The organism is Streptomyces sp. NPDC126503 (assembly GCF_040302405.1).
GTDB classification, from domain to species: domain Bacteria; phylum Actinomycetota; class Actinomycetes; order Streptomycetales; family Streptomycetaceae; genus Streptomyces; species Streptomyces gulbargensis.
In genome coordinates this window covers 169,567-226,314 of record NZ_JBEORS010000009.1, presented here as the reverse complement: position 1 = coordinate 226,314, position 56,748 = coordinate 169,567, and the positions used below count along the sequence as shown (strand labels likewise).

Genomic DNA, 56,748 nt, shown 5'->3' with positions numbered 1-56,748 from the left:
CGTGGTGGCCGGACTACGCCCTGGGGCTGGCGCGGCGGGCGGCGTCCTGAACCGTCCGCCGCGCCCGCCCGGTCTCAGCCCACCTGGAGCCACTTCGCCTCGGACGGGGTGCCGTCCCGGTCGGTGACGAACAGCATGTACCAGCCGGGCGGGACGAGGGTGCGGTCGTCGGGGACGTCGACGGTGACCGAGGCCCCGTCCCGCCCCTTGGTCAGGGCGAGCTCCACGGAGCGCTGCTCGACGTCGGTGGTGTGGGTGACGGCGCTCGGGCGCATCAGACGGGCCTTGGCGATCCGGCCGGCGTCGCGGGTCCTGAAGGTGGCCCGGCCGTAGCGGTCGAGCTCCCTCGGTCCTTCCCCGAGGACGGGCCGGTCGGCGCCGGCCTTGTGCAGGTAGGGCGGGGTGAAGACCTCGATGCGCTGCTCGAAGGTGCCGAGCTTGGTGTTGTCCTTGTCGTCGAAGAGGGGGTCGGAGCCGAAGGTGGCGACCCGTCCGTCGGGCAGCAGCAGCGCCTCGGAGTGGTAGTTGCGGCCCACGGTCGGCTCGGCGGCCTCGCGGAAGGCGTTGGCCTTCGGATCGTAGAACTGGGCCTTGAGGATGTCGCTGCCGCTGCGCCCCCGGTAGTCCCCGGAGCCGCCGGTGGTGAAGACCGTGTCGTCGGGCAGCAGGACGCTGCTGAGGTAGCGGGTGCCCTGCGGGAGGGCCGGGCCGTCCCGGAAGGCGGGACTGTCCTTCGACAGGTCGATGATCGAGGTGCGGGCGGTGGACTTGGGTGACTCGCCCACCCCGCCGCCGCCGAGGACCATGACCTTCTGCTCCTGGGCGGGCGGCAGGATCAGGGAGGCGGAGGTCTCCAGCTGGTCGGGGTCGGTGAGGCCGGGCAGCCGGGTGAAGGCGTTCTTCCCGAGGTCCCACAGGCCCGGCTCGCGGCCCTTGTCGGCGGGGCCGTAGCCGGCGTTGGAGCCGGTGTAGAGGAGCTTGCCGCCCTTGGTGAGGAAGAGGGAGGGGTAGGTGGGGAAGTACCGGAAGGGGCCCTTGGACCACTTCTTGGTGACAGGGTCGTAGATCTCGTTGTCGCCGGGGACGACGTCGCCCACGTCGTTGAGGCCGGAGACGGCGAGGACCTTGCCGTCCTGGAGGGTGACCAGGGTCGGGTACCAGCGGGCGTCCTTCATGGGGGCGACCGGGATGTACTTCTCGGCCCGGGGGTCGAACTCGTAGGCGGCCTTGATGCCCTGGAAGTCCTGCTTCTCGGTGGTGAGCTTCTGGGCGATGCCGTAGACGTTGTCGGCGTCCTCGCCCTTGAGCCCGACGATCTCGTACTGGGCGGCCTCGGTGGTGAGGGCCTGGGGGCCTTCCTTCCTGGCCTCGACGAAGACCCGGGCCTCGGCGGCGGTCACCTTGGTCTTCCAGGGCTTCATCTGCCCGCTCTCGAAGTACGAGATCTCGAAGTCGCGCTTGGCCTTCGGGACGGTGACATCCGTGGTGGAGACGTACTCGACCCCGGACGGGGAGCGGAAGACGGTGCCCTTCTTCAGGGTCACGGCCTTGTCGGGGCTCTCGTTCTTCACCCGCATGCCGCCGCCGGCGCGCCGGACCTCGCCGTCGAGGACCTCGTAGCGGGCGGTGCCGCCGGCCACCAGGAGGCGGCCGTCGGGCAGCTGGGTGTGGCCGGAGCAGAAGAAGTCCTCGGGGGTGGGGATCTTCTTGAACGTGTTCTTCGCCGGGTCCCACAGGACGGTCTCGAAGGTGCCGGCGTCGAAGTTCTTCTGGCTGTTGCCGGAGCCGGCGATGAGCAGCACCTTGCCGGTGTGCAGGAGGGCGGCGTGGATGGCGTTGACCCGGTACTCGCCGGGGACGTCGACCTGCGCCCAGGAGCCGTAGGCCTTCTTGTAGCCGGGCTGGGCGATCTTGTACGCGTGGTACTTCTCCTCGGCGAAGGAGACGGCCGCGGGGGCGTTGAGGGCCGCGAGGACCAGGACGGCACCGCTGCCGAGCAGGGTCTTCTTGAATTTCTTCGACGGCCGGTAGGCCATGGATCAGTTCCCTCCGGTCGTCGTCGGCGCGGGCGCGGCCGACGCGGGCGGATGCGGGGGCAGCGGCGGTACGGGCACCACCTCGACGCCCTCGCGGGCGTGGACGCGACCGCGGGCGCGGGCCCGGGACCGGGCGTGCGCGCGCAGCCGGAGCAGGCGCCGCTCCCTCAGGGCCGTCCAGGCCCGGACGGCGACCGGGGCGAGGGCGATGACCAGGGCGAGCACCGCCCAGGTGCGCATGGCCGCGTGAGTGTGGTCGAAGTGGGCGGAGGCCGCCAGGGAGACGGCGAGGACCGCGGCCCAGAAGAGGTGGATACGGAAGGTGAGGATCCGGTCGGGGCTGGCCGCGCCGCCCTTCGGCGTGACGACGAAGCGGCCCCGGGTGCGGAGGACCGCCGAGCCGAGGGACTTGAGGTAGATGGGCGCGGAGAGCGCGGACATCACCATGCCGGCGAGGCCGCCGGAGCCCTCGGGTTCGTGCGGGGAGACGTTGTGGCGCCGGTTCCAGAGGTAGAGGCCGATCTGGAGGGCGACGGCGTCGCTGTAGATCATCATCCACACCTGGGAGGAGACCTGGGTGCCGGAGGCGCCGAGCCAGAGGTAGAGGACGCAGCTGAGGATGCCGAGCAGCCAGTTGACGGCCGTCATGGGGTAGTAGACGACCATCAGGGTGTAGTTGAGGAAGCGCCCCGGCGGCATCCTGAAGGGGGCCTTCCAGTACTGCTTGAGGACCGTCTCGTAGGTGCCGCGGGACCAGCGCAGCTGCTGCGTGAAGAAGTCGGTCCAGGAGGCGGGGCCCTCGCCGACGGCGAGCACGTCGGGGGTGTAGACGGAGCGCCAGTAGCGGCCTGTGGAGGGGTTCTTGGTGCGGTGCAGTTCGAAGCCGGTGGCCATGTCCTCGGTGATGGAGTCGTACAGGCCGCCGACCTGCTTGAGGGCGGTGATCCGCACGACGTTGTTGGTGCCGACGAACATGGGGGCGTGGTAGCGGTTGCCGGCGCGCTGGATGAGCGCGTGGAAGAGGAACTGCTGTGATTCGGCGGCCTTGGTGACGGCGCCGGTGTAGTTGCCGTACACCTGCGGTCCGACGACGAAGGCGACGTCCGGGTCGCGGAAGTAGCCGAGCATCCGCTCCAGGAAGTTGGGGAGCGGGACGTGGTCGGTGTCGACGGAGGCGAAGAAGTCGTAGTCGTCGCCGTGGCGGGCGATCCAGGCGTTGTAGTTGCCGTGCTTCGTCTTCGCCTTGTGGGGGCCCTGGGCGCGGTTCCACTCGGGGACGCCGGCGCGGGAGAAGTGGCGGACGCCGAGTTCGGCGCAGAGCGCCTTGGCCTCGGCGCTGTCGCCCTCGTCGAGGAGCCAGATGTCCAGGGGGCCGTCGTGGCGGAGCCGCACGGCGCCTTCGAGGGTGCCGCGGACCATGGTGAGCGGTTCCTTGCCCGGGACGTACGTGGTGAGGAAGGCGACGCGGGTGCCGCGCTGGGGGCGCACGGGCACGGGGTCGCGGGCGACCATGGTGGCGTGGGCGATGGAGGCGACGTTCACCAGCATGAAGAAGCAGATGAGCCCGATCGACACGAGCATCACGGTGTCGAAGCGGACCAGCCAGCGGTCACCGCCCTCGCGGACGGTCCAGTGGGTGGGCCAGACGAGGTAGGCCAGGAGCAGCGCCGAGAGGACCGGCGCGAGACCCATGAGGAGGACGGCGCGTATTCGGTGCGGCTCCTTCGCGAGCAGACTCCGGTACTGCACCGTGTAGGCCGCCGTGTCCGGCTCCGTGAGGGGGCCGGCGAGTCGGCTGTAGGTGTCGTAGTCGTAGCCTCCCGGCCGCACGGTGCCTCCAGCTGTCGTCGAACGGGTCGATACACCCACAAAAGGGGACAGCGTTCGGTGTGTCGACCGGAGTCGTCCGAGCGAGTTGTTCTCGGCGCCGTACGGGTGAGCCCCCGGACCGGGAGGTTCGGGGGCTCGGTGGAGGGGGCGGGATCACTCCGCCAAGTGGCGCTCCACGGTGGCCACTTTCGCGGTGAGCCCGTCGGTGACGCCGGGCCGGATGTCGGCCTTGAGGACGAGGGAGACGCGCGGGGCGCGCGCCTCGACGGCGGCGACGGCCCGCTTGACGACGTCCATCACCTCGTCCCACTCCCCCTCGACGGAGGTGAACATGGCGTCGGTGCGGTTCGGGAGGCCGGACTCGCGGACGACCCGGACGGCGTCGGCGACGTATTCGCCGACCTCCTCCCCGACGCCGAGGGGAGTGACGGAGAAGGCGACGATCACGCGTTCACCGTGCCTTCGCGGCGGGCGCGGGAGGCGATGACGGCGGCCTCGGCCTCGCGCTTGAGCTTGCGGTCGGCGTAGAAGCCGCCGAAGGGCAGGACCGAGAGGACGAAGTAGAGGGCCGCCGTCGTGAAGGACCACTTGGTGCGGTTCCAGGCGTCCAGCCAGAACAGGACGTAGAGGACGAAGAGGATGCCGTGGATCGCGCCCATGACCGGCACCGCGTTGAAGTCCGTGGTCCGCTTGAGGACCGAGCAGACGAGCAGGAGCAGGAACGACACGGCTTCCGGTCCGGAGACCAGGCGGAGCCGGTGGAGGGAGGAGGCGGTCTTGATGTCCACGACGGGGTCACCTTCGTTCGATCTTGTGAACGGATGCACAAGGGCCGTCCCATTGTGCACCCCGACTTTGCAGTCCCTTTAACCGGGTCCCCAGTACCGTCGAGGCCGTGGCAACGTTCCGACTCCAAGGCAGCAAGGTGCTCGCCGTCTCCCTGACCGGTGACGCCGTGAAGGCGAAGAACGGCTCGATGGTCGCCTACGACGGCCAGATGGCGTTCAAGAAGATGAGCGGTGGCGGTGAGGGCCTGCGCGGCATGGTGACCCGCCGGCTCACCGGCGAGCAGATGGAGGTGATGGAGGTACGCGGTCAGGGGACCTGCTGGTTCGCCGACCGGGCCTCCGAGATCAACCTCGTCGCGCTGCACGGCGAGAAGCTGTGGGTGGAGGCGAGCAATCTCCTCTGCGCGGACGAGGGGCTGCGCACCGGCACGACCTTCACGGGGCTGCGCGGCGGCGCCACGGGCAACGGCCTCTTCACCACGACGGTGGAGGGCACGGGCCAGGCGGCGATCATGTCCGACGGTCCGGCGGTGGTGCTGCGGGTGACCCCGCAGTACCCGCTCCAGGTGGACCCGGGCGCGTACATCGCCCACCAGGGCAACCTCCAGCAGCACTTCCAGTCGGGCGTGACCTTCCGCACCTTCATGGGCGAGGGCGGCGGCGAGGCGTTCCAGATCCGCTTCGAGGGCGACGGGCTGGTCTACGTGCAGCCGAGCGAGCGGAACACGGTCGGGGGCGAACTGTGAGCGACGCGCGCGCGGGCACCGGCCCGCGGAAGGCGATCACGGCCGCACCTCCGCGCCGCGCGGGGAGAGAAGCTCACGAGGGAGGTGCGGTCTGATGCCGTTCCGGGAGATCAACTCCAAGATGGTCGAGGCCCAGGTCGTCCCCGGGCAGCGACTCTTCAGCCAGCGCGGCGCGATGCTGGCCTACCGCGGCGAGGTCTCTTTCACGCCGAACACGAGCGGCGGCCAGGGCGGGCTGATGTCGATGATCGGCCGCCGGGTGGCGGGCGAGGCGACCCCGCTGATGACCGTGGAGGGCAGCGGCACGGTGCTGTTCGGGCACGGCGGCCACCACGTGCAGGTGATCGCGCTGGCGGGCGACACCCTGTACGTGGAGGCGGACCGGCTGCTCGCCTTCGACGGCACCCTGGAGCAGGGCACGATGTTCATGGGCTCGCAGGGCGGGGTCATGGGCATGGTGCGCGGCCAGGTGACGGGCCAGGGCCTGTTCACCACGACCCTGAAGGGGCACGGCTCGGTGGCCGTCATGGCGCACGGCGGGGTGATCGAGCTGCCGATCGCGCCGGGCCGCCCGGTCCACGTGGACCCGCAGGCGTACGTGGCGCACCGCGGCGACGTACGGAACAAGCTGTCCACCGCGCTGGGCTGGCGCGACATGGTGGGCCGCGGCTCGGGCGAGGCGTTCCAGCTGGAGCTGAGCGGCAGCGGCGTGGTCTACGTCCAGGCCTCGGAGGAGAAGCTGTGAGCACCCCCGTCATCCACGACCCGCACACGCTGCCGTCGGACGACAACGTCAACCCGTACACCTTCTGCGTGGAGCTCAAGGGCTCCCAGTGGTTCCTGCAGAAGGGGAAGATGATCGCCTACTACGGGCGGATCGAGTTCAACGGCGTCGGGCACGGCCGGCTGGACCGGTTGGTCCGCACCTCCTTCCACTCGCCGCTGCACGCGAGCGACTGGGTGGTGGCGGAGGGCAGCGGGAAGATGCTGCTGGCGGACCGGGCCTTCGACGTGAACTCCTACGACCTGGACGAGGGCAACCTGACGATCCGCTCCGGGAACCTGCTCGCGTACCAGCCGTCGCTGGCGCTGAAGCAGTCGATCGTGCCGGGCTTCGTGACGCTGATCGGCACCGGCAAGTTCGTCGCCGCGTCCAACGGTCCGGTGGTCTTCATGGAGCCGCCGCTGCGGGTGGACCCGCAGGCACTGGTGGGCTGGGCGGACTGCCCGTCCCCGTGCCACCACTACGACCACGGGTACATGACGGGTGTCATGGGCGGGCTGCGCGCCCTGACGGGCATCGGAGGCACGTCGGGCGAGGAGCACCAGTTCGAGTTCGTGGGCGCGGGCACGGTGCTGCTGCAGTCGACGGAGCTGCTGATGCCGGAGCGGGACGCGGGCGTGACGCCGGCGCAGCCGGGGGTCCCGGGCGGGCAGGGAGGGTACGGTTCCGGCCAGGGCCAGCACGGTTCGGTGCCGCGCCTTCCCGGACAGCTCGGAGACCTCCAGCGTCGCTTCGGGCTGTGAGCGGTAGTCTGCGGAGTGTGACGCCCCTCGAAGGCGTGTCCGTGCCGGGGCAGCGGGTGCGTCGCGTCACACTCCCAGATTTCGTCAAGTATTCAACTTCTTAGGTAGAATCCATACATGGAGACCGAGACAGCCACCCCCTGGCTCACCGACGCCGAGCAGTGCGCCTGGCGCACGTACCTGGACGTCAACAGAATGCTGACGCACCAGTTGGAGAGGGACCTCCAGCCCTTCGGTCTGACGATGAACGACTACGAGATCCTCGTGAACCTCTCGGAGTCGGCCGAGCGGCGGCTGCGCATGAGCGACCTGGCCGCGGCCACCCTCCAGTCCAAGAGCCGCCTCTCCCACCAGATCACCCGCATGGAGAACGCGGGCCTCGTCGAGCGCGCCCACTGCGAGTCCGACCGGCGCGGGCTCTACGCCGTCCTCACCGACCAGGGCATGGAGACCATGCGCAAGGTCGCCCCGCACCACGTCGAATCGGTTCGCCGGCACTTCATCGACCGGCTCAGCCCCGAGGCCCTCGCCGACCTCCACGACTCGCTGAAGCCGGTCGCGGAGGAGTTGCGCGGACTGCGCGGGAAGCCCTGACGGCGCCGCCCGGCGCCCCGACCTGACATATCCGCACCGGGACACCCCGGTGGCGCGAAAGGGCCTTCCCGGTCGTCCGGGAAGGCCCTTTCGCGTGCCGTTGCCCCGTGGCCTGGGCGTACGAGGACTGACTCAGGCGGTGCCCGTCAGGCTCGCGACGAGCTCGTCGGAGGCCGCGTACGGGTCCAGCTCGCCCGCCGTGATCCGCTCCGCGAGCGCGTCCAGGCGCCGGTCGCCGCGCAGGTCGCCGATCCGCTCCCGCAGCGCCGTGATGGTGATGGTCTCCACCTCACGCGCCGCACGGGACCGCCGGCGCTCCGCGAGCACCCCGTGCTCCTCCATCCACGCCCGGTGCTTCTCCAGGGCCTCCACGACCTCGTCGACGCCCTCGCCGCGCGCCGCGACCGTCTTCACGATCGGCGGCCGCCAGTCGCCCGGGGCGCGCGCCTCACCGAGGCCCAGCATGTGGTTGAGCTCGCGGGCCGTGGCGTCCGCCCCGTCCCGGTCCGCCTTGTTCACCACGTACACGTCGCCGATCTCCAGGATGCCCGCCTTCGCGGCCTGGATGCCGTCGCCCATGCCGGGCGCCAGGAGGACGACGGAGGTGTCGGCCTGGGAGGCGATCTCCACCTCCGACTGGCCGACGCCGACCGTCTCCACCAGGATCACCTCGCAGCCGGCCGCGTCGAGGACGCGGATGGCCTGCGGGGCCGCCCAGGCGAGACCGCCCAGGTGCCCGCGGGTGGCCATGGAGCGGATGTAGACGCCCGGGTCGGAGGCGTGCTCCGACATCCGCACCCGGTCACCGAGGAGCGCGCCGCCGCTGAACGGCGAGGACGGGTCGACGGCGAGCACGCCGACCCGCTTGCCCGCCCTGCGGTACGCCGAGACCAGCGCCGAGGTGGACGTGGACTTGCCCACGCCCGGTGAGCCCGTCAGGCCCACCACGTACGCGCCGCCCGTCAGCGGCGCCAGCGTCGCCATCACCTCGCGCAGCTGCGGGGACGCCCCCTCCACGAGCGAGATCAGCCGGGCCACGGCACGCGGCCGGCCCTCCCGTGCCTGGGCGACCAGAGCGGGGACGTCCACCATCAGTCGAGCTCCTTGCGCTTGCGTGCGTGACTTACTTGCCCGGGACCTTGATGATCAGCGCGTCGCCCTGGCCGCCGCCGCCGCACAGCGCGGCCGCGCCGACGCCGCCGCCGCGCCGCTTGAGCTCCAGGGCCAGGTGCAGCACCACACGGGCACCGGACATGCCGATGGGGTGGCCGAGCGCGATGGCGCCGCCGTTGACGTTCACCTTTTCGGGGGTGACGCCGAGGTCCTTCATCGACTGGTGGGCGACCGCGGCGAAGGCCTCGTTGATCTCGATCAGGTCGAGGTCCTCGACCTGCAGGCCCTCCTTCTTCAGGGCGTGGCGGATCGCGTTGGACGGCTGGGACTGGAGCGAGTTGTCCGGGCCCGCCACGTTGCCGTGGGCGCCGATCTCGGCGATCCACTCCAGGCCGAGCTCCTGGGCCTTGGCCTTGCTCATCACGACCACGGCGGCGGCGCCGTCGGAGATCTGCGAGGAGGTGCCGGCGGTGATCGTGCCGTCCTTGGCGAAGGCCGGGCGGAGCTTGGCGAGGGACTCGGCCGTGGTCTCGCCGCGGATGCCCTCGTCCTGGGAGAAGACGACCGGCTCGCCCTTGCGCTGCGGGATCTCCACCGGGGTGATCTCGGCCTCGAAGATGCCGTTCTTCTGGGCGGCGGCGGCCCGCTGGTGCGAGAGGGCGGCGATCTCGTCCTGGACCTGGCGCTCGATGCCGAGGCGGGTGTTGTGCTTCTCGGTGGACTCGCCCATGGCGATGCCCTCGAAGGCGTCGGTGAGGCCGTCGTACGCCATCGCGTCGAGCATCTCGATGGCGCCGTACTTGTAGCCCTCACGGGACTTCGGCAGCAGGTGCGGGGCGTTGGTCATCGACTCCTGGCCGCCGGCGACGACCACGTCGAACTCACCCGCGCGGATGAGCTGGTCGGCGAGGGCGATGGCGTCGAGGCCGGAGAGACACACCTTGTTGACGGTGAGGGCCGGGACGTTCATCGGGATGCCGGCCTTGACGGCGGCCTGGCGGGCGGGGATCTGCCCGGCACCCGCCTGGAGCACCTGCCCCATGATCACGTACTGGACCTGGTCGCCGCCGATGCCGGCCCGGTCGAGGGCGGCCTTGATGGCGAAGCCGCCGAGGTCGGCGCCCGAGAAGGACTTGAGCGAGCCGAGCAGACGACCCATGGGCGTGCGGGCGCCCGCGACGATCACTGAGGTGGTACCGGTCGTTCCAGACATGAGGCACAGCCCCTTGGGATGAGGAGTGAACGAGGGTTTACCGCCAATGTACTGAGCGGTGCGGCACCGGGTCACCGGCCAGTCGGTGTGATCGCGCGCACGTTGCGTAACCACCGCCGCGGCGCTGCACTGGACACATGCTGACGCGTATCGACCACATCGGGATCGCCTGTTTCGACCTGGACAGGACCGTCGAGTTCTACCGTGCCACGTACGGTTTCGAGGTCTTCCACACCGAGGTCAACGAGGAGCAGGGCGTCCGCGAGGCCATGCTCAAGATCAACGGGACCTCCGATGGCGGGGCCTCCTACCTCCAGCTCCTCGAGCCCACCCGCGAGGACTCCGCGGTGGGCAAGTGGCTGGCCAAGAACGGCGAGGGCGTGCACCACATCGCCTTCGGCACCGCCGACGTCGACGGGGACGCCGAGGCCATCCGCGGGAAGGGCGTCCGGGTCCTCTACGACGAGCCGCGGACCGGTTCCATGGGCTCCCGCATCACCTTCCTGCACCCCAAGGACTGCCACGGCGTCCTCACCGAACTGGTCACCTCGGCGGAGCCGTCGGCTGACCACTCCTCAGCGGAGCACTGACCTCCGGTTTCCTGGCCCGGTAGAGTGGGCGACTCCGGGCCGGGGCCGGTCGGGGCCGCTCCGTGCGGCACCGAAGTCGGGATGTCGGGGTCGTCCGATCTGCCACGATTCCCCGGGGGGTCCGTCCTCGACCGCGAGGACGTGCTCGTTGGAGTTGCGAGCAGGGTTGGGGTCTCCCCTGCTCGGAGAGCTCGGGGAAGGATGGGACCGCGCAGTGCGGGGCTACGAACGCCAGGAGAGCCACCGAGCTGAGGACGACCATCTCGCCCGGTTCGAGGCCGAGATGGAGCGGCTGAAGACCGAGCGGGAGAAGGCCGTCCAGCACGCCGAGGACCTCGGCTACCAGGTCGAGGTCTTGCGTGCCAAGCTCCACGAGGCGCGCCGCACCATCGCGTCCCGGCCCGCGTACGACAGCGCGGACATCGGGTACCAGGCCGAGCAGTTGCTGCGCAACGCCCAGGTCCAGGCCGAGCAGCTCCGCCAGGACGCCGAGCGCGAGCTGCGCGAGGCCCGGGCCCAGACGCAGCGCATCCTCCAGGAGCACGCCGAGCACCAGGCCCGGCTCCAGGCCGAGCTGCACAACGAGGCGGTGCAGCGCCGCCAGCAGCTCGACCAGGAACTGAACGAGCGCCGCCAGACCGTCGAGGCGCACGTCAACGAGAACGTCGCCTGGGCCGAGCAGCTGCGCGCCCGCACCGAGGCGCAGGCCCGCCGGCTCATGGAGGAGTCCCGCGCCGAGGCCGAGCAGGCGCTCGCCACCGCCCGTGCCGAGGCCGCCCGGCTCACCGAGGAGACCGGCCGCCGCGTCGGCGCCGAGGCGGAGTCCGCCCGTGCCGAGGCCGAAGCGATTCTGCTGCGCGCCCGCAAGGACGCCGAGCGGCTCCTCGCCGCCGCCTCCAGCCAGGCGCAGGAGGCCACCAGCCACGCCGAGCAGCTCCGTACCACCACCACCGCCGAGACCGACCAGGCCCGCCGCCAGGCCACCGAGCTCTCCCGCGCCGCCGAGCAGCGGATGCAGGAGGCCGAGGAGAAGCTCCGCCTGGCCCGCGCCGAGGCCGAGCGGACCCTCGCCGAGGCCAAGGAGGCCGCCGCCCGGCAGCTGGCCTCCGCCGAGTCCGTCAACGAGCAGCGCACCCGCACCGCCAAGACCGAGATCGCCCGGCTGGTCGGCGAGGCCACCAAGGAGGCGGAGACCCTCAAGGCCGAGGCCGAGGAGAAGCTCCGCGAGGCCACCGAGCGCGCCGAGAAGCTGGTCGCCGAGGCCACCGAGAAGGCCCGTACCGCGGCGGCCGAGGACTCCGCCGCGGCGCTCGCCAAGGCCGCCCGCAGCGCCGAGGAGATCCTCGGCAAGGCCTCCGAGAGCGCGCAGGAGACCACCCGCAAGGCCGCCGAGGAGGCGGAGCGGATCCGCCGCGAGGCCGAGACCGAGGCCGACCGGCTGCGCTCGCGCGCCGAGGAGCAGGCCGACGAGCTGCTCGGTTCCGCGAAGGACGACACCAAGGAGTACCGGGCCAAGACGGTCGAGCTCCAGGAGGAGGCCCGCCGCCTGCGCGGTGAGGCCGAGCAGCTGCGCGCCGAGGCGATCGCCGAGGGCGAGCGCATCCGCGGCGAGGCCCGCCGCGAGGCCGTCCAGCAGATCGAGGAGGCGGCCAGGACCGCCGAGGAGCTCCTCGCCAAGGCCCGTACCGACGCCGACGAGCTGCGCGCCAAGGCCGGCACGGAGAGCGAGCGGGTCAGGACCGAGGCGATGGAGCGGGCCCAGACGCTCCGCGCCCAGGCCGAGGAGACGCTGGAGCGGACCCGCGCCGAGGCCGAGCGGCTGCGGGCCGAGGCCGAGGAGCAGGCGGAGTCCGTACGGGAGGCGGCCGAGAAGGCCGCCGCCGAGCTGCGCGCGGACGCCGAGCGGGCCGCCGAGGCCCGGCGCGCCCAGGCCGCCGAGGAGCTGGCCCGGCTGCACACCGACGCCGAGGCGAAGGTCGCCGCCGCCGGGCAGGAGCTCACCGATGCCCGGGCGGAGAGCGAGCGGATCCGCCGCGAGGCCGCGGAGGAGACCGAGCGGCTGCGGACCGAGGCCGCCGAGCGCATCCGTACCCTCCGGGAGCAGGCCGAGCAGGAGGCCGAGCGGCTGCGGACCGAGGCCGCGGCCGACGCGTCCACGGCGCGCGCCGAGGCCGAGGCGACGGCGGTACGGCTCCGCACGGAGGCCGCCACCGAGGCCGAGCGCCTGAAGTCGGAGGCCCAGGAGACCGCCGACCGGGTGCGGGCCGAGGCCGCCGCGGCGGCCGAGCGGGTCGCGGCCGAGGCCGCGGAGGCGCTCGCCGCCGCGCAGGAGGAGGCCAACCGGCGCCGCCGGGAGGCCGAGGAGACCCTGGAGTCGGCGCGCTCGGAGGCGGGCCGGGAGCGCGAGCTGGCCCGCGAGCAGTCGGAGGAACTCCTCGCCGCCGCCCGCAAGCGGGTGGAGGAGGCGCAGACCGAGGCGCAGCGCCTGGTCGAGGAGGCGGACGCGCGGGCGACCGAGATGGTCACCGCCGCCGAGCACACCGCCCAGGAGGTGCGGGACTCGGTGGCCGGGCTGCGCGAGCAGGCCGAGGAGGAGATCGCCGGGCTGCGGTCCGCCGCCGAGCACGCGTCGGAGCGGACCCGCACCGAGGCGCAGGAGGAGGCGGACCGGGTCCGCGCCGACGCCCACGAGGAGCGGGAGCGCGCGACCGAGGACGCGGCCCGGGTCCGGGCGCGCGCCCAGGAGGAGTCGGAGGCCGCGAAGGCGCTGGCCGAGCGGACGGTCGCGGACGCGATCACCGAGTCGGAGAAGCTGCGCGCGGACACCGCCGAGTACGCGCAGCGGGTACGGACCGAGGTCACGGACTCGCTCGCCGCGGCCGAGCAGGACGCGGCCCGCACCCGGGCGGACGCCCGGGAGGACGCCAACCGGATCCGTTCCGAGGCGGCCGAGCGCGCCGAGTCGGTGGTCGGTGAGGCGCGGGCGGAGGCCGAGCGGATCGGCGCCGAGGCGGCCGAGCTGCGGGCCGAGGCGGAGCGGATCAAGACGGAGGGCGAGGCGCAGGCGGAGGCGCTGCGCGCCGCGGCCCGCGCGGACGGCGAGCAGGTCCTCGACGAGGCCCGCAAGGCCGCCGACAAGCGGCGCGCCGACGCCGCCGCCCAGGCCGACACCCTCATCGGCGAGGCCACCGCCGAGGCGGAACGGCTCACCACCGAGGCCGCCGAACTGCTGGAGACGACCGAGCGCGACGCCGAGCGGCTCCGTACCGAGGCCGAGCAGGTCAAGGCCGAGGGCGAGGCGCAGGCGGAAGCGCTGCGCGCCGCGGCCCGCGCGGACGGCGAGCAGGTCCTCGACGAGGCCCGCAAGGCCGCCGACAAGCGGCGCGCCGACGCCGCCGCCCAGGCCGACGCCCTCGTCGGCGAGGCCACCGCCGAGGCGGAGCGCATCGCGGCGGAGGCCGCCGAGCTGCGCGAGACCACCGAGCGCGACGCCGAGCGGCTCCGTGCCGAGGCCGAGCAGGTCAAGGCGGACGGCGAGGCGCACGCCCAGGCACTGCGGGCGGCGGCGCTCGCGGACTCCGACCGGATCCTGGACGAGGCGCGCAAGGCCGCCGACAAGCGGCGCGCCGACGCGGGCGAGCAGGCCGACGCGCTCGTGGGCGAGGCGACCGCGGAGGCGGAGCGGATCACCAACGAGGCGCTGGAGCTGGCCGACGCGGTGACCACGGACGCCCGCGCCGAGGCCGGCCGGACCGTCGCGACGGCCGCCGAGGAGGCGGAGCGGCTGCGGGCCGAGGGCGCCGAGGCGCTGGAGGCCGCGCGTCAGGAGGCGGAGCGGGTCCGTACGGAGTCGGAGCGGGTCCGGGCGGACGCCGAGGCTGCGGCCGAGCGGATGCGCGCGGAGGCGCGGGCCGAGGCGGACCGCACGCTCGACGAGGCGCGGGAGGCCGGGGCGCGCAGGCGTTCCGACGCGGCCGAGCAGGCGGACCAGTTGATCGCCAAGGCGCAGGAGGAGGCCCTGCGCGCCACCACCGAGGCGGAGACGCAGGCGGACACGATGGTCGGCGCGGCCCGCAAGGAGGCCGAGCGGATCGTCGCGGAGGCGACGGTGGAGGGCAACTCCCTGGTGGAGAAGGCCCGTGCGGACGCGGACGAGCTGCTGGTCGGCGCGCGCAGCGACGCGACCGCGATAAGGGAGCGGGCGGAGGAGCTGCGCGGCCGGATCGAGGCCGAGATCGAGGAGTTGCACGACCGGGCGCGGCGCGAGACGGCCGAGCAGATGAAGACGGCCGGCGAGCGGGTCGACAAGCTGGTGAAGGCGGCGGAGGAGCAGCGCGCCGAGGCGGAGGAGAAGGCGAAGGAGCTGGTCTCGGAAGCGAGTTCGGAGGCGAGCAAGGTCAGGATCGCGGCCGTGAAGAAGGCGGAGGCGCTGCTGAAGGAGGCCGAGCAGAAGAAGGCCTCGCTCGTCGCGGAGGCGGAGCGGATCAAGGCGGAGGCGGAGGCCGAGGCCGAGCGTCTGGTCGCGGAGGGCCGGCGGGAGCTGGAGGTCCTGACGCGGCGCCGCAAGGACATCAATGCCGAGATCTCCCGTGTCCAGGACGTTCTGGAGGCGTTGGAGTCTTTCGAGACTCCGTCGGCGGGGGCCAAGTCCGCCGGGGCGGTGGGTGCCAAGGCGGGCGCGTCAGCGGGGTCCACTCGTTCGGGTGGCAAGTCCCAGGACGGGTAGCCACTCAAAAGGCTGGACATTCTCCAGATCAAACGGGCATACGCTCGATGACACGCCGCTTCGGCCCCTAGGATTCCCTCTAACACCTCACCGGTCTCATTCGACAGGAACCCCATGAGCGACACTTCCTCCCCCTTCGGCTTCGAGCTCGTGCGGCGTGGTTACGACCGCGGTCAGGTGGACGACCGCATTACCAAGCTCGTCGCCGACCGTGACAGTGCTCTGGCCCGAATCACCTCTCTGGAGAAGCGCATCGAGGAACTCCACCTCGAAACGCAGAACGCCCAGGCGCAGGTCAGCGACGCCGAGCCGTCGTACGCGGGTCTGGGCGCCCGTGTCGAGAAGATCCTCCGGCTGGCCGAGGAGGAGGCGAAGGACCTGCGCGAGGAGGCCCGCCGGGCCGCCGAGCAGCACCGCGAGCTGGCCGAGTCGGCCGCCCAGCAGGTGCGCAACGACGCCGAGTCGTTCGCGGCGGAGCGCAAGGCGAAGGCCGAGGACGAGGGCGTCCGGATCGTCGAGAAGGCGCAGGGCGAGGCCAACTCGCTGCGCGCCGAGGCGCAGAAGGACGCGCAGTCGAAGCGTGAGGAGGCGGACGCCCTCTTCGAGGAGACCCGTGCCAAGGCGGCTCAGGCCGCCGCGGACTTCGAGACCAACCTGGCCAAGCGCCGGGAGCAGTCGGAGCGCGACCTGGCCTCGCGTCAGGCCAAGGCCGAGAAGCGGCTCGCGGAGATCGAGCACCGGGCGGAGCAGCTGCGCCTGGAGGCCGAGAAGCTGCGGACGGACGCGGAGCGCCGGGCCCGCCAGACGGTGGAGACCGCGCAGCGCCAGGCCGAGGACATCGTGGCCGACGCCAACGCCAAGGCGGACCGCATCCGCAGCGAATCGGAGCGCGAGCTGGCGGCGCTGACGAACCGCCGCGACTCGATCAACGCGCAGCTGACCAACGTCCGCGAGATGCTGGCGACCCTGACGGGCGCGGCGGTGGCGGCGGCCGGCTCCCCGGTCGACGACGAGCGGAGCGCGGGCGTCCCGGCCCAGCAGACGCGGTAACGCCCGCCGGTTCCGGTGCGTGAGGACCCCCTGTCACTCCGGTGGCGGGGGGTTTCGCGCGCCCTTAGGTTGGTACGCATGATCGAGGTTGAGGGGCTGACCAAGCGGTACGGGACGAAGACGGCGGTCGACCATCTCTCCTTCCGGGTCCGGCCGGGCATGATCACCGGTTTCCTCGGGCCCAACGGGGCGGGCAAGTCGACGACGATGCGCATGATGCTCGATCTGGACAACCCGACGAGCGGGACGGTCCGGATCGACGGGCGGCACTACCGCGACCTGGACGAGCCGTTGAAGTACATCGGGGCTCTGCTGGACGCCAAGGCGATGCACGGCGGCCGTTCGGCGTACAACAACCTGCTGTGCCTGGCGCAGTCGAACCGCATCCCGGAGCGCCGGGTGGGCGAGGTGCTGGAGCTGGTGGGGCTGACGGCGGTGGCGCGGAAGAAGTCGAAGGGGTTCTCGCTCGGCATGGGGCAGCGCCTCGGCATCGCCTCGGCGCTGCTGGGTGATCCGGAGATCTTGATGTTCGACGAACCCGTCAATGGTCTGGACCCCGAGGGAATTCACTGGATCCGCAATCTCATGAAGGCGCTGGCGTCCGAAGGCCGGACGATCTTCGTTTCCAGTCATCTGATGAGTGAAATGGCGCTGACGGCTGATCATCTGATCGTGATCGGACAGGGCAAGCTGCTGGCCGACACGTCGATGGCGGATTTCATCCAGCGGAATTCGCGGAGTTATGTACGGCTGCGCTCGCCGCAGCGGGAGCGTTTGCGGGACGTCCTGCACGCCCACGGGTTCACCGCCGTCGAGGCGGGCAACGGCAGCCTGGAGGTGGACGGGGCGACGACCGAGCGGCTGGGCGAGCTGGCCGCGGAGAACGGGCTGGTGCTGCACGAGCTGAGTTCCCAACGCGCTTCCCTCGAGGAGGCGTTCATGCGGATGACGGCCGGTGCGGTGGAGTACCACGCGCACGGCACCGACATCCACGGCGGCGCGCTCGCCGCACCGGGGCCCCGCTGGGGCGCGACCTCCGAGGAGGCCTGAACCATGGCAGCGGCATCCGCGGTCCTCCGGTCGGAGTGGACCAAGATCCGGTCGGTGTCGTCGACGGTCTGGACGCTGGCCGCCGCCCTGCTGGTCACGGTGGCGATGAGCGCGGCGCTGTGCGCGCTGATGCGGTCCACCTTCGACGATCTCTCCGAGGTGGAGCGGGCCACCTTCGACCCGACGTTCGTCAGCTTCTCCGGGATGATGCTCGGGCAGCTGGCCATGGTCGTCTTCGGGGTCCTGGTGGTGGGCACCGAGTACTCCTCGGGCATGATCCGCACCTCGCTGGCCGCCGTTCCGCAGCGCGCGGCCTTCCTCTTCTCGAAGATCGCGGTGGCGGGGGCGCTGGCCCTCGCGGTGGGGCTGGCGACCAGCTTCCTCTCCTTCTTCCTCGGCCAGGCGCTGCTCGGGGAGCACCGGACCTCGATCGGTGAGGAGAACGTGCTGCGGGCGGTGGTCGGCGGCGGCCTCTACATGGGGCTGATCGCGATCTTCTCGATGGGGGTGGCGGCGATGCTGCGGTCCTCCATGCTCTCGCTGGGCATCCTGGTGCCGTTCTTCTTCCTGATCTCGCAGATCCTCTCCGCGGTACCGAAGGCCAAGGAGGTGGCCCGCTACTTCCCCGACCAGGCCGGTTCGAAGATCATGCAGGTGGTGCCGGACGCGCTGGGTTCGGAGAAGGCGCCGTACGGTCCCTGGGGCGGGCTCGGGATCATGCTGTTGTGGGTGGCGGCCGCGCTGGTGGGCGGCTGGCTGGTGCTGAGGCGGCGGGACGCCTGAGGCCCGGGGGTTCTCAGGGAGGTCCCTGATCGTTCCCTGAGGTTCTCCTCTCCCTTCACCGGAACCGTCAAGGGCTGGATAAGCTCCTACGTCGTACGGGGAACTCCGGCCGAGCGCGGCCACACCCCGGCATGGACGTGACCGACCTGTCGATGGGGCTGGAAGAATGATCGAGGCGATCGGCCTGACGAAGCGCTACGGCGCCAAGACGGCCGTGTACAACCTGTCGTTCCAGGTGCGGCCCGGTGTGGTCACCGGGTTCCTGGGGCCGAACGGCTCCGGGAAGTCGACGACCATGCGCATGATCCTGGGCCTGGACCGGCCGACGGCGGGCAGCGTCACCATCGGCGGCCACCCCTTCCCGCAGCTGCCGAACGCCCCCCGGCAGGTCGGTGCCCTCCTGGACGCCAAGGCCGTGCACGGCGGGCGGAGCGCGCGCAACCACCTGCTGTCGCTGGCCCAGCTCGCCGGCATCCCGGCCCGGCGGGTCGACGAGGTGCTGGGCGTGGTGGGTCTGCAGGAGGTGGCCAGGCAGCGCTCCAAGGGCTTCTCGCTCGGTATGGGCCAGCGCCTCGGCATCGCGGCGGCCCTCCTCGGTGATCCCGAGGTCCTGCTGTTCGACGAGCCGGTCAACGGCCTGGACCCGGAGGGCATCCTCTGGGTGCGGAACCTGATGAGGAAGCTGGCCTCCGAGGGCCGGACCGTCTTCGTCTCCAGTCACCTCATGAGCGAGATGGCGCTGACGGCCGACCACCTGATCGTGATCGGCCGGGGGCAGCTGCTCGCGGACATGCCGGTGCGGGAGTTCATCGCGGCGAACTCGGCGGGCTTCGCCCGGGTGCGCACTCCCGAGGGCGAGCCGGAGCAGCGGGAGAAGCTGACGGCGGCCCTCACGGAGGCCGGCGGGCAGGTGCTGTCCGAGCCGGACGGGGCGCTGCGGGTGGCGGGCCTGCCCCTGCCCCGGATCAGTGACCTCGCCCACGGGGCGGACGTCCGGCTCTGGGAGCTCTCGCCGCACCAGGCGTCTCTGGAGGAGGCGTACATGCGGCTGACCCAGGGCGCCGTCGACTACCGCTCCACCGACGACCGGCTCGCGCACCTCCAGGCGCCGCCGCAGCCCGGACAGCCGGGGTACGGGCAGCCGCCGCAGCCGGTGATCCCCGAGGTGCCGCAGCAGGGCTGGTACGCCCCGCCGCCGCCCGGACAGAACCCGTACGCCTCCCCGCAGCCGAGCGACACCCCCAAGGACGCCCGATGACCGCCCCCACCCCCTCCCCGGCGCCGCACTCCTACGTCTCCCCCATCCCGGTGCGCCGGGCGCACCTCGGTGACGCCCTCGCCTCCGAGTGGACGAAGATCCGCTCGCTGCGTTCGACGATGTGGACGCTGGGGGTGATGGTGCTGCTGATGCTGGGCGTCGGCACCGGTGTCGCGCTGATCGTGGCGGCCTCGGACTACCCGGCGGAGAACGACGCGGCGCTCGGCCTGGGCTTCTTCGGTCTGCTGCTCGGTTCGATCTGCGTGATGACGCTCGGCGTGCTCACCATCGCCTCCGAGTACGGGACCGGCATGATCCGCACCACGCTGACGGCCTGCCCGAGCCGGGGGCGGGTGCTGCTCGCCAAGGCGATCGTCTTCTTCGCGCTCGTCTTCACGATCACGACCCTGACGGCCACGGTGGTGGCGGTGGTGCAGATCGCCCTGGTGTCCGGGCCCGACCCGACGGCCGACCAGTGGCTGCGGGCCACGGTGGGCGCCGGTCTGTTCCTGGCCCTGACGGGCCTGCTGTCCCTGGCCGTCGGGACGCTGATCCGGCACTCGGCCGGGGCGATCACCATCATGATCGGCGTCCTGCTGATGCCGCTGGTGGCCGCCATGTTCATGATGGCCGAGTCGCTGTCCGGGGTGCGGGACTGGCTGCTCGCCTACGCCCTGCCGAGCCAGATGATCGCCCTGTACTCGTCCGTGCCGGTCGAGGGCGCCTCGGGCCCGACCGGCTGGGACCCGGTGTGGATCATGCTGGTCGTCGCGCTCGGCGCGCTGGGCGGCGCGTTCGCCGTGCTGAACAGCCGGGACGTGTGACCGGGCAGACGAACCGGGACGGGTGACCGGGCTCCGGAGCGGGGCTCAGTACCTCGGAGCGTTGCGGGACCGCTGCACCTTGGTGGTGCGGCGGTCCTTCGCGTTCCAGCAGGCCTTGTGCCAGTGCCGGCGGTCGTCCACTCCCCCGTACTCGGGCCACGCCACGAGGTGCGGGGCGCCGGACGGGATCTCCTGGTCGCAGCCCGGGCAGCGGTACCGCTTGCCGGGGGCGCTGGCGCCGGCGACGAGCCGTACGTACCACTCCTCGCCCTGCCAGGTCTCGGTACGCTGCACACCGCCGTACCGGTTGCCGGGGTCCACCTGCGGCTCGGGCCTGGCACCGCCCCGGGAGCGGTTGTGACGCGGGGACACGGGCACCTCACAGGGTCTGGGGACGACACGGACCGTTCCCCTCAGCCTACGGGCCGCTCCGAGGTGTCCGGTGCCGCGTCCGGCCCGGCTTAGCCGAAAATCGCAAGAACTTCATGAACGGCCGTTGCCTTTGGCACGTGTCAGGCGTTGGTGCCAGTGCGAGGGGGGAGAACCGTAGGGCGCAAGGAGGCAGTTGGCGATGCGCGTGGGTACGTTCGTTCTGGCCGCCCAGTTCCCCGGCCAGGGGCAGGGGGAGGCCCTGCACCGGGCGGTGCGGACCGCCGAGGTGGCCGAGGAGGCGGGGCTCGACTCGGTCTGGCTGGCCGAGCACCACTTCGTACCGTACGGGGTCTGCCCCTCGGCGGTGACCCTGGCGGCCTTTCTGCTCGGCCGGACCCGCCGGCTGCGGATCGGCACGGCGGTGACGGTGCTGCCCACGGCGCACCCCGTGTCCCTGGGCGAGCAGGCCGCGCTGCTGCACCTCACCTCGGGCGGCCGGTTCACGCTGGGCGTGGGGCGGGGCGGACCGTGGGTGGACCTGGAGGTGTTCGGCGCGGGCCTGGACGCCTACGAGCGGGGCTTCCCCGAATCGCTTGACCTGCTGCTGCGCTGGCTCACCGAGCCCCGCGTGGGTGCCACGGGGGAACGGTTCGCCTTCCGCGAGGTGGCGGTGGTGCCCCGCCCCGACGAGCTGATCGAGGGCCCGGCGGCCCCGGAGGTCGTGGTGGCCTGCACCTCTCCCCGGAGCGTCCGCCTGGCCGCGGAGCGCGGGCTGCCGATGCTGCTCGGGATGCACTGCGGGGACGAGGACAAGGCCGAGATGGTCGCGGCGTGGGCGCGCTGCGCCCGGGAGGCCGGACGGAACCCGGACGAGATCGCCCGGATCGCGGACGGCCACGTGTCGGCGGGTGTGGTGCAGCTCGCGGACGGCGGCGCCGACGCGGCGGAGGCCCTGCTGAAGGCGATGCCCGGCTGGCTGAAGCAGGGGCTCGACGCCCACGTCACCGTGGACGGCCGGCACCGCGCGATGCGGGACCCGGTGGCGTACACGGAGCTGCTCTGCGGACTGCACCCGGTGGGCACGCCCCGCTTCGCGGCCGACCGGCTCGCGGCGACCTCCGAGCGCACGGGCATCACCCGCTTCGCCCTCCTCGCGGAGGGCTCCGGCGACCTCGCGGCCACCGAGGAGAACGTACGGCGCCTGGGCACCGAGGTCCTGCCGCTTCTCGCCTGAGACCTGCGTGACGGGTGCCGGACGCGGGCGCGCCGGGACCTTCCGGCGGGGTGCGGCGGCGAGAGGCGACCGGGCCCCGTGACGTACCCGGGGCCGTCGCCCCGCCGGGCCCCCGTGGTGGCGGGCCCGTGAGGGCGGTGGGACCGTGCGCCGCCGCCCCGTCATCCGTGCGCGGCGAGGCGGTGCGCGTCGGCACGCACCGAGCGCGGCTCCCGTGACGCGGAGCGGCAGCACCAGGTCTCAGCAGTCGCGCAGTTCCGGCGACTGGTTGAGCAGCTGCGCCCGTGCGGACGTGAACCGGGCGAGCCGCTCGTCGGTGGACGGGTCCAGCGGGAAGACCGCCACCCGGTGGCAGTTCTGGAATGCGAGACGCACCCCGAAGTGCCGCTGCAGCGCGCCGCGAATGGCATCGCTCGCGAGCGCGCGCAGCAGCTGACCACGTGCCTGCTCATTCGGCGGCGGCGTCTGGTTGTCGGCGAAGTCTCCGCCGTCGACCTTCAGCTGGGCCACCAGAGAACTGATCATCTCCCATGCGTAGGGCAGGGAGGTCCGGACGCAGTCGACGAAGTCGGCTTCGTCGACCTCGCCTCGCTCGGCCTGTTCCAACAGGGCCGGTGAGACGTCGAGCGACATGGGTTCTCCTCTCGCGACCCCGCGGGCGGGGTCTTGCGGGCAGGGGTGAAGGCCGGGTCGGCGCCACGGAGCGTGCACGGTCGACGACCTCCGGCATCCACGGTAAGCGCGCAGTCCTGACCGCACCAGGAGAATGCGAACACAACCGGCCGATATACAACGGGTGTTCGGCGCGTGATGATGCCCGAATCGCGAAGAAGAGGGCCCGTCTTGTAGCGTTGCCCACCATGCGTCTCGTCATTGCCCGCTGCTCCGTGGACTACGCGGGCCGGCTCACGGCCCATCTGCCCTCCGCACCTCGTCTGATCCTGATCAAGGCGGACGGGAGCGTCTCCATCCACGCGGACGACCGGGCGTACAAACCGCTCAACTGGATGTCCCCGCCGTGCACCCTGAAGGAGGGCGCGGACGGTGACGCGGGCGTGTGGACCGTGATCAACAAAGCGGGCGAGAAACTGATCATCACGATGGAGGAAATCCTCCATGACTCCTCGCACGAACTCGGCGTGGACCCCGGTCTGATCAAGGACGGCGTGGAGGCGCACCTCCAGGAGCTCCTCGCCGACCGCATCGAGACCCTCGGCGAGGGCTACACCCTGATCCGCCGCGAGTACCCGACGGCGATCGGCCCGGTGGACATCCTGTGCCGGAACGCCGACGGCGCGACGGTCGCGGTGGAGATCAAGCGGCGCGGCGAGATCGACGGCGTGGAGCAGCTCACCCGCTATCTGGAGCTCCTCAACCGCGACCCGCACCTGGCACCGGTGAAGGGCGTCTTCGCCGCGCAGGAGATCAAGCCGCAGGCGCGGGTCCTCGCGACCGACCGCGGGATCGACTGTGTGGTCCTCGACTACGACGCGCTGCGGGGCATCGAGGACGACAAGCTGCGGCTGTTCTAGCCGCCGGACGGTGTACGGGGACGGCCCCGGGTGCGGTGAACGCGCCCGGGGCCGTCCCCGTTTCCGTACGTCCCTGTCCGACGGCTCAGATCGTGGTGGCCGTCTCCGGAGCGGCGGAGCCTTGGGAGGGGGACGGGACGGCGAGGGAGGACGAGGCCGAGCCGCTGGGGTCCGGAGCCGTCGTCGTGGGAGGCGCGGTGGTCGTCGGCGGGGTCGTGGGCGGCGAGGTCGGCGGCGTCACCGGCGGCGTGGTCGTCTCCGTCGGCCGGGGCTCGCCGGTCACCGTCGGGGCCGTGGTCGTCGGCACCGGGGTGCCGCTGGTCGGCTCGTCGGGCGTCGTCGGCGCGGTGGTGGCGGTCCTGGACGGGGAGGACGGGGAGTCGGACGTGCCGGGTGTCGACGACGAGGAGGACGAGGAGGAAGAGGAGGGCGAGCCGCTCCCCGAGCCGGTCGGGGACGGGCTGCCGGAGCCGGTGGGTGCGCCCGTCTCGCCCGGGACGCCGGTCACCTCGCCCGTCCCGCTCTCGGCGGGCGGTTCCTCCGGGTCGAGACCGTCGTCGGTGGTGCCCGGGGTCGCGCTGCTGTCGGAGGTGACGCGGTCGGTGGCGGGCGTCTCCCCGTCGCCGGAGGTGGCGCCGAGCGTCACGACCGTGCCGAGGACCGCGACGAGGAGCGCTCCGGCGCCGACGGCGACCAGGTTGCGGCGGGCTCCGTCGAGGATGCCGCTGCGCAGTCCGGACCGGCCGGCCGCGGCCGGGGTCCCGCCGGCGGGGGTGGGGCGCTCGTCGCGCGGACCGGGACGGCCCGCGGTTCCGGCCGCCTTGGCGGCGCCGGGGGCGGGGGCGCGGGCCGGACCGCCGGCGAGGTCGGGGAAGTCCGCGAACGCCGGGAGGGCGGCCTTGCCCTGGGGCGGCGTGGCGTCGGCCGGACCGGATGCCGCCGGGGGTACGGGGGCGGGCGCGGGGCCGCGGAGCGCCGGGGTGCCCCGGGGGGGCGAGACGGCCTCGGGAGCCGGCGCGGGGGCGGCGGCGCGGCGGGCGAGGTCGTCCACGAGGGCGAGCGCCCGGCGGCCGGCGACGGTGCCGCGCTTGTCGGCGAGGGCGCCGCGCAGCGCGATGGAGGCCTCCAGTTCGGCGCGGGCCCGCTCCAGGTTGCCGGCGCAGAGCGCGAGCACGCCGAGTTCGTGGTGGAAGTACGCCTCCTCGGCGACGTCCCCGGTGAGGCGAGCCGCCTCCTGCCCGGCGCGCAGGGCCCGCTCCCAGGCGCCCCAGTGGAGCGAGGCGGCGAAGGCGGGGGCGGCGGCGCGGGCCAGGAGCACGGCGGTGGCGCGGTGTTCGGCGTCGGTGCCGGGGAGCAGCGCGGTGAGGGCGGCGAGCAGCGCGTCGGCCTCGGCGGCGGCGCGCTCGGGGGTCACGGAGGGGTGTCCCGCCCACCAGGCGTAGTGCTGGGCGGCGGTGTGGACGCGGTCGGCGGCCCCCGTGCCGTACCCGTGGGCGAGGAGCTGGGCGAGGACGCCCGTGGCGAGCCGGTGGCGCGGGCCGACCGGGGTGAGCAGTCCGCAGGACCGGAGTTCGCCGAGGGCGGCGTCCGCGTGGGTGTCGCCGACCAGGGCCGGCAGGTGCGCCTGGTGCGGGATTTCACCGCCGAGGGCGACGGCGAAGCGGAGGGTGGCCTGGGCGGAGCGGCTGAGCCGGGAGGCGAGCAGGGCGGCCGGGGCCGCGCCCTCGCCGAGGCTGGGCAGCGGTATCTCGCGCAGTTCGACGTCGGCGTCCTCGGGGCCGGCCGGGGAGGCGTCCCCGGCGGGGGCGGACGGGGCGCCGTGCTGCGGCCCGAAGGCTTCTTCGAGGGCGCCGAAGGCGTCGAACTCGGCGGGTGTGACGCGGAGTCGGTCGCGCTGCCGGAGCAGGGCGCCGGCCTGGACGAAGCGGAGCGGGAGGCCCTCGGACTCGAACCAGAGGTCGCCCGCCCAGTTGGCCTCGTCATCGGTGAGGGTGCGGCCGACGGCGCTCTCCAGGAGCTTCAGGGAGGCGGCACGGCCGAGGCCGGTGAGGGCGACCTCCTCGACGTGGGACTCGGCGGAGGGCGCGGGCACGTCGGGCGCGGCGGCGAGGAGGAAGGCGCATTCGGGCGCGGCGGCGAGGAGTTCGTCGAGGGCGGCGCCGCCGAACTCGAGGTCGTCGACGACGACCACGGCGCCGATGTCACGGATCCGGGCGGGGAGTGTGGTCCGGTCGGGCCGCTCGCCGGGGGCGTACCGGACGGCGGCGAAGAGGTCGTGGAGGAGTTCGGTGGCGGTGCGGTGGTGGCCGGAGAGGCGCACGACGCCGTCGGGGGCGAGGTCGGCGCAGTCGGTGGCGACGGCGTCGAGGAGGGTGGTGCGGCCGGAACCGGCGGGGCCGGTCAGACGGGCGGAGCGGCCCCGGCCGAGGATCTCGGCGAGCCGCTCGCGGGTCTCCTGGCGTTCGAGGAGGGGCAGCGGGGGCGCGGCGGGGCCGGGGGGTACGGGCGGGGCTGCGGCGCGGGCGGCCTCGGCGCGCTCCTCGGGGGTGCGGCGGCGGGGTTCGCGGTGTTCCTGGCCGGGCGGGCAGGGCTCGATCTCGCTGCCGTCGACGGGGTTGACGGTGAGGAGCAGGCCGCCGGAGACGATGCGGGTGACGCGGGCCCGGGCGGGCGACGCGGCGGCGCGCTCGGGCAGGGCGGGAGCGGGCGCGGGGCGGGCGTCCCCGGCCGCGGGGTCGTGACCGGAGGCGTCCGGTCCCCGGTGTATCGGGTCCATGGTCAAAGCTCCCAAGAGCGGTGTGCGGAGCCCGCCGGGTGGGTCCGTCGATGTGTGCAGACGGCCGAACCCTAGACGGTCGCGGGGGGCCCGGGAACAGGTGGGGTGCCGCCGAGACCAAGACGTCACGGTCTTGTGAGGATTGAGCGTGACGCCTGGTTCTCACGGCGGCTTCACAGGTGGCGGCCCCGGGACGGCCCGCGGGGGCCGGTCGCCCGGGCCGCTCACACGCGGGGCAGGGACTCCATGGCGAGGCCGCCCTCGATGGCGAGGATGCGGTGGAGCCGGGTGGCGACGAGGAGCCGCTGCATCTGGGGCGGCACGCCGCGCAGGACGAGGCGGCGGCCGCAGCGGCCGGCCCGCCGGTGGGCGCCCATGATGACGCCGAGGCCGGTCGCGTCCCAGGAGTCGAGGCCGGTCAGGTCGAGCACGAGGTCGCCGACGCCGTCGTCGACGGCCGAGTGCAGGACCGTACGGGCGTCCGCCGCGCTGCGGACGTCGAGGCGGCCCCCGACGACCAGCTCGGCGTGGTCGCCCCTGATGTGCATATGCGCTCCCCGAGAGTGCTCCGTCTTCACAACGACTGACTGCCGTATCGGCAGATACGTTGCGCCTTGTCAGCGAACCGGTACCGAAGTTCACCCCACGGAGTGAGGCGGACTGGCGTCACGGGCTCAGTACTTGTAGAAGCCCTGCCCGCTCTTGCGGCCGATGTCACCCGCGTCCACCATCCGGCGCATCAGCTCCGGCGGCGCGAACTTCTCGTCCTGCGTCTCCGTGTAGATGTTGCCGGTGGCGTTGACGAGGATGTCGATGCCGGTGAGGTCGGCGGTGGCGAGCGGGCCCATGGCGTGGCCGAAGCCGAGCTTGCAGGCGATGTCGATGTCCTCGGCGGTGGCGACGCCCGACTCCTGGAGCTTGGCGGCCTCGACGACGAGGGCGGAGATGAGGCGGGTGGTGACGAAGCCGGCCACGTCGCGGTTGACGACGATGCACGTCTTGCCGACCGACTCGGCGAACTCGCGGGCGGCGGCCAGGGTGGCGTCGCTGGTCTTGTAGCCGCGGACGAGCTCGCAGAGCTGCATCATCGGGACCGGGGAGAAGAAGTGCGTGCCGACGACCGCCTCGGGGCGTCCGGTCACCGCGGCGATCTTGGTGATCGGGATGGCGGAGGTGTTGGAGGCGAGGATCGCGCCGTCCTTGGCGATCTTGTCGAGGGAGCGGAAGATCTCGTGCTTGACCTCCAGCTTCTCGAAGACGGCCTCGACCACGACATCGGCGTCGGCGACGGCCTCCAGGTCGGTGGTGGCGGTGATCCGGCCGAGCGCGGCCTCCGCGTCGGCGGCCTCCAGCTTGCCCTTGGCGACGAACCGGTCGTACGACGCCTTGATCCCGTCGGTCCCTCGGGTGAGCGCGGCGTCGGTGACGTCACGCAGGACGACGTCCCAGCCCGCCTGGGCCGATACCTGCGCGATGCCGGACCCCATGAGTCCGGCCCCGATGACGGCGAGCTTCCTGGCCACGATCTTCCACCCCTCAACGCCTGTTCACTTCTGGCTCTCCGGCGGAGATTAGCGGTCGCGGGCCGCCATGTGACCGCTAAGTAATGCGCGTCACGCCCTCTTTGACGGACGTCACACTCGCGACAGGCCGCGGGAACCGCCGAGGGGGACGGCGGCCTCCCGGGAGGGCGCGTCCGCCGTGACGGTGGGCACAGACGCCGTCCGGCGGGCCGGGTCGTCACTACGCTGGGGCCATGGTCAATCTGACGCGCATCTACACCCGCACCGGCGACAAGGGCACCACCGCGCTGGGGGACATGAGCAGGACCGCCAAGACGGATCTGCGGATCGCGGCCTACGCCGACGCCAACGAGGCCAACGCCGTGATCGGTACGGCCGTCGCCCTGGGGCAGCTGGACGAGGAGGTCGTGAAGGTCCTGGTCCGCGTCCAGAACGACCTGTTCGACGTGGGGGCGGACCTCGCCACGCCGGTGGTGGATAACCCGGAGTACCCGCCGCTGCGGGTGGAGCAGGGTTACGTCGACAAGCTGGAGGCGGACTGCGACCGCTTCCTGGAGGACCTGGAGAAGCTGCGCTCCTTCATTCTGCCGGGGGGCACGCCCGGTGCGGCCCTGCTGCACCAGGCGTGCACGGTGGTCCGGCGGGCCGAGCGCTCCACGTGGGCCGCCCTGGAGGTGCACGGCGAGACGATGAACGCGCTGACCGCCACGTACCTCAACCGGCTATCGGACCTGCTGTTCATCCTCGCGCGGACCGCGAACAAGGGGGTCGGGGACGTCCTCTGGGTCCCGGGCGGCGACCGCTGAGCCGTCCCGCGGGGCCTTGCGCGGCCAGACGACGTAGCTGAGGGCGATCAGGCCGTGGATGCCGACCACCCGCCAGGCGGCGGCGATCGAGGCCTCCAGCTTCGAGGTGTCGCCGGCGTCGCCCACGTACCAGACCGCGGCGAGCAGGAGGCCGGCGGCGACGGAGGCCGCCACCACGGAGCCGAGCCAGATCCGCCCCTCGTGGCGGGCGCGCTCCATGCCGTACTGCGGCGGCTTCGGGGGCGGCGGGCCGCCGCCGATGCGGTGGGCGGCGTGGCCGTCGAGCCACTTCACGGTCCGGTGGCCGTGGCCGACGGTGTAGCCGATGTAGAGGGCGGCGAGGCCGTGGCGCCAGCTCGGCTCGGCCCCGCTCTTGAGGTCGACCGCCGTGACGACCAGGAGCAGGACCTCCAGGAGCGGTTCGCACAGCAGCAGCGCCATGCCCAGTTTCGGCTTCTTGAGCAGGTACCGGGCGGAGAGGCCGGCGGCCAGCAGGACCCAGAAGCCCACCTCGCAGACCACGATGAGTGTGACGATCACAGCGGTTCCCCTTTCGCTTCCCTCTCAGCGTCCCGCCCGGCCGGGCCCGGATCGTCGTCGCCGGTGACGAAGTGCGTCTACATCCTTCGGCGGAGGGGCGGATCGGCCCGGGCGTCGAGGCCCCGCGCCCGCGCGGAGTGTTGGATGGGTACGTGACACTCCCCCGCCCCCACCGCCACGACGTGCTGATCGCCGCCGTCGGGTTCTTCGGCGGTCTGCTCCTGTGGTGGTTCGGCCTGTACACCTCCGGTGACCGCCTGCTCGAGCAGCGGTGGGCGGCCCTCGTGCCGCTGGCGGTGATGTCCGGTGCCGAGGCGCTGCGGCGCACCATGCCCCGGACCGCCCTGCTCACCGGCACCCTCGCGATCGTCGCCGACCAGTTCACCAACGGCAGCCTCGCCACGGTCCTGATGTTCACGGACGTGATGTACGCGGCCGTCGTGTACGGACCCCCGGCCTCGGCCCGCCGCATCCCCTACACCACCGGTCTGATCACCGTCGCCCTCACGGTCGTGCTGCTGATCTGGTGGCAGAACGCGGTGGCGCTGCTCGTCGGCGTGCTCACGGGCGGCATCGCCTTCCTGCCGGCCATCACCGGCGCGATCGTCCGCAACCACCGCAACGCGGCGGAGACGGCCCGGCTGCGCGCCGAGCAGACCGCCCTGCTCGCCGAGATGGACCGGGCCCAGGCGGTGGTGGCGGAGCGCGCCCGGATGGCGCGCGAACTGCACGACATGGTGGCGAACCACCTCTCGGCGATCGCGATCCATTCGACGGCGGCGCTCTCCCTGGACGATCCGGGGACGACCCGGCAGGCCCTCACGGTCATCCGGAAGAACAGCGTGGCGGGTCTCGGGGAGATGCGGCGGCTGATCGGCCTGCTCCGGGAGAGCGGCGCGGACACCGAGCCGGCCGCGACGGCGACCCTCGCCGGGCTCGACGCGCTGCTGGCGCAGGCCGGGGCGAACGGGGGGCCGAGCGGCCTGAGCTTCGTCCTGGAGGACGCGCGGGTCGGGGGCGGCGACCTGCCGGTGCCGGTGGAACTGGCGGCGTACCGGATCGTGCAGGAGTCCCTGACGAACGCGCTCAAGCACGCCGCTCCCGGTGAGGTGCGGGTGGCGCTCTCCCGGGAGGACGGGACGCTGACGGTGACGGTGAGCAGTCCCTACGGCGAGCGGCCGGGGCCGACCGCGCCCGGGTCCGGGGCCGGTCTGGTGGGGATGCGGGAACGGGTGGCCCTGCTGGGCGGGGTCTTCGAGGCCGGTCCGGTGCCGGACGGGGAGGGACGGAAACGGTGGCGGGTGCGGGCCGGACTGCCGATGGACACGAGCGGGGAGGAGCGGCGGGCATGACGGTGCGGGTGGTGGTGGCCGAGGACCAGAGCGCGGTACGGGCGGGCCTGGTGCTGATCCTGGGCAGCGCGCCGGACCTGGAGGTGGTCGGCGAGGCCGAGGACGGCGAGCGGGCGGTGGAGCTGGCCCGCGCACTCCGGCCGGACCTGGTCCTGATGGACGTGCAGATGCCGCGGATGGACGGGGTGACGGCGACCCGGCACATCGTCGCGGAGGGTCTGGCCGACGTGCTGGTGCTCACCACCTTCGACCTCGACGCGTACGTGTTCGGGGCGCTGCGGGCGGGGGCGGCGGGGTTCCTGCTGAAGAACGCGGACGCCCGGGAGCTGATCGAGGCGGTACGGACGGTGGCGCGGGGCGAGGGGATGATCGCCCCGGCGGTGACCCGGCGGCTCATCGCGGAGTTCGCGGCCCCGAGCCGGCCGGCGCGGGAGGCGGCGGACCCGGAGGCGTTGGCGTCGCTGACGCCCCGGGAGCGGGAGGTGCTGTCGGCGCTCGGGGAGGGACTGGCGAACGCGGAGATCGCGGTACGGCTCGACATGGCGGAGGCGACGGTGAAGACCCATGTCAGCAAGGTGCTGGGCAAGCTGGGCCTGCGGAGCCGGGTGCAGGCGGCGGTGCTGGCGCGGGAACTGGGCGTCTGAGGTGTTCTGACACACCCACGCCGACGTTGGTCTGGACCTCTTGACGATTGGTCCAGACCTTCCTACGCTCGCGGGGCGCGCGCAACTCTTCCGGACCACCCCCACCACGATCGTCCGCAACTTGAGGAGCACCGTTGAGCACTCAAGCACCGTCGCGCAGAACAGGGTTCAGACACCGGGCCGCCGCCGGCCTGACCGCCCTGGTCCTGCCACTGGCCGCCATGGTCGGCCTCGCCACACCCGCCGAAGCGGCCACCTCCGCCACGGCCACGTACACCAAGACCCAGGACTGGGGCAGCGGTTTCGGCGCGAGCTGGACCATAAAGAACACCGGCACCACCACGCTCACCTCCTGGACCGTCGAGTGGGACTACCCCACCGGCACCTCGGTCACCTCCGCCTGGGACGCCACCGTCACCAACTCGGGCAACCACTGGACCGCCAAGAACGTCGGCTGGAACGGCACCCTCGCCCCCGGCGCCTCGATCTCCTTCGGCTACAACGGCGCCGGTTCCGGCGCCCCCACCGGCTGCAAGATCAACGGAGCGCCCTGCGACGGCACCAGCCAGCCCGGCGACGCCGCGCCCTCCGCCCCCGGCACCCCGGTCGCCTCGAACGTCACCGACACCTCGGTGAAGCTCACCTGGACCGCCGCCACCGACGACAAGGGCGTCAAGAACTACGACGTCCTGCGCGACGGCGCCAAGGTCACCACCACCACGGCCCTGAGCTACACCGACCAGGGCCTGACCGCGGGCACCGACTACAGCTACACCGTCGTCGCCCGCGACAGCGCCGACCAGACCGGCCCGGCCAGCGCCGCCGCGAACGTCCGCACCACCGGTGGGGGCGGCGGCCAGCCCGTGCCCAACGCCGTGAAGATGGGCTACTTCACCAACTGGGGCGTCTACGGGCGCAACTACCACGTGAAGAACATCGTGACCTCGGGCTCCGCCCCGAAGATCACGCACATCAACTACGCCTTCGGCAACGTCACCGGCGGCAAGTGCACCATCGGTGACGCCTACGCCGACTACGACAAGGCCTACACCGCCGACCAGTCCGTCGACGGCGTCGCCGACACCTGGGACCAGCCCCTGCGCGGCAACTTCAACCAGCTCCGCAAGCTGAAGAAGGCCTACCCGCACATCAAGGTCATCTGGTCCTTCGGCGGCTGGACCTGGTCCGGCGGCTTCGGCCAGGCCGTGCAGAACCCCGCCGCCTTCGCCCAGTCCTGCTACGACCTGGTGGAGGACCCCCGCTGGGCCGACGTCTTCGACGGCATCGACCTCGACTGGGAGTACCCGAACGCCTGCGGCCTGACCTGCGACACCAGCGGCCCCGCCGCCTTCAAGAACATGATGCAGGCCATGCGCGCCAAGTTCGGCCCGAACAACCTCGTCACCGCGGCCGTCACCGCCGACGCCTCCGCCGGCGGCAAGATCGACGCCGCCGACTACGCGGGCGCCGCGCCGTACTACGACTGGCTGAACGTGATGACGTACGACTTCTTCGGCGCCTGGGCGGCGAAGGGCCCGACGGCCCCGCACTCCCCGCTCACCTCGTACGCCGGCATCCCCCAGGCGGGCTTCAACTCCGCCGAGGCGATCGCCAAGTTCAAGGCGAAGGGCGTCCCCGCCAACAAGCTGCTGCTCGGCATCGGCTTCTACGGCCGCGGCTGGACCGGGGTCACCCAGTCCGCGCCCGGCGGCACCGCGACCGGCCCGGCGGCCGGCACGTACGAGCAGGGCATCGAGGACTACAAGATCCTCAAGGCCTCCTGCCCCGCCACCGGCACCGTCGCGGGCACGGCCTACGCCCACTGCGGCACCAACTGGTGGAGCTACGACACCCCCGCCACCGTCACCTCCAAGATGAGCTGGGCCAAGAACCAGGGCCTCGGCGGAGCCTTCTTCTGGGAGTTCAGCGGTGACACCACCAACGGCGAGCTCGTCGGCGCGATCAACAGCGGCCTGAACTAGCCGCCGCACGACGAAGCGGGGGACGGCGCAGCACGCCGTCCCCCGCTTCACGTGTTCCTGGTACTCCTAGGCCACGTTCACCCTCTGGCCGGGAGGCGCCGCCTCCAGCCAGGCCATGAATCCGGTCCTGGCGTCCTCGCTCATCGCGAGCTCGAGCCGCACGCCCTCGTACATGCACGGCTGGATCACCGCGTCGGAGAGCAGCGCGAGCTCCTCCTCGCCCTCCGGCGTCCGGCGCTCCAGGGCCACGATGGCCGAGCGCTCCAGGACCCGGCGCGGGCGGGGGGCGTACGAGAAGACACGGAACCAGGCGATCTCGTCACCGCTGTAGCGGGCGACGCCGTACACCCAGCCCTTGCCGGTCGAGTCCGGCTCGTCCGGGACGTTCCACCGCAGGGAACAGTCGAAGGTGCCGCCGGCCCGCTGGATCAGCCTGCGACGCAGGCCGAAGACGAACAGCCCGATCACCACCAGTGCGACGACCAGGCCGCACACGAGCAGAGCGAGGAACATCTTCACCGACCTCCTCGCTGCGTCCCGTAGCCGGCGCCGCCGGCCGAACCGAATACAACCTGCATCTGCATCGCCTCAGCCGCGGCACGGTCTGGAACATTCCAGCCGTGCCGCGGCTGAGGGCACTACTCTCGGCGCGGACCGTCAGCGGGCCGCTACCGCTCGCAGCCGTACCTCGGCGCGCCGCTCGGCGGCGGCGTCCGAATCCGACTTCGCCCGCTCCAGCGCGCGCTCGGCACGCTGGGCGTCGATCTCGTCCGCCAGCTCGGCGATCTCCGCGAGCAGAGACAGCTTGTCGTCGGCGAAGGAGATGAATCCGCCGTGCACGGCCGCGACGACGGTCGCGCCCTCGCTCGTACGGATGGTCACCGGGCCCGACTCCAGCACACCGAGCAGCGGCTGGTGGCCGGGCATGACGCCGATGTCGCCGGAGGTGGTACGCGCGATGACCAGGGTGGCCTCGCCGGACCAGACACTCCGGTCCGCGGCGACCAGCTCGACGTGCAGCTCAGCAGCCAAGGGTGGCTCCTCGGGTCACCACCCGGCGGTCGTGCCGGGTGTTGGGGTCAATTCTAGTGGGCGTGGAGAGGGGGCGGGACGGATCCCGCCCCCTCAGGCGAGCACGGGGCTCAGGAGACGCCGAGCTCCTTGGCGTTCTTCTTGAGGTCCTCGAGACCACCACACATGAAGAAGGCCTGCTCCGGGAAGTGGTCGTACTCACCGTCGCAGATCGCGTTGAACGCGGCGATCGACTCGTCGAGCGGAACGTCCGAACCGTCCACACCGGTGAACTGCTTCGCCGCGTGGGTGTTCTGGGACAGGAAGCGCTCGACACGGCGGGCGCGGTGGACAACGAGCTTGTCCTCCTCGCTCAGCTCGTCGATACCGAGGATCGCGATGATGTCCTGGAGGTCCTTGTACTTCTGCAGGATGCCCTTGACCCGCATGGCGGTGTCGTAGTGGTCCTGCGCGATGTAGCGCGGGTCCAGGATCCGGGACGTGGAGTCCAGCGGGTCCACGGCCGGGTAGATGCCCTTCTCGGAGATCGGACGGGAGAGAACCGTCGTCGCGTCGAGGTGGGCGAAGGTGGTCGCCGGCGCCGGGTCGGTGAGGTCGTCGGCGGGGACGTAGATCGCCTGCATCGAGGTGATCGAGTGACCACGGGTCGAGGTGATGCGCTCCTGGAGGAGACCCATCTCGTCGGCCAGGTTCGGCTGGTAACCCACCGCGGAGGGCATACGGCCGAGCAGGGTCGACACCTCGGAACCGGCCTGCGTGAAGCGGAAGATGTTGTCGATGAAGAACAGCACGTCCTGCTTCTGCACATCGCGGAAGTACTCCGCCATGGTCAGACCGGCCAGGGCCACGCGCAGACGGGTGCCCGGGGGCTCGTCCATCTGGCCGAAGACCAGCGCGGTCTTGTCGAGAACGCCGGCCTCCTCCATCTCGACCATGAGGTCGTTGCCCTCACGGGTGCGCTCGCCGACGCCCGCGAAGACCGACACACCCTCGTGCAGCTTCGCCACACGCATGATCATTTCCTGGATCAGAACGGTCTTGCCGACACCGGCGCCACCGAACAGACCGATCTTTCCACCCTTGACGTACGGGGTGAGAAGGTCGACGACCTTCAGGCCGGTCTCGAACATCTCGGTCTTGGACTCGAGCTGGTCGAAGGCCGGGGCCTTGCGGTGGATCGCCCAGCGCTCGGCGCTCGCGACCGTGGACGGGTCCTCGTTCAGGACCTCGCCCAGGGTGTTGAACACCTTGCCCTTGGTGACGTCACCGACGGGCACGGTGATGGCCTTGCCCGTGTCGGTCACCGGGGCCTGGCGGACCAGACCGTCGGTGGGCTGCATCGAGATGGTGCGGACCATGCCGTCACCGAGGTGCTGCGCGACCTCGAGGGTCAGCGTCTTGGTGCCCTCACCGGACGGGTCCGGTACCTGGACGTTCAGCGCGTTGTAGATCTCCGGCATCGCGTCGACGGGGAACTCCACGTCGACGACCGGGCCGATGACCCGGGCGACGCGGCCCGTGGCGGCGGCCGTCTCAACAGTGGTCGTCATTACTTGTCACTCCCCGCGGTCGCGTCGGCCAGGGCTGCGGTGCCACCGACGATCTCGCTGATTTCCTGGGTGATGTCGGCCTGGCGGGCCGCGTTGGCAAGTCGGGTGAGGTTGGTGATCAGCTCACCCGCGTTGTCGGTCGCCGACTTCATCGCGCGCCGCGTGGCGGCGTGCTTGGAAGCCGAGGACTGAAGCAGCGCGTTGTAGATCCGGCTCTCGACGTAGCGCGGCAGAAGGGCGTCGAGGACGTCCTCCGCCGACGGCTCGAAGTCGTACAGCGGACGAAGGGTGTCCTGCTGGCCGGCCTCCTTCGCCACCTCGTCGAGGCTGAGGGGCAGCAGCCGGGCCTCGACCGCCGTCTGCGTCATCATCGAGACGAACTCGGTGTAGACGATGTGGAGCTCGTCCACGCCGCCCTCGGCCGTGTCCTTCTCGATCGCCTCGATCAGCGGTTCGCCGATCTTCTTGGCGTCCGCGTAGGTCGGCTCGTCCGTGAAGCCGGTCCACGAGTCGGACAGCTTGCGCTCACGGAAGTTGAAGTGTGCGACGCCACGGCGGCCGACCACGTAGATGTCGACCTCCTTGCCCTCGCCCTCCAGCTTCCGGATGAGCTGCTCCGCCGCCTTGATGGCGTTGGAGTTGAAGGCGCCGGCCAGACCGCGGTCGCTCGTGAGGAGCAGGACCGCGGCGCGGGTCGGGTTCTCCGCCTCGGTGGTCAGCGGGTGCTTGTCGTTGGCGCCCGTGGCCACCGCGGTCACCGCGCGGGTGAGCTCGGTGGCGTACGGGGTCGACGCCTGCACCTTGCGCTGCGCCTTGACGACGCGCGAGGCGGCGATCATCTCCATCGCCTTGGTGATCTTCTTCGTCGCGGTGACGGATTTGATGCGACGCTTGTAGACCCGGAGCTGCGCTCCCATGAGTCAGGTCCCTTCCGTCGTCACTTCGAGACGTTGACGGCGGAGGCGTCGTCGCCGAGAAGCTTGCCGTCAGAGGTCTCGAACTGCTTCTTGAACTCCGCGATGGCGTCGGCGACGGACTGCAGCGTGTCGTCCGACATCTTGCCGCCCTCACGGATGGAGGTCATGAGACCCGAGTGGTTCTGGCGGAGGTACGCCAGCATCTCGGCCTCGAAGCGACGGATGTCGGCGACCGGGACATCGTCCATCTTGCCGGTGGTGCCGGCCCAGATGGAGACGACCTGGTTCTCCGTGGCCATCGGCTGGTACTGCGGCTGCTTCAGCAGCTCGACCATGCGCTGGCCACGCTCCAGCTGCGCCTTCGACGCGGCGTCCAGGTCGGAACCGAAGGCGGCGAACGCCTCCAGCTCACGGAACTGGGCCAGGTCCACGCGGAGACGGCCGGAGATCTGCTTCATCGCCTTGTGCTGGGCGGAGCCACCGACACGGGAGACGGAGATACCGACGTTCAGGGCCGGACGCTGACCGGCGTTGAACAGGTCGGACTCCAGGAAGCACTGGCCGTCCGTGATGGAGATGACGTTGGTCGGGATGAACGCCGAGACGTCGTTGGCCTTGGTCTCGACGATCGGCAGACCGGTCATCGAACCGGCACCCAGCTCGTCCGAGAGCTTGGCGCAGCGCTCGAGCAGGCGGGAGTGCAGGTAGAAGACGTCACCCGGGTAGGCCTCACGGCCCGGCGGGCGGCGCAGCAGAAGCGACACGGCGCGGTAGGCGTCGGCCTGCTTCGACAGGTCGTCGAAGACGATCAGGACGTGCTTGCCCTGGTACATCCAGTGCTGGCCGATGGCCGAGCCGGTGTACGGGGCGAGGTACTTGAAGCCGGCCGGGTCGGACGCCGGGGCGGCGACGATCGTCGTGTACTCGAGCGCACCGGCCTCTTCGAGGGCCGCGCGCACGGACGCGATGGTGGAGCCCTTCTGGCCGACGGCGACGTAGATGCAGCGGACCTGCTTGTTCACGTCGCCCGAGCGCCAGTTGTCGCGCTGGTTGATGATCGTGTCGACAGCCAGGGCGGTCTTGCCCGTCTGGCGGTCACCGATGATCAGCTGACGCTGACCACGGCCGACCGGGGTCATGGCGTCGACGGCCTTGTAGCCGGTCTCCATCGGCTCGTGGACCGACTTCCGCTGCATGACGCCGGGGGCCTGCAGCTCGAGGGCGCGGCGGCCCTCGGTCGCGATCTCGCCGAGGCCGTCGATCGGGTTGCCGAGCGGGTCGACGACGCGACCCAGGTAACCCTCACCGACACCGACGGAGAGGATCTCGCCGGTGCGCTGCACCGACTGTCCCTCCTCGATGCCGCTGAACTCACCGAGAACGATCGCGCCGATCTCGCGCTCTTCGAGGTTCAGCGCAAGACCGAGCGTGCCGTCCTCGAACTTCAGCAGCTCGTTCGCCATGGCCGAGGGAAGACCCTCGACCTTCGCGATACCGTCGCCGGCCAGGCTGACCGTGCCGACCTCCTCGCGCGAGGCCGCGTCCGGCTGGTACGACTGGACGAAGTTCTCCAGCGCGTCCCGGATCTCCTCCGGCCGGATCGTGAGCTCCGCCATCTGGGTTCCCTGCTCTCCTTGTTGGGCCCGAAGTTTCTTAAGGGGTCTGGGGGCCGACCCCCAGGAATCTTCTGCAATCTCTGCACGGCCCAACCGGGCCGCTGTGATGCGTGTTGTGTTGGTGGCCGCTGCCGTCAGCCGGCGAGTCGACGGGTCGCCTCGTCGAGGCGCTCCGCGACGGTGCCGTTGATGACCTCGTCGCCGACCCGCACCGAGATCCCGCCGAGGACCGCGGGGTCCACGTCGAGGTTCAGGTGCATCTCGCGGCCGTACAGCTTCGCCAGTACGGCTCCGAGGCGCTGCTTCTGCTGGTCGGACAGCGGCACCGCCGAGGTGACGACGGCGACCATCCGGTTCCGGCGGTCGGCGGCCAGCTTGGAAAGGGACTCGAGTCCCGCTTCCAGGCTACGTCCCCGCGGCTGGGTCACCAGACGGACGACCAGGCGCTCGGTGGTGCGGTGCGCCTTGCCACCGAGCAGGCTGCGGAGCAGCTCGGCCTTGGCGGTGGCCGTGGCGGCCTTGTCCGTCAGCGCCGAGCGGAGCTCGGTGCTGGAGGACACGATCCGGCCGAAACGGAACAGCTCGTCCTCGACGTCGTCGAGCGCGCCCGTCCGCTGCGCGGCGGTCAGGTCCGCGGTGTTCGCCAGCTCCTCGGCCGAGTCGACCAGGTCGCGCGAGCGCGACCAGCGGGAGCGGACCATTCCGGAGACCAGGTCGACGGTCGCCCCGCCCACCTGACCGCTCAGGAGTCGCTGCGCGAGCGCGGCCTTGGCCTCACCCGGCTGGGCGGGGTCGGTCAGGACCCGGCGCAGCGACACCTCGCGGTCGAGCAGCGCGGTGACGGAGGCCAGCTCGTCCGCGAGCGTCGTCGCGTCGACCGAGGTGTTGTCGATCAGCGCGTCGAGGGACTCACGTGCGGCGGCCAGTGCCTCGCGGCTCGCTCCGTTCATCGGACGGCCTCTGCCTTCTCCTCGAGCTCATCGAGGAAGCGGTCGATCGTGCGGCTCTGGCGGGCGGTGTCCTCGAGGGACTCGCCGACCAGCTTGCCGGCCAGGTCGGTGGCGAGCTTGCCCACGTCCTGGCGCAGCGAGGCGGCCGCGGCCTTGCGGTCGGCCTCGATCTGCGCGTGGCCGGCCGCGATGATCTCCTCGCGCTGGCGCTGGCCTTCCGCCTTCATCTCCTGGATGATCGCGGTGCCCTGCTCCGTCGCCTCCTGGCGAAGACGCGCGGCCTCGTGGCGGGCCTCGGCGAGCTGGGCCTTGTACTGCTCCAGCACACTCTGAGCCTCGATCTGGGCCGACTCGGCCTTCTCGATGCCACCCTCGATGGCCTCGCGGCGCTCGTCCAGAACCTTGTTGATGTTCGGGAGGAGCTTCTTGGCGAGGAAGCCGAAGACGATGACGAAGGCGATCAGGCCGATGACGAGCTCGTCGAGATGCGGGATGAGCGGAGGCTGCTCCTCCGCCGCTGCCGCAAGAAGCAGAGCGTTCACATCAGTGCCTTCCGTAAAGGGGTTGGGCTAGGTCCGGCTTACTTGTAGACGAAGCCCATGACGATGCCGATGAGGGCGAGCGCCTCACAGAAGGCGAAACCCATGATCTGGTTGGTACGGATCAGGCCGGCCGCCTCGGGCTGACGGGCGAGGGCCTGGGTGCCGTTACCGAAGATGATGCCGACGCCGACGCCGGGGCCGATGGCCGCGAGGCCGTAGCCGATCGAGGCGACGTTTCCGTTGACGGCGGCGAGAGTCTCGAGAGCGGACATGCCGGTTCTTCCTTCTCTTTCAAGGACCCGGTGGGGGTTGGCCACCGGACGACTGTTGGTTGGGAGTGGTACTGCCGGGCGGGGCAGGACTCAGTGGTGCTCGGAGAGCGCGCCCTGGATGTAGCTGGAGGCCAGGAGAACGAAGACGTACGCCTGGACGGCCTGGATAAAGAGCTCGAAAGCGGTCATCACGAGGACCATCACGAACGAGGCGCCGGCGTAGACGAAGCCCAGGCCGTTCATGAGGTACCAGGTGGCCAGCGAGAACATCACGATCAGCAGGTGACCGGCGAACATGTTCGCGAACAGTCGGACCGCGTGCGTGAAGGGCCGGATCAGGAGGTTCGAGAAGAACTCGAGGACCACGACCAGGGGCAGGATCGGGCCCAGCGACTTGTCGTAGCCGACGATGTTCTTCCAGCCGCCCACGAAGCCGTGCTTCTTGAAGGTGAGCGAGATCCACATGACGTAGACGATCAGCGCGAGCGCGGCCGGGAAGGCGATCAGCGAGGTGACCGGGAACTGGGCCAGCGGGATGATGGACCAGAGGTTCATGATCCATACGAAGAAGAACAGCGACACCATGAAGGGGACGTACTTCTCGCCGTCCTTCTTGCCGATGATCTCGTAGACGATGCCGCGGCGCACGAAGTCGTACCCGGCCTCGCCGACCATCTGCAGCTTGCCGGGGACCAGCTTGGGCTTGCGGAACGCCGCCCAGAAGAACCCGACCACCACGATGGAGCCCAGAATGGCGAGCAGCATCGGCTTGGTCAGCTCGATGCCGGCCACCGTTGCGATGGGCTCGTACATGAACGTGTGCAGGCCCGGCGCCGGGAAGCCACATCCGGTGAAGATGTGGCAATCCGGGTCGAAGGCAAGCGTCTGGTCAGCACTCACCGCGGGCTCCTTCAGCGTGGCGCATAGGTTCGGCAACCTCGTTGTGTCGGCGCGGCACGCAGCCGCGGATCGGCACTGGACTGGTCTTACGGATAAGGGGGCGGCGGTTCGGCATCGAGCCTCGCGCTGGGACAGGCGTTGTTTCCGATGCCCGCGCCCGCAGTGCCGCAGTTGGCACCGGACGATAGCAGGAAGCCGAACGCGTCTTTATCCCGGCCCTACCCTTCACGACTTCGATCCCGACTTCTCGGGCTCGACGTACATGATCTTGGCCTTCATGTAGGCCCGGGCCTGCGCGGCGACCCACACCACGGTCGTCGCGAGCAGCGTGAAGGCGAAGGCCTTGAAATCGAACAGCTCAGTGTCCTTGAGCAGGAACAGGAAGATGAAGAGAAGCAGCAACTGGGCCGTGTAGAGCATGAGCCCCATGGCCTGGAAGAGCTGCGGGAGCTTCCTCGCCGTCCGCTGGAGGACCACCAGCCCGATCCCCATGAAGAGGATCACGACCAGGGTGCCGATCACGGCACCGATCGCGCCCTTGCCACCGGCGACCACCCCGCTGACGACCGTGGCGACGGCGCCTACGGCAACGGTGGGTACGGCGGTGTGCAGCAGGGTGCGTGCGTCGTTGGACGGCATGGCGGTGTCTCCGCTTGCTGGAGGGGGCGATGGTGTCGTCATGGACGAGCGTAAGCCCGGTCCGAGGTGGGTCTCGGGGCCGATGAACCGTCGCACTACGGCTCTTCGGCTCTGTCGCCGGGTCTCGTGAACGGTATCACAAACTATTTGAATAGGTCTTTACCCAGAGGGTGTGCCAACTGTCACACATGAGAGCTACAACGCCCGTGTGTGCAGGACAACGGGGCGACTTGTCTGGTATTGGACCCGAAAATGCCGTTCGTCAACTCGGCGTTCCGGCCTTCCGCCGGTCCGTGAAGCGCGAGCGGTTGCCGATCGCCGTCGCCCCGTTGATCCCCGCAGGGACCGGGACCCGCTCCTCCGGGGCCGTCCCGGCGACCGGCGTGGGAACGGCGGGGAGCTTGCGGCGCCGGTAGCGCGGCGGCACGAAGGACTCCGCCCAGCGGGGCGCGCGCGGCGTGAACCGCGGCAGCAGGAGCAGCACCAGACCGACCGCGCTCAGTGCCGTGATCCCGAGGACGATCCACATCGAGGCCGAGTGCACCGAGTACGCGAGCGTGCCGAAGGCGATGAGCGCCGACCAGAAGTACATGATCAGCACGGCCCGGCTGTGCGAGTGGCCGATCTCCAGGAGCCGGTGGTGCAGGTGCCCGCGGTCGGCCGCGAACGGCGACTGCCCCTTCCAGGTCCGGCGCACGATCGCCAGGAACAGGTCGGCCATCGGGATCGCGATGATCGTCAGCGGCAGCAGCAGCGGGATGAAGACCGGGAGGGCGGCGTGCGTGGCCTGCCGGGTCGAGCCCTCGAAGATCTTCAGGGTGTCGGGGTCGACCTGCCCGGTGATCGAGATGGCCGAGGCCGCGAGGATCAGGCCGATCAGCATCGAGCCCGAGTCCCCCATGAAGATCCGCGCCGGGTGCATGTTGTGCGGCAGGAAGCCCAGGCACATGCCCATGAGGATCACGGTGAAGAGGGTCGCGGGGGCGGCCGCCTCGATCGTGTAGCCGTACCAGAGGCGGTACGCGTACAGGAAGAAGGCCGTCGCCGCGATGCACACCATGCCGGCGGCCAGGCCGTCGAGGCCGTCCACGAAGTTGACCGCGTTGATGGTGAGCACCACCAGGGCGACCGTGAGCAGCGTGCCCTGCCACTGGGTCAGCGAGACCACGCCCACGCCGGGGATCGGCAGCCACAGGATCGTCAGACCCTGCACCACCATCACGCCGGCCGAGATCATCTGCGCGCCCAGCTTGATCAGGGCGTCCAGCTCGAACTTGTCGTCCAGGACGCCGATCAGCCAGATCAGGGCGGCGCCCGAGAGCAGCGCCCGTGGTTCGTTGGACAGCTCGAAGACGCTGTTCAGGTTCTGCAGGTGGTCGGCGACGAGCAGACCGGCGCACAGCCCGAAGAACATGGCGATGCCACCGAGCCGCGGAGTCGGTTCTCGGTGCACGTCGCGGGCGCGGATCTCCGGCATCGCCCCGGTCGCGATGGCGAACTTCCGCACCGGACCGGTGAGCAGATAGGTCACCGCGGCCGTGACACAGAGCGTCAGCAGGTAATCACGCACGGGCTGCCCCACAGGAATCGCTGGCCATCTCAGCCCCACACCCTAGCCGTGCCGTCCACGTGGTCGGAGACATCCGGGCCGCCCGAACGGTTCCGGCCGGCGCCGGCTCAGTGCCCGTACGGGGGAAATCCGCCGGTCAGCTCGCGTACCTCCGCCCGGACGCGGGCCGCCTGCGCGCCGTCGTCCCGCAGCGCGAGGCCGAACAGGGCGGCGATCCGCGCCATCTCCGGGACGCCCATCCCCTGCGTGGTGACGGCGGCCGTTCCCAGCCGGATCCCGCGCCCGTCCCCGTACGGCAGGGCGCAGGTGTCGAGCACGATCCCGGCGGCGGCCAGCCGGGCGCGGGCGGTGCGGCCGTCGACGCCGAGCGGGGCCGGGTCGGCACTGATGAGGTGGGTGTCGGTGCCGCCGGTCGTGACGGCGAAGCCCTCGGCCTCCAATGCGGAGGCGAGAACCCGCGCATGGGTGACCACCTGATGGGCGTACGCGCTGAACGCCGGAGTGGACGCCTCACCGAAGGCCACCGCCTTGGCGGCGATCGTGTGCATCTGGGCGCCGCCCTGCGTGAACGGGAAGACCGCGCGGTCGATCCGGTCCGCCAGCTCCTCGCCGCACAGGATCATGCCGCCGCGCGGGCCGCGCAGCACCTTGTGCGTGGTGGCGCAGACGACGTCGGCGTACGGGACGGGGTTCGGGGCGGCCCCGCCGGCGACCAGGCCGATGGGGTGGGCCGCGTCGGCGATGAGGTAGGCGCCGACCTCGTCGGCGATCTCGCGGAAGACGGCGTGGTCGAGGTGGCGGGGGTAGGAGATGGAGCCGCAGACGATCGCCTTGGGCCGGTGGTGGCGGGCGAGGGCGGCGACCTGCTCGTAGTCGACGAGACCGGTCTCCGCGTCGACGCCGTACGGGACGAAGTCGAACCAGCGGCCGGAGAAGTTCGCGGGCGAACCGTGCGTCAGGTGGCCGCCGTGGCCGAGGCCCATGGCGAGGACGGTGTCCCCGGGCTTCAGGAGGGCCGCGTAGGCCGCCAGCACGGCCGAGGAGCCGGAGTGGGCCTGCACGTTGGCGTGCTCCGCCCCGAAGAGGGCGGTGGCCCGCTGGACGGCGATCCGCTCGGCGGCGTCGGCGTACTCGCAGCCGCCGTGGTAGCGGTTGCCGGGATAGCCCTCGGCGTACTTGTTGGCGAGCGGGGAGCCGAGCGCGGCGAGGACGGCGGGCGAGGTGAAGTTCTCGGCCGCGATCAGCTGCAGCCCGTCCGCCTGCCGCCGCGCCTCCCCGAGCAGCACGTCGGCGATCTCCGGGTCCTGACGGCGCAGGACGTCGATTTCCTCTGCGGGGGGCGCGGTGACCGGCATGGCTGACTCCGGACGTGGAGGGGTGTCACCCCCCAATGTAGGCACGCCGCCGCGCCCCCGCCCGCCCACGCCGCCCAGCCGTGTCCGCGGCCCGTGTCCTGGCCCTGCGGCAGGCCCTTCAGCGCTCCCCCGGGACCCCCGTCAGCGCCGTCACGACGGGGTCGAGCGCTTGGCTGATCTCCTCGCCGATGGAGCGGAAGAAGGTGATCGGGGCGCCGTACGGGTCGTTGACCTCGTCCGCCTCCGCCGAGGGGGCCAGGAGCCACCCGCGCAGGGCGGCGGCGGCGCGGACCAGGGCGCGGGCGCGTTCGACCACGCCCTCGTCGCGCGGGTCCGGGAGTGTGGCCGGGTCGATCGCGCGGACCAGGCGGGTGAACTCCTTCAGGGTGAAGGTGCGCAGCCCCGCCGAGTGGCCCATGGAGATGACCTGGGCCCGGTGGTCGCGGGTCGCCGTGAGGACGAGGTCCGCGCGGATGACGTGCTCGTCGAGGAGCTCGCGGCCGACGAAGCCGCTGTAGTCCGCGCCGAAGTCGGCGAGGACCAGTTCCGCGTTGGCCTCCATGGGGGCGCCCTCGTGGCCCCAGGTGCCCGCGCTCTCCACGATGAGGCCGCCGAGGGGGTCCCCGGCGTGGCCCGGGGAGCGTTCGCCGAGGCGGACGCTCAGGGCGTGGCGGGTCAGCCGCTCGGTGATCGGCGAGCGGCAGACGTTGCCGGTGCTGACGTGGAGGATGCGGAAGGTGTTGCCGTCGTCGTACCCCGCTATGCCACGCCCCTCAGGGGCGGTCAATTGGCCACCTCGAGGTCGGGTACGACCTTCCGGAGCTCGTCCGGGGTCAGCGCGCCCTCGCGCAGCAGCACCGGCACCGGGCCCGTCACGTCGACGATGGAGGAGGGGACGTTGCCGGGCGTCGGGCCGCCGTCGAGGTAGACCGAGACGGAGTCACCGAGCATCTGCTGGGCGGCGTCGCAGTCCTCCGGCACCGGGTTTCCGGCCGTGTTCGCCGAGGTGACGGCCATGGGGCCGACCTCGGTGAGGAGTTCGATGGCGACCGGGTGCAGCGGCATGCGCAGGGCGACGGTGCCCCGGCTGTCGCCGAGGTCCCACGCCAGGGACGGCTGGTGGCGGGCGACCAGGGTGAGGGCGCCGGGCCAGAAGGCGTCGACGAGCTCCCAGGCCTGCTCGGAGAAGTCCGTGACGAGGCCGTGGAGGGTGGTCGGGGAGCCGATGAGCACGGGCGTGGGCATGCCACGGCCCCGGCCCTTGGCGGCCAGCAGGTCCGTGACGGCCTCGCTGCTGAAGGCGTCCGCCCCGATCCCGTACACGGTGTCGGTGGGCAGCACGACCAGCTCGCCGCGGCGGACGGCGGACGCGGCCTCGCGCAGCCCGGCCTTGCGGTCGGTCGCCTCGTTGCAGTCGTATCGCCGAGCCATCAGCTCCGGTCCTCCTCGTACGCGTCGTGCTGGGTCATGGTGTCGCCTTGCGGGCGGTCGCGAAACGCGGCCGGTTGTTCAGGTCCGGGTGGTCGGCGGCGTCGGCCCAGCCGGCCTCCTCGTTGAAGATCCACGGCACCTGCCCGCCCTGGGTGTCGGCGTGCTCGATGACGACGAGGCCGCCGGGGCGCAGCAGGCGGTGGGCCGTGCGTTCGATGCCCCGGATGGTGTCGAGGCCGTCCTCGCCGGAGAAGAGGGCCATCTCCGGGTCGTGGTCGCGGGCCTCGGGCGCGACGTACTCCCACTCGGTGAGGGGGATGTACGGGGGGTTGGAGATGACCAGGTCGACCTGGCCGTCCAGCTCGGGCAGGGCGGTCAGCGCGTCGCCCTGGTGGACGGTGACGCGCGAGCCCTCGGCGTTCTTGCGCGTCCAGACGAGCGCGTCCTCGGACAGCTCGACGGCGTGCACGCGCGAGCGCGGCACCTCCTGGGCCATGGCGAGGGCGATGGCCCCGGAGCCGGTGCACAGGTCGACGATGAGGGGTTCGACGACGTCCATGGCCCGGACGGCGTCTATCGCCCAGCCGACCACGGACTCGGTCTCCGGGCGGGGCACGAAGACCCCGGGGCCCACCTGGAGCTCCAGGTACCGGAAGAACGCCCGCCCGGTGATGTGCTGGAGCGGTTCGCGGGCCTCGCGGCGGGCGATCGCCTCCCAGTAGCGGGCGTCGAAGTCCGCGTCCTTGACGTTGTGCAGCTCCCCCCGCTTGACGCCGTGCACGAACGCGGCGAGCTCCTCGGCGTCGAAACGCGGTGAGGGAACGCCGGCGTCGGCCAGCCGCTGGGTGGCCTGGGCCACCTCGGCAAGCAGCAGGTTCACGCTGGTCCTCCGTGGTGCGGGGGGTGGGGCTTGAGGGGTGCCTCGGGCGGGGCCTCAGGCCGCGGCGAGCTTCGCCGCGGAGTCGGCGTCGACGCAGGCCTGGATGACCGCGTCGAGTTCGCCGTCGAGGACCTGGTCGAGGTTGTACGCCTTGAAGCCGACGCGGTGGTCCGAGATGCGGTTCTCCGGGTAGTTGTACGTCCGGATCTTCTCGGAGCGGTCGACGGTGCGGACCTGGCTGCGGCGCGCGTCCGCGGCCTCGGCCTCCGCCTTCTCCTGCGCGGCGGCGAGCAGCCGGGAGCGGAGGATGCGCATGGCCTGCTCCTTGTTCTGGAGCTGGCTCTTCTCGTTCTGGCAGGAGGCGACGATGCCGGTCGGCAGGTGGGTGATGCGGACGGCGGAGTCGGTCGTGTTGACGGACTGGCCGCCGGGGCCCGACGAGCGGTAGACGTCGATGCGCAGGTCGTTGGCGTGGATCTCGACGTCGACCTCCTCGGCCTCGGGCGTGACGAGGACGCCGGCGGCGGAGGTGTGGATGCGGCCCTGCGACTCGGTGGCGGGGACGCGCTGGACGCGGTGCACACCGCCCTCGTACTTGAGGCGGGCCCAGACGCCCTGGCCGGGCTCGGTGGCGCCGTTGCCGCCCTTGGTCTTCACGGCGACCTGGACGTCCTTGTAGCCGCCGAGCTCGGACTCGGTGGCGTCGATGATCTCGGTCTTCCAGCCGACGCGCTCGGCGTAGCGGAGGTACATGCGGAGCAGGTCGCCGGCGAAGAGGGCGGACTCGTCGCCGCCGGCGCCGGCCTTGATCTCCAGGATGACGTCCTTGTCGTCGCTGGGGTCACGGGGGACCAGGAGCAGGCGGAGCTTGTCGGTGAGCTCCTCGCGCTGCTTCTCCAGCACCTTCACCTCGGCGGCGAAGTCGGGGTCGTCGTGGGCCAGCTCGCGGGCGGTCTCGATGTCGTCGCCGGTCTGCTTCCAGGAGCGGTAGGTGGCGACGATGGGAGTCAGCTCGGCGTACCGCTTGTTCAGCTTGCGCGCGTTCGCCTGGTCGGCGTGGACCGACGGGTCTGCGAGCTTCTTCTCGAGGTCGGCGTGCTCGCCGACCAGTTCCTCGACCGCCTCGAACATCGGGGGCTCCTGGGTTTTCGTCAGTTGCTACGGGACGCCAAAGCGCCGGTCCCGGCCGCCCGCGCGGGGCAGCCGTGGACCGGCGCAGGGGCTCGCTACTTCTTGGCGGAGCCGGCGGCCTTGCCGAAGCGGGCCTCGAAGCGGGCGACGCGGCCGCCGGTGTCGAGGATCTTCTGCTTGCCCGTGTAGAACGGGTGGCACTCGGAGCAGACCTCGGCACGGATGGTGCCCTCGGTCAGGGTGCTACGGGTGGTGAACGACGCGCCACAGGTGCAGCTGACCTGGGTCTCGACGTACTCGGGGTGGATCTCGCGCTTCAAGGTGTCTCCTAGTTTCGGGAGGGCTCCGGGTCGTCGCCGCGGGTTGCGGCCGGACGTGAACCGGGGCCGACGTACCAGTCTGCCAGGACTGGCCGCATCTCCCCAAACCGGGGGGCGCCGCCGATTATTCCGGGGCTGTTCCCGGGCTCGTCCGAGGCCGGACGGGGAGCCGCCGGGGATCAGCGCACGACCCCGTCGGCCTTGCCGGTGGCGGCGTCCCGGGTGGCCGCGGCGGGGACCGGCCGGTCGGCCCTGAGGGCGGCCCAGACCTGCTGGGAGCGGGCTTCCAGCGGGATGACGCGGTTGGGGTCGCGGGGGTCGTAGACGACCGGGAGGGTGATCATGTGGACCTGGTCGGCGCCGATGCCGGAGAGGCCGCGGGCGAAGCCGGTGAGTTCCTTGACGGAGTCCAGCTCGGAGTCGGGGGTGATGGCCTTGGTGGCGGCGTCGGCGAGGCCGAGGAGCTTGGTGGGGCTGGTGAGCACGCCGACGCTCCTGACCTGGGCCAGGAAGGCCTTCATGAAGGCCTGCTGGAGCTGGATGCGGCCGAGGTCGCTGCCGTCGCCGACGCTCTTGCGGGTGCGGACCAGGGCCAGGGACCGCTCGCCGTCGAGGGTGTGGGTGCCGGGGGCGAGGTCGAGGTGGCTCTTGGTGTCCTTGATGGCGCGGGTGGTGGTGATCTGGACGCCGCCGAGTTCGTCGATCAGCTTCTTGAAGCCCGTGAAGTCGACCTCGATGTAGTGGTCCATGCGGATGCCGGACATCGCCTCGACGGTCTTGACGGCGCAGGCGGGGCCGCCGACCTCGTACGCGGTGTTGAACATGGCCCGCCGCGCGCCGGGGACGGTGGTGCCCGTGGAGTCGGCGCAGGCGGGGCGGGTGACGAGGGTGTCGCGCGGGATGGAGACGACGGAGGCCTCGGTGTGGCCGTCGTGGACGTGGACGACCATCGCGGTGTCGGAGCGGGCGCCGCCCTCGTCGGTGCCGTAGGCGGCGTTGTCGCCGGCCCGGGAGTCGGAGCCGAGGACGAGGATGTCCAGGGAGCCGTTGGCGAGGTCGTCGGGGCGGTCGCCGCCGAGCTGGGCGTTGATGTCGACGCCCTGGAGGTTGCCGTCGAGGCGGAGGTAGACGGAGCCGAGTCCGGCGCCGGCCAGGACGAGGACCGCGGCGGCGCCGGCGAGGAGCACGCCGGTGCGGCGGCGTGCGGCGGGCGGCTTGCGGCGGCGTCCGGTGCCGGCACCGGGTATGCGGCCGCTCTTGTTCTGCTCGGTCATCGTCTTCCCTCGGGCCCTCGGTTCACCTTCTGTGACGGCGAATCGCCCGAAAGAGTTGCATACGGACCTGTGCGGTGCCGTGGCGCAAGGGCCGGAAACGCACCGCGCCCGCCGTGCGGAGGCACGGCGGGCGCGGCGGTCGACGCAGGTCACGAGGGGGTTACGGCTCCGGGGGCCGGGTCGCGGGCTTCGGAGCCCTCCTCGCGCGCTGTGACGCGAGTCTCACGTCAGTCGTTGTTCGAGGCTCCCGGAGTCGTCTTCTGGATCTGCATCAGGAACTCGCCGTTCGACTTCGTCTGCTTGAGCTTGTCGAGCAGCAGCTCGATCGCCTGCTGCTGGTCGAGCGCGTGCAGCACGCGACGCAGCTTCCAGGTGACGGCGAGCTCCTCGCTGCCGAGCAGGATCTCCTCCTTGCGCGTACCCGAGGCGTCGACGTCGACGGCCGGGAAGATGCGCTTGTCGGCGAGCTTCCGGTCGAGCTTGAGCTCCATGTTGCCGGTGCCCTTGAACTCCTCGAAGATCACCTCGTCCATGCGCGAGCCGGTGTCGACCAGCGCGGTGGCCAGGATGGTCAGCGAGCCGCCGTCCTCGATGTTGCGCGCGGCGCCGAAGAAGCGCTTCGGCGGGTAGAGCGCGGTCGAGTCGACACCACCGGACAGGATGCGGCCGGAGGCGGGCGCCGCGAGGTTGTACGCGCGGCCCAGGCGGGTGATGGAGTCGAGCAGGACGACCACGTCGTGACCCAGCTCCACGAGGCGCTTGGCGCGCTCGATGGCCAGCTCGGCGACGGTGGTGTGGTCCTCGGCCGGGCGGTCGAAGGTCGAGGAGATGACCTCGCCCTTGACCGACCGCTGCATGTCGGTGACCTCTTCCGGACGCTCGTCGACCAGGACGACCATCAGGTGGCACTCGGGGTTGTTGTGGGTGATCGCGTTGGCGATCGCCTGCATGATCATGGTCTTGCCGGTCTTCGGCGGGGCCACGATCAGACCGCGCTGGCCCTTGCCGATCGGCGACACGAGGTCGATGATCCGCGTGGTCAGCACACCCGGGTCGGTCTCCAGACGGAGGCGGTCCTGCGGGTAGAGCGGGGTCAGCTTGTTGAACTCCGGGCGGCCGCGGCCGGAGTCGGCGGCCATGCCGTTGGCGGAGTCCAGGCGGACCAGCGCGTTGAACTTCTCGCGGCGCTCACCCTCCTTGGGCTGCCGGACGGCGCCCGTGATGTGGTCGCCCTTGCGCAGGCCGTTCTTGCGGACCTGGGCGAGGGAGACGTACACGTCGTTGGGACCGGGCAGGTAGCCGGAGGTCCGGATGAACGCGTAGTTGTCGAGGATGTCCAGGATGCCCGCGACGGGGATCAGGACGTCGTCCTCGGAGACCTGCGGCTCGCCGGCGGCGAACTCGTCGCGGCCACGGCGCCCGCGGCGGTCGCGGTAGCGTCCGCGGCGGCCCCGGCGGCCGCCGGCCTCGTCGTCGTAACCGTCGTCCTGCGGGCCGGCCTGCTGGCCGCCGCCCTGCTGCTGGCCCTGGCGCTCCTTGCGCTGGCCGCCCTGGCCGCCGCCCTGCTGGTCGTCGCCCTTGCCGCGGTCGCGCTGGCGGTCACGGCGGTCGCGGCGGTCACCGCGCTCGCCCCGTTCCCCGCGGTCACGGCGGCCCCGGCCCTCGGCGCCGTCGACGGCGGCCTCGGCCTTGGCGTCGGCGTTCTGGGTGTCCGGCTTGGCCTCGCGGGCCTCGGTGCGGGCCTCGGCCGTACGGGTCTCGGCGGTACGGGTCTCGGTCCTGACGGCCTGGGCGGCCTCGGCCTTGGCCTCGCCCTCCGGCGAACCGGCGGGGGCGGTGGCCCTGCGGCGGCGGCGCTCGCCCGCCGGGGCGTCGTCGGCGGCCGGCTGGCCCGGGATGTCGATCTGCTGCTGGGCGACGGCCGGCTCGGCCTTCTCCGCCTGCGGCGCGCCGTTCTCGGCGGCCTCACCCGTACGGGCCTTGGAGGTGGCGCGACGCTTCGGCTTGGTCTCGGCGGCGTCGGCGGTCTTGGCGGCGGCGGGGCCCGAGGCCTGCGCCTCCTTGATGACCTCGATCAGCTGGCTCTTGCGCATCCGCGCGGTGCCCCTGATGCCGAGGCCGGACGCGACCTGCTGCAGCTCGGCCAGGACCATGCCCTCGAGGCCGGTGCCGGAGCGGCGGCGCCGTGCGGTGCCGCCACTGGCAGCACCTGCGGCGGGCGCGGCGGTGTCGACACTGTTGTCGGCAGTCACGCCCATCAGATCGGTGGTGTCGCTCACGAAGGGTCCTTCCCTGGAGCGGACGTCGGCCATCTGGCTCGGCGACCGGTTGTGCTGTCCGGCAGGGTCCTGGTTGGTGGACCGTGTCCGGGGCGGTGGTCCCGCCGGGTACGGCGGAAGAGAGAAAACGTGCTGGGGTCCGGCCCGAGCGCCCCCTGCTCGGCCCTCGGCTGAGAGAAGCGAGGGGTGTCGTGCCGGTTCCGGAGCGTGCTCGAAACTGCTCAGGCGGGCTGCTCTGGCAGTTGGGGAGGCTCCCGGAAGAATGGGTGGTCCCTAAGGGGACACTGCGCACCGCGCCACAAAGAGGTCGGGTGCAGACTTGAGGTTAACACTACCGGCTCCAACAAACATTCCCCCTCTCCATCACCGGCAATCCCGTGTCCGGACGCCGCCGGGCGTCCGGAACACCGCCCGTCAGGGCGTTCCCCCCGGATCGCGCCGGGCTCTCGGCCCGATCCGCGGGACGCGCCCTAGGGCGCCAGCGGGAGCACGCCGGCTCCCGCCGTGTCGAGGTCGAGCCGGTTGGCGGCCCATCCCTCACCCGCGAGAAGGGCGACCTTGTCGGCCGTCCCGTGCTCGGCCAGCGCGAGGACGGTGGGGCCCGCGCCGGAGATGACCGCGGGGACGCCGTCCGCCCGCAGCCGGTTCACGAGGGCGATGCTCTCGGGCATCGCCGGGGCCCGGTACTCCTGGTGCAGCCGGTCCTCGGTGGCCGCGAGCAGCAGCTCGGGGCGGCGGGTCAGGGCCTCGACGAGGAGGGCGGCGCGTCCCGCGTTGGCGGCGGCGTCCACGTGCGGGACGGTGCGCGGCAGCAGTCCGCGGGCGGTCTCGGTCAGGACCGGCTTTCCGGGGACGAAGACCACCGGAACGATGGAGTCCGAGGGGTCCATCCTGATCGCGCGGGCGGCGCCGGCCTCGGTCCAGGCGAGGGTGAAGCCGCCGAGGAGACAGGCGGCGACGTTGTCGGGGTGGCCCTCGATCTCGGTGGCGAGCTCCAGCAGGGCGGCCTCGTCGAGCTTGGCGTCGCCGCCTATGGTCACGGCGCGGGCGGCGACGATGCCGGCGCAGATGGCGGCCGAGGAGGAGCCGAGGCCCCGGCCGTGCGGGATGCGGTTGGCGCAGACGACCTCGAGGCCGCGCGGCTGTCCGCCGAGCAGGTCGAAGGCCGTGCGCAGGGAGCGTACGAGCAGGTGGCTCTCGTCGCGCGGGAGCGTCTCGGCGCCCTCCCCGGCGATGTCGACGTGCAGCCCGGAGTCGGCGACCCGGACGACCACGTCGTCGTAGAGCCCCAGCGACAGACCGAAGGCGTCGAAGCCCGGGCCGAGGTTGGCGCTGGTGGCGGGGACGCGCACCCGTACGGCGGCGGCGCGGAACGCTGGACCGGCCATCGCTCGATGACTCTCCTTGATTGCGACAACGGGTATTTCAAGAGAAGTAAACGGGAACCCGGGGGACCGTTTCGGCCTGGGGGGCGACAACGGCAAGACACCGCGCATATGCGGCGGGGCGGGTTCGGTACAGCCTATCGAAGGAAGGTTCTGTGGCGACATAGGGCGCACAGGAGGCGCACGATGCGTGTCGCGGGCCAACCTGTGCGCCTATGTACGTTCCTGATCGGGTATCGATCAGCTCCCCTCCCCCGGCCGGAGCGGGGGGAGGGGGGTGGAATCAGGCCAGACCGAGGCGCTCGGCGGCGGCCGCGGCGTCGACCGGGACGGTGACCGGCTGCGGCGCGCCGGCCACGGCCCAGTCGGGGTCCTTCAGGCCGTTGCCGGTGACGGTGCAGACGATCCGCTGCCCCGGGTCGACCTTGCCCTGCTCGGCGGCCTTCAGCAGGCCGGCGACCGAGGCGGCCGAGGCGGGCTCCACGAAGACGCCCTCCTGCGCGGCCAACAGCCGGTAGGCGCGCAGGATCTCACGGTCCGTCACCTCGTCGATGAAGCCGCCCGAGGCGTCGCGCGCGGCGATCGCGTGGTCCCAGGAGGCCGGGTTGCCGATGCGGATCGCGGTGGCGATGGTCGACGGGTCCTTGACGACCTCGCCGCGCACGAGCGGCGCGGAACCGGAGGCCTGGAAGCCCCACATGCGCGGCCGGCGGGCGGCCAGGCCGTCGGCGGCGTACTCGGTGTACCCCTTCCAGTACGCCGTGATGTTGCCGGCGTTGCCCACGGGCAGGACGTGGATGTCGGGGGCGTCGCCGAGCATGTCCACGATCTCGAACGCGGCGGTCTTCTGGCCCTCGATGCGGACCGGGTTGACCGAATTGACCAGCGCCACCGGGTAGTTCTCGGAGAGCGAGCGGGCCAGCGTCAGGCAGTCGTCGAAGTTGCCGTCGACCTGGAGGATCTTCGCACCGTGCACGAGGGCCTGGCCCATCTTGCCGAGCGCGATCTTGCCCTGGGGCACCAGGACGGCGGAGACCATCCCGGCCCGCACCGCGTAGGCGGCGGCGGAGGCCGAGGTGTTGCCGGTGGACGCGCAGATGACGGCCTGCGCGCCCTCCTCCTTGGCCCGGGTGATGGCCATGGTCATGCCCCGGTCCTTGAAGGAACCGGTGGGGTTGGCGCCCTCGACCTTGAGGTGCACCTCGCATCCCGTGCGCTCGGAGAGGACCTGAGCGGGAACGAGCGGCGTACCGCCCTCACGGAGCGTGACGACCGGCGTCGTGTCCGTGACCGGAAGACGGTCCCGGTACTCCTCGATGATGCCGCGCCACTGGTGGGTGCCCTTGCTGGTCATGGGTCCTTACTCCCCTTCAACACGCATGATGCTGGCGACACCGCGCACGGTGTCGAGCTTGCGCAGCGCCTCGACCGTCCCCGAGAGGGCGGCGTCGGGCGCGCGGTGGGTGACGACGACGAGGGAGGCCTCGCCGTCCTTGCCCGTCTGACGGACGGTGTCGATCGACACGCCGTGCTCGGCGAAGACCGTCGCGACCTGGGCGAGGACGCCCGGCTTGTCGGCCACGTCGAGGCTGATGTGGTACCGCGTGACCACGTCGCCCATGGGGCTCACGGGCAGCTGGGTGTACGCGGACTCGCCGGGGCCGTTGGCCCCGCCCCGCTTGTTCCGGCAGACGGCGACCAGGTCGCCGAGGACGGCGGAGGCGGTCGGAGAGCCACCGGCGCCGGGGCCGTAGAACATGAGCCGCCCGGCGGCCTCCGCCTCGACGAAGACCGCGTTGTACGCCTCGCGGACGGAGGCCAGCGGGTGGCTGAGCGGGATCATCGCGGGGTGCACGCGCGCGGTGACGGAGCCGCCGTCGGCGGCCCGCTCGCAGATCGCCAGCAGCTTGATGGTGCAGCCCATCTGCTTGGCGGAGGCGAAGTCGGCGGCGGTGACCTCGGTCATGCCCTCGCGGTAGACGTCGTCCAGGCGCACGCGCGTGTGGAAGGCGATGCCGGCGAGGATGGCGGCCTTGGCGGCGGCGTCGAAGCCCTCGACGTCGGCGGTCGGGTCGGCCTCCGCGTATCCGAGGGCGGTGGCCTCGTCCAGCGCCTCGGAGTAGCCGGCGCCGGAGGTGTCCATCTTGTCGAGGATGAAGTTGGTCGTGCCGTTGACGATGCCCATCACCCGGTTGATCTTGTCGCCGGCGAGGGACTCGCGCAGCGGCCGGATCAGCGGGATGGCGCCGGCGACGGCCGCCTCGTAGTACAGGTCCTGCCCGTGCTGCTGGGCGGCGGCGTAGAGCGTCGCGCCGTCCTGGGCGAGGAGCGCCTTGTTGGCCGAGACCACGGAGGCGCCGTGCTCGAAGGCGGTGGTGATGAGGGTGCGGGCCGGCTCGACCCCGCCGATGACCTCGACGACGACGTCGATGTCGCCCCGTTTGACCAGGGCGGTGGCGTCGGTGGTGATCAGCTCGGCCGGGATGCCCTCACGGACCTTGTCCGGGCGGCGGACCGCCACGCCGGCGAGCTCGACCGGGGCGCCGATGCGCGCGGCGAGGTCGTCGGCGTGCGTCGTCATGATGCGCGCCACCTCTGAGCCGACCACTCCACAGCCCAGCAGCGCCACCTTCAGCGGACGCGTACGCATCATCCGACCTCGTTTCTCGTACTTCGGCTTCGTATTTCTACGGTGGGTCCAGTCTCACTCACCGGACGGGCGTTTCCGCCCCATGTCCGGATCGTGAGACATCGATTTCATCACTCGGCCTATTTCATCACGCGACCATTTCCTCAGCCGACGTCGAGACGCAGGAGATCTTCCTCCGTCTCGCGCCGCACGATGACCCGCGCCTCGCCGTCCCGGACGGCGACGACGGGCGGCCGGAGCGCGTGGTTGTAGTTGCTGGCCATGGAGCGGCAGTACGCCCCCGTGGCCGGGACGGCGATCAGGTCGCCGGGCGCCACGTCGGACGGCAGGAAGGCGTCCCGTACGACGATGTCACCGCTCTCGCAGTGCTTTCCGACCACCCGGGACAGCATGGGCTCCGCGTCACTGGTGCGGGAGACGAGGCTCACGCTGTACTCGGCGTCGTAGAGGGCGGTGCGGATGTTGTCCGACATGCCGCCGTCGACGCTGACGTACGTCCGCAGCCCTTCGAGCGGCTTGACCGTGCCGACCCGGTAGAGGGTGAAGGCGGTCGGCCCGACGATGGCGCGGCCCGGCTCGACGGAGATGCGCGGCGTGCGCAGCCCGGCGGCCTCGCACTCGCGGCTCACGATCTCGCCGAGGGCCTTGGCGATCTCGTGCGGCTCGCGCGGGTCGTCGTCGGAGGTGTACGCGATGCCGAGGCCGCCGCCCAGGTCGATCTCGGGCAGCTCGACGCCGTGCTCGTCGCGCACCTCGGCGAGGAGCTGGACGACGCGGCGGGCGGACACCTCGAAGCCGGCCATGTCGAAGATCTGCGACCCGATGTGCGAGTGGATGCCGATGAGCTCCAGGCCGTCGAGCTTCAGGGCCCTGCGGACCGCCTCGGCGGCCTGCCCGCCGGCCAGGGCGATGCCGAACTTCTGGTCCTCGTGGGCGGTCGCGATGAACTCGTGGGTGTGCGCCTCGACGCCGACCGTCACCCGGATCTGCACGCGCTGCCGCTTGCCGAGGGACTGCGCGATGTGGGCGACGCGGACGATCTCCTGGAAGGAGTCGAGGACGACGCGCCCGACACCGGCCTCGACGGCCGTGCGGATCTCCTCCTCGCTCTTGTTGTTGCCGTGGAAGGCGATGCGCTCGGCGGGCATGCCCGCCGACAGCGCGGT

General features: G+C 71.6%; 52 protein-coding genes and 1 pseudogene (2 of these 53 cut by a window edge). 18 read left to right on the top strand and 35 right to left on the bottom strand.

Features of this window, described 5'->3' with window-relative positions:
- Positions 1-50, top strand: partial view of a glycoside hydrolase family 6 protein gene (locus ABTY40_RS15230; RefSeq protein ID WP_352059894.1) — the final stretch only. Its footprint begins 973 nt before the window's first position; the window shows 50 of its 1,023 coding nt (coding positions 974-1,023); its start codon lies beyond the left edge, outside the window; its stop codon occupies positions 48-50.
- A 24-nt stretch (positions 51-74) separates the two neighbouring features.
- Here the strand turns inward: ABTY40_RS15230 and glxA are convergent, their stop codons facing one another.
- The 4 genes and pseudogenes from glxA to ABTY40_RS15210 form a co-directional block, all read right to left on the bottom strand.
- Complete coding sequence (gene glxA, locus ABTY40_RS15225; RefSeq protein ID WP_352059893.1) at positions 75-2,036, bottom strand: radical copper oxidase GlxA; 1,962 nt, start codon at positions 2,034-2,036, stop codon at positions 75-77.
- Between the two features lie 3 nt (positions 2,037-2,039).
- Positions 2,040-3,905, bottom strand: a pseudogene (locus ABTY40_RS15220) (glycosyltransferase family 2 protein).
- 114 nt (positions 3,906-4,019) lie between these two features.
- Positions 4,020-4,313 carry an MTH1187 family thiamine-binding protein gene (locus ABTY40_RS15215; RefSeq protein WP_352059891.1) on the bottom strand — a complete coding sequence of 98 codons (294 nt, stop codon included), beginning with the start codon at positions 4,311-4,313 and terminating at the stop codon, positions 4,020-4,022.
- Complete coding sequence (locus ABTY40_RS15210; protein ID WP_309051810.1) at positions 4,310-4,654, bottom strand: DUF3817 domain-containing protein; 345 nt, start codon at positions 4,652-4,654, stop codon at positions 4,310-4,312. Before ABTY40_RS15210 ends, ABTY40_RS15215 begins: the two co-directional genes overlap by 4 nt.
- A gap of 107 nt (positions 4,655-4,761) precedes the next feature.
- On the opposite strand from ABTY40_RS15210, the gene ABTY40_RS15205 reads away from it, so the two are divergent.
- The 4 genes from ABTY40_RS15205 to ABTY40_RS15190 all read left to right on the top strand — a co-directional run bounded on the left by ABTY40_RS15205 (position 4,762) and on the right by ABTY40_RS15190 (position 7,521).
- Positions 4,762-5,400 (top strand): AIM24 family protein, encoded by a 639-nt coding sequence (locus tag ABTY40_RS15205; protein ID WP_352059890.1) that lies wholly within the window; start codon positions 4,762-4,764, stop codon positions 5,398-5,400.
- Between the two features lie 94 nt (positions 5,401-5,494).
- Positions 5,495-6,145: an AIM24 family protein gene (locus tag ABTY40_RS15200; protein WP_352059889.1), complete on the top strand. Its 651-nt coding sequence runs from the start codon at positions 5,495-5,497 to the stop codon at positions 6,143-6,145.
- Positions 6,142-6,927 carry an AIM24 family protein gene (locus ABTY40_RS15195; RefSeq protein WP_352059888.1) on the top strand — a complete coding sequence of 262 codons (786 nt, stop codon included), beginning with the start codon at positions 6,142-6,144 and terminating at the stop codon, positions 6,925-6,927. The genes ABTY40_RS15200 and ABTY40_RS15195 overlap by 4 nt, the downstream gene beginning before the upstream one ends.
- 117 nt (positions 6,928-7,044) lie before the next feature.
- Positions 7,045-7,521: a MarR family winged helix-turn-helix transcriptional regulator gene (locus tag ABTY40_RS15190; RefSeq protein ID WP_345285502.1), complete on the top strand. Its 477-nt coding sequence runs from the start codon at positions 7,045-7,047 to the stop codon at positions 7,519-7,521.
- 132 nt (positions 7,522-7,653) lie between these two features.
- Here ABTY40_RS15190 and meaB read toward each other — a convergent pair whose 3' ends face one another.
- Entirely contained in the window at positions 7,654-8,613 is a 960-nt protein-coding gene (gene meaB / locus ABTY40_RS15185; protein ID WP_309051805.1) for a methylmalonyl Co-A mutase-associated GTPase MeaB, read from the bottom strand.
- A 31-nt stretch (positions 8,614-8,644) separates the two neighbouring features.
- Positions 8,645-9,847 carry an acetyl-CoA C-acetyltransferase gene (locus ABTY40_RS15180; protein WP_345285505.1) on the bottom strand — a complete coding sequence of 401 codons (1,203 nt, stop codon included), beginning with the start codon at positions 9,845-9,847 and terminating at the stop codon, positions 8,645-8,647.
- A 137-nt stretch (positions 9,848-9,984) separates the two neighbouring features.
- Here ABTY40_RS15180 and mce point away from each other — a divergent pair, with 137 nt between their 5' ends.
- From mce to ABTY40_RS15145, 7 genes are all read left to right on the top strand, one after another.
- The gene (gene mce / locus ABTY40_RS15175) at positions 9,985-10,437 is read left to right on the top strand and encodes a methylmalonyl-CoA epimerase (protein WP_345285506.1); all 453 of its coding nucleotides are present in this window, start codon (positions 9,985-9,987) and stop codon (positions 10,435-10,437) included.
- A gap of 214 nt (positions 10,438-10,651) precedes the next feature.
- On the top strand, positions 10,652-15,163 hold the full coding sequence (scy, locus tag ABTY40_RS15170; RefSeq protein WP_352059887.1) for a polarized growth protein Scy: 4,512 nt from the start codon (positions 10,652-10,654) through the stop codon (positions 15,161-15,163).
- 114 nt (positions 15,164-15,277) lie between these two features.
- Positions 15,278-16,213 carry a coiled-coil domain-containing protein gene (locus ABTY40_RS15165; RefSeq protein ID WP_345285510.1) on the top strand — a complete coding sequence of 312 codons (936 nt, stop codon included), beginning with the start codon at positions 15,278-15,280 and terminating at the stop codon, positions 16,211-16,213.
- 78 nt (positions 16,214-16,291) lie between these two features.
- Positions 16,292-17,263 carry an ATP-binding cassette domain-containing protein gene (locus ABTY40_RS15160; RefSeq protein ID WP_352059886.1) on the top strand — a complete coding sequence of 324 codons (972 nt, stop codon included), beginning with the start codon at positions 16,292-16,294 and terminating at the stop codon, positions 17,261-17,263.
- Between the two features lie 3 nt (positions 17,264-17,266).
- On the top strand, positions 17,267-18,046 hold the full coding sequence (locus ABTY40_RS15155; protein WP_352059885.1) for an ABC transporter permease: 780 nt from the start codon (positions 17,267-17,269) through the stop codon (positions 18,044-18,046).
- A 166-nt stretch (positions 18,047-18,212) separates the two neighbouring features.
- Complete coding sequence (locus ABTY40_RS15150; protein ID WP_352059884.1) at positions 18,213-19,304, top strand: ATP-binding cassette domain-containing protein; 1,092 nt, start codon at positions 18,213-18,215, stop codon at positions 19,302-19,304.
- A complete protein-coding gene (locus ABTY40_RS15145; protein ID WP_352059883.1) occupies positions 19,301-20,128 on the top strand; it encodes an ABC transporter permease in 828 nt (275 codons plus the stop codon). Before ABTY40_RS15150 ends, ABTY40_RS15145 begins: the two co-directional genes overlap by 4 nt.
- Positions 20,129-20,173: 45 nt before the next feature.
- Here the strand turns inward: ABTY40_RS15145 and ABTY40_RS15140 are convergent, their stop codons facing one another.
- Positions 20,174-20,500, bottom strand: coding sequence for an Rv1322 family protein (locus ABTY40_RS15140; protein ID WP_345285520.1), 327 nt, complete (start codon positions 20,498-20,500; stop codon positions 20,174-20,176).
- Between the two features lie 199 nt (positions 20,501-20,699).
- On the opposite strand from ABTY40_RS15140, the gene ABTY40_RS15135 reads away from it, so the two are divergent.
- Complete coding sequence (locus ABTY40_RS15135) at positions 20,700-21,734, top strand: LLM class flavin-dependent oxidoreductase (RefSeq protein ID WP_352059882.1); 1,035 nt, start codon at positions 20,700-20,702, stop codon at positions 21,732-21,734.
- 240 nt (positions 21,735-21,974) lie between these two features.
- On the opposite strand, the gene ABTY40_RS15130 is transcribed toward ABTY40_RS15135, so the two are convergent.
- Positions 21,975-22,367: an SCO5389 family protein gene (locus ABTY40_RS15130; RefSeq protein ID WP_345285523.1), complete on the bottom strand. Its 393-nt coding sequence runs from the start codon at positions 22,365-22,367 to the stop codon at positions 21,975-21,977.
- 227 nt (positions 22,368-22,594) lie between these two features.
- On the opposite strand from ABTY40_RS15130, the gene nucS reads away from it, so the two are divergent.
- Positions 22,595-23,266 carry an endonuclease NucS gene (gene nucS, locus ABTY40_RS15125; RefSeq protein ID WP_309050265.1) on the top strand — a complete coding sequence of 224 codons (672 nt, stop codon included), beginning with the start codon at positions 22,595-22,597 and terminating at the stop codon, positions 23,264-23,266.
- 85 nt (positions 23,267-23,351) lie between these two features.
- Here the strand turns inward: nucS and ABTY40_RS15120 are convergent, their stop codons facing one another.
- The 3 genes from ABTY40_RS15120 to ABTY40_RS15110 form a co-directional block, all read right to left on the bottom strand.
- A complete protein-coding gene (locus tag ABTY40_RS15120; RefSeq protein ID WP_352059881.1) occupies positions 23,352-26,042 on the bottom strand; it encodes an ATP-binding protein in 2,691 nt (896 codons plus the stop codon).
- A gap of 224 nt (positions 26,043-26,266) precedes the next feature.
- On the bottom strand, positions 26,267-26,590 hold the full coding sequence (locus tag ABTY40_RS15115) for an STAS domain-containing protein (RefSeq protein WP_309050267.1): 324 nt from the start codon (positions 26,588-26,590) through the stop codon (positions 26,267-26,269).
- A 126-nt stretch (positions 26,591-26,716) separates the two neighbouring features.
- Complete coding sequence (locus ABTY40_RS15110; RefSeq protein WP_352059880.1) at positions 26,717-27,565, bottom strand: 3-hydroxyacyl-CoA dehydrogenase family protein; 849 nt, start codon at positions 27,563-27,565, stop codon at positions 26,717-26,719.
- Between the two features lie 233 nt (positions 27,566-27,798).
- Between ABTY40_RS15110 and ABTY40_RS15105 the strand changes: the two genes are divergently transcribed.
- The gene (locus ABTY40_RS15105) at positions 27,799-28,371 is read left to right on the top strand and encodes a cob(I)yrinic acid a,c-diamide adenosyltransferase (protein ID WP_352059879.1); all 573 of its coding nucleotides are present in this window, start codon (positions 27,799-27,801) and stop codon (positions 28,369-28,371) included.
- On the opposite strand, the gene ABTY40_RS15100 is transcribed toward ABTY40_RS15105, so the two are convergent.
- Positions 28,288-28,911 (bottom strand): hypothetical protein, encoded by a 624-nt coding sequence (locus tag ABTY40_RS15100; RefSeq protein ID WP_352059878.1) that lies wholly within the window; start codon positions 28,909-28,911, stop codon positions 28,288-28,290. The two genes, ABTY40_RS15105 and ABTY40_RS15100, sit on opposite strands and share 84 nt — an antisense overlap.
- 152 nt (positions 28,912-29,063) lie before the next feature.
- On the opposite strand from ABTY40_RS15100, the gene ABTY40_RS15095 reads away from it, so the two are divergent.
- From ABTY40_RS15095 to ABTY40_RS15085, 3 genes are all read left to right on the top strand, one after another.
- Positions 29,064-30,263, top strand: coding sequence for a sensor histidine kinase (locus ABTY40_RS15095; RefSeq protein WP_352059877.1), 1,200 nt, complete (start codon positions 29,064-29,066; stop codon positions 30,261-30,263).
- Complete coding sequence (locus ABTY40_RS15090; RefSeq protein WP_352059876.1) at positions 30,260-30,907, top strand: response regulator; 648 nt, start codon at positions 30,260-30,262, stop codon at positions 30,905-30,907. Before ABTY40_RS15095 ends, ABTY40_RS15090 begins: the two co-directional genes overlap by 4 nt.
- A gap of 134 nt (positions 30,908-31,041) precedes the next feature.
- A complete protein-coding gene (locus ABTY40_RS15085) occupies positions 31,042-32,889 on the top strand; it encodes a glycosyl hydrolase family 18 protein (RefSeq protein WP_502990587.1) in 1,848 nt (615 codons plus the stop codon).
- 66 nt (positions 32,890-32,955) lie between these two features.
- Here ABTY40_RS15085 and ABTY40_RS15080 read toward each other — a convergent pair whose 3' ends face one another.
- The 23 genes from ABTY40_RS15080 to lysA all read right to left on the bottom strand — a co-directional run.
- Positions 32,956-33,402, bottom strand: a complete 447-nt coding sequence (locus ABTY40_RS15080) for a DUF2550 domain-containing protein (RefSeq protein WP_345285539.1) — start codon at positions 33,400-33,402, stop codon at positions 32,956-32,958.
- A gap of 144 nt (positions 33,403-33,546) precedes the next feature.
- On the bottom strand, positions 33,547-33,921 hold the full coding sequence (locus tag ABTY40_RS15075) for a F0F1 ATP synthase subunit epsilon (protein ID WP_309052213.1): 375 nt from the start codon (positions 33,919-33,921) through the stop codon (positions 33,547-33,549).
- 110 nt (positions 33,922-34,031) lie between these two features.
- Complete coding sequence (gene atpD / locus ABTY40_RS15070; protein WP_352059875.1) at positions 34,032-35,471, bottom strand: F0F1 ATP synthase subunit beta; 1,440 nt, start codon at positions 35,469-35,471, stop codon at positions 34,032-34,034.
- Positions 35,471-36,388 (bottom strand): F0F1 ATP synthase subunit gamma, encoded by a 918-nt coding sequence (locus tag ABTY40_RS15065; RefSeq protein WP_352059874.1) that lies wholly within the window; start codon positions 36,386-36,388, stop codon positions 35,471-35,473. Before ABTY40_RS15065 ends, atpD begins: the two co-directional genes overlap by 1 nt.
- 20 nt (positions 36,389-36,408) lie before the next feature.
- The gene (gene atpA, locus ABTY40_RS15060; protein ID WP_309052216.1) at positions 36,409-38,004 is read right to left on the bottom strand and encodes a F0F1 ATP synthase subunit alpha; all 1,596 of its coding nucleotides are present in this window, start codon (positions 38,002-38,004) and stop codon (positions 36,409-36,411) included.
- Positions 38,005-38,138: 134 nt separating this feature from the next.
- Entirely contained in the window at positions 38,139-38,954 is an 816-nt protein-coding gene (locus tag ABTY40_RS15055) for a F0F1 ATP synthase subunit delta (protein ID WP_352059873.1), read from the bottom strand.
- Positions 38,951-39,496 (bottom strand): F0F1 ATP synthase subunit B, encoded by a 546-nt coding sequence (locus ABTY40_RS15050; RefSeq protein ID WP_309052218.1) that lies wholly within the window; start codon positions 39,494-39,496, stop codon positions 38,951-38,953. The genes ABTY40_RS15055 and ABTY40_RS15050 overlap by 4 nt, the downstream gene beginning before the upstream one ends.
- 38 nt (positions 39,497-39,534) lie before the next feature.
- Positions 39,535-39,768 (bottom strand): ATP synthase F0 subunit C, encoded by a 234-nt coding sequence (gene atpE, locus ABTY40_RS15045; RefSeq protein ID WP_010474382.1) that lies wholly within the window; start codon positions 39,766-39,768, stop codon positions 39,535-39,537.
- Positions 39,769-39,858: 90 nt separating this feature from the next.
- Positions 39,859-40,668, bottom strand: a complete 810-nt coding sequence (atpB, locus tag ABTY40_RS15040; RefSeq protein WP_309052219.1) for a F0F1 ATP synthase subunit A — start codon at positions 40,666-40,668, stop codon at positions 39,859-39,861.
- Positions 40,669-40,893: 225 nt separating this feature from the next.
- Entirely contained in the window at positions 40,894-41,307 is a 414-nt protein-coding gene (locus ABTY40_RS15035; protein WP_345285552.1) for a Cg1360 family ATP-synthase-associated protein, read from the bottom strand.
- A 262-nt stretch (positions 41,308-41,569) separates the two neighbouring features.
- A complete protein-coding gene (locus ABTY40_RS15030; RefSeq protein ID WP_345285554.1) occupies positions 41,570-42,877 on the bottom strand; it encodes an MraY family glycosyltransferase in 1,308 nt (435 codons plus the stop codon).
- Positions 42,878-42,984: 107 nt separating this feature from the next.
- Entirely contained in the window at positions 42,985-44,232 is a 1,248-nt protein-coding gene (gene glyA / locus ABTY40_RS15025; RefSeq protein WP_352059872.1) for a serine hydroxymethyltransferase, read from the bottom strand.
- Between the two features lie 118 nt (positions 44,233-44,350).
- Positions 44,351-45,019, bottom strand: coding sequence for an arsenate reductase/protein-tyrosine-phosphatase family protein (locus ABTY40_RS15020; protein ID WP_345285558.1), 669 nt, complete (start codon positions 45,017-45,019; stop codon positions 44,351-44,353).
- Complete coding sequence (locus ABTY40_RS15015; protein WP_345285560.1) at positions 45,016-45,663, bottom strand: L-threonylcarbamoyladenylate synthase; 648 nt, start codon at positions 45,661-45,663, stop codon at positions 45,016-45,018. The genes ABTY40_RS15020 and ABTY40_RS15015 overlap by 4 nt, the downstream gene beginning before the upstream one ends.
- A 34-nt stretch (positions 45,664-45,697) precedes the next feature.
- A complete protein-coding gene (gene prmC, locus ABTY40_RS15010) occupies positions 45,698-46,543 on the bottom strand; it encodes a peptide chain release factor N(5)-glutamine methyltransferase (protein ID WP_309052004.1) in 846 nt (281 codons plus the stop codon).
- Between the two features lie 54 nt (positions 46,544-46,597).
- Complete coding sequence (prfA, locus tag ABTY40_RS15005; RefSeq protein WP_345285562.1) at positions 46,598-47,674, bottom strand: peptide chain release factor 1; 1,077 nt, start codon at positions 47,672-47,674, stop codon at positions 46,598-46,600.
- A 95-nt stretch (positions 47,675-47,769) separates the two neighbouring features.
- A complete protein-coding gene (gene rpmE, locus ABTY40_RS15000; protein ID WP_030761597.1) occupies positions 47,770-47,994 on the bottom strand; it encodes a 50S ribosomal protein L31 in 225 nt (74 codons plus the stop codon).
- Between the two features lie 179 nt (positions 47,995-48,173).
- Positions 48,174-49,268, bottom strand: a complete 1,095-nt coding sequence (locus ABTY40_RS14995) for an LCP family protein (protein WP_352059871.1) — start codon at positions 49,266-49,268, stop codon at positions 48,174-48,176.
- Between the two features lie 227 nt (positions 49,269-49,495).
- Positions 49,496-51,547 carry a transcription termination factor Rho gene (gene rho / locus ABTY40_RS14990; protein WP_502990586.1) on the bottom strand — a complete coding sequence of 684 codons (2,052 nt, stop codon included), beginning with the start codon at positions 51,545-51,547 and terminating at the stop codon, positions 49,496-49,498.
- Between the two features lie 470 nt (positions 51,548-52,017).
- Positions 52,018-52,935 (bottom strand): homoserine kinase, encoded by a 918-nt coding sequence (thrB, locus tag ABTY40_RS14985; RefSeq protein WP_345285571.1) that lies wholly within the window; start codon positions 52,933-52,935, stop codon positions 52,018-52,020.
- 280 nt (positions 52,936-53,215) lie between these two features.
- Positions 53,216-54,286, bottom strand: a complete 1,071-nt coding sequence (thrC, locus tag ABTY40_RS14980) for a threonine synthase (RefSeq protein ID WP_352059869.1) — start codon at positions 54,284-54,286, stop codon at positions 53,216-53,218.
- A 6-nt stretch (positions 54,287-54,292) separates the two neighbouring features.
- A complete protein-coding gene (locus ABTY40_RS14975) occupies positions 54,293-55,585 on the bottom strand; it encodes a homoserine dehydrogenase (protein ID WP_345285575.1) in 1,293 nt (430 codons plus the stop codon).
- 140 nt (positions 55,586-55,725) lie between these two features.
- Positions 55,726-56,748, bottom strand: partial view of a diaminopimelate decarboxylase gene (gene lysA, locus ABTY40_RS14970; RefSeq protein WP_352059868.1) — the 3' portion only. Its footprint extends 369 nt past the window's final position; 1,023 of the gene's 1,392 nt are visible here — the last part of the coding sequence; the start codon falls outside the window, past its right edge; the stop codon is at positions 55,726-55,728.

Bases quoted from the DNA above. Each gene is read 5' to 3' on its own strand.
- glxA (WP_352059893.1), bottom strand. From the start codon at position 2,036: ATGGCCTACCGGCCGTCGAAGAAATTCAAGAAGACCCTGCTCGGCAGC.
- ABTY40_RS15200 (WP_352059889.1), top strand. From the start codon at position 5,495: ATGCCGTTCCGGGAGATCAACTCCAAGATGGTCGAGGCCCAGGTCGTC.
- ABTY40_RS15190 (WP_345285502.1), top strand. From the start codon at position 7,045: ATGGAGACCGAGACAGCCACCCCCTGGCTCACCGACGCCGAGCAGTGC.
- meaB (WP_309051805.1), bottom strand. From the start codon at position 8,613: ATGGTGGACGTCCCCGCTCTGGTCGCCCAGGCACGGGAGGGCCGGCCG.
- ABTY40_RS15180 (WP_345285505.1), bottom strand. From the start codon at position 9,847: ATGTCTGGAACGACCGGTACCACCTCAGTGATCGTCGCGGGCGCCCGC.
- mce (WP_345285506.1), top strand. From the start codon at position 9,985: ATGCTGACGCGTATCGACCACATCGGGATCGCCTGTTTCGACCTGGAC.
- ABTY40_RS15165 (WP_345285510.1), top strand. From the start codon at position 15,278: ATGAGCGACACTTCCTCCCCCTTCGGCTTCGAGCTCGTGCGGCGTGGT.
- ABTY40_RS15160 (WP_352059886.1), top strand. From the start codon at position 16,292: ATGATCGAGGTTGAGGGGCTGACCAAGCGGTACGGGACGAAGACGGCG.
- ABTY40_RS15155 (WP_352059885.1), top strand. From the start codon at position 17,267: ATGGCAGCGGCATCCGCGGTCCTCCGGTCGGAGTGGACCAAGATCCGG.
- ABTY40_RS15150 (WP_352059884.1), top strand. From the start codon at position 18,213: ATGATCGAGGCGATCGGCCTGACGAAGCGCTACGGCGCCAAGACGGCC.
- ABTY40_RS15145 (WP_352059883.1), top strand. From the start codon at position 19,301: ATGACCGCCCCCACCCCCTCCCCGGCGCCGCACTCCTACGTCTCCCCC.
- ABTY40_RS15135 (WP_352059882.1), top strand. From the start codon at position 20,700: ATGCGCGTGGGTACGTTCGTTCTGGCCGCCCAGTTCCCCGGCCAGGGG.
- ABTY40_RS15130 (WP_345285523.1), bottom strand. From the start codon at position 22,367: ATGTCGCTCGACGTCTCACCGGCCCTGTTGGAACAGGCCGAGCGAGGC.
- nucS (WP_309050265.1), top strand. From the start codon at position 22,595: ATGCGTCTCGTCATTGCCCGCTGCTCCGTGGACTACGCGGGCCGGCTC.
- ABTY40_RS15120 (WP_352059881.1), bottom strand. From the start codon at position 26,042: ATGGACCCGATACACCGGGGACCGGACGCCTCCGGTCACGACCCCGCG.
- ABTY40_RS15115 (WP_309050267.1), bottom strand. From the start codon at position 26,590: ATGCACATCAGGGGCGACCACGCCGAGCTGGTCGTCGGGGGCCGCCTC.
- ABTY40_RS15105 (WP_352059879.1), top strand. From the start codon at position 27,799: ATGGTCAATCTGACGCGCATCTACACCCGCACCGGCGACAAGGGCACC.
- ABTY40_RS15090 (WP_352059876.1), top strand. From the start codon at position 30,260: ATGACGGTGCGGGTGGTGGTGGCCGAGGACCAGAGCGCGGTACGGGCG.
- ABTY40_RS15080 (WP_345285539.1), bottom strand. From the start codon at position 33,402: ATGTTCCTCGCTCTGCTCGTGTGCGGCCTGGTCGTCGCACTGGTGGTG.
- atpD (WP_352059875.1), bottom strand. From the start codon at position 35,471: ATGACGACCACTGTTGAGACGGCCGCCGCCACGGGCCGCGTCGCCCGG.
- ABTY40_RS15065 (WP_352059874.1), bottom strand. From the start codon at position 36,388: ATGGGAGCGCAGCTCCGGGTCTACAAGCGTCGCATCAAATCCGTCACC.
- atpA (WP_309052216.1), bottom strand. From the start codon at position 38,004: ATGGCGGAGCTCACGATCCGGCCGGAGGAGATCCGGGACGCGCTGGAG.
- ABTY40_RS15055 (WP_352059873.1), bottom strand. From the start codon at position 38,954: ATGAACGGAGCGAGCCGCGAGGCACTGGCCGCCGCACGTGAGTCCCTC.
- atpE (WP_010474382.1), bottom strand. From the start codon at position 39,768: ATGTCCGCTCTCGAGACTCTCGCCGCCGTCAACGGAAACGTCGCCTCG.
- ABTY40_RS15035 (WP_345285552.1), bottom strand. From the start codon at position 41,307: ATGCCGTCCAACGACGCACGCACCCTGCTGCACACCGCCGTACCCACC.
- glyA (WP_352059872.1), bottom strand. From the start codon at position 44,232: ATGCCGGTCACCGCGCCCCCCGCAGAGGAAATCGACGTCCTGCGCCGT.
- ABTY40_RS15015 (WP_345285560.1), bottom strand. From the start codon at position 45,663: ATGGCTCGGCGATACGACTGCAACGAGGCGACCGACCGCAAGGCCGGG.
- prfA (WP_345285562.1), bottom strand. From the start codon at position 47,674: ATGTTCGAGGCGGTCGAGGAACTGGTCGGCGAGCACGCCGACCTCGAG.
- ABTY40_RS14995 (WP_352059871.1), bottom strand. From the start codon at position 49,268: ATGACCGAGCAGAACAAGAGCGGCCGCATACCCGGTGCCGGCACCGGA.
- thrB (WP_345285571.1), bottom strand. From the start codon at position 52,935: ATGGCCGGTCCAGCGTTCCGCGCCGCCGCCGTACGGGTGCGCGTCCCC.
- thrC (WP_352059869.1), bottom strand. From the start codon at position 54,286: ATGACCAGCAAGGGCACCCACCAGTGGCGCGGCATCATCGAGGAGTAC.
- ABTY40_RS14975 (WP_345285575.1), bottom strand. From the start codon at position 55,585: ATGATGCGTACGCGTCCGCTGAAGGTGGCGCTGCTGGGCTGTGGAGTG.